The sequence below is a fragment of the Allosphingosinicella deserti genome (assembly GCF_003012735.1).
GTDB lineage: Bacteria > Pseudomonadota > Alphaproteobacteria > Sphingomonadales > Sphingomonadaceae > Allosphingosinicella > Allosphingosinicella deserti.
Genome location: NZ_PXYI01000012.1, coordinates 114,052 through 169,258 on the forward strand (window position 1 = coordinate 114,052; position 55,207 = coordinate 169,258).

43 protein-coding genes and 1 riboswitch (1 of these 44 cut by a window edge) are annotated in these 55,207 nt (G+C 67.2%); of the genes, 7 read left to right on the forward strand and 36 right to left on the reverse strand.

The window, feature by feature from the left end:
- Positions 1–651 carry the 3' portion of a DNA helicase RecQ gene (gene recQ, locus C7I55_RS25330; protein WP_106515842.1) on the forward strand. 1,137 nt of this gene lie to the left of the window's left edge, so 651 of the gene's 1,788 nt are visible here — the last part of the coding sequence; the start codon falls outside the window, past its left edge; the stop codon is at positions 649–651.
- Positions 648–1,046: a TIGR01244 family sulfur transferase gene (locus C7I55_RS25335; RefSeq protein ID WP_106515843.1), complete on the forward strand. Its 399-nt coding sequence runs from the start codon at positions 648–650 to the stop codon at positions 1,044–1,046. The genes recQ and C7I55_RS25335 overlap by 4 nt, the downstream gene beginning before the upstream one ends.
- A 131-nt stretch (positions 1,047–1,177) precedes the next feature.
- On the opposite strand, the gene C7I55_RS25340 is transcribed toward C7I55_RS25335, so the two are convergent.
- The 17 genes from C7I55_RS25340 to C7I55_RS25420 form a co-directional block, all read right to left on the reverse strand.
- Positions 1,178–1,384 (reverse strand): putative signal transducing protein, encoded by a 207-nt coding sequence (locus C7I55_RS25340; RefSeq protein ID WP_106515844.1) that lies wholly within the window; start codon positions 1,382–1,384, stop codon positions 1,178–1,180.
- Between the two features lie 16 nt (positions 1,385–1,400).
- Complete coding sequence (locus C7I55_RS25345; protein WP_106515845.1) at positions 1,401–1,931, reverse strand: DUF924 family protein; 531 nt, start codon at positions 1,929–1,931, stop codon at positions 1,401–1,403.
- The gene (gene tldD, locus C7I55_RS25350) at positions 1,931–3,355 is read right to left on the reverse strand and encodes a metalloprotease TldD (RefSeq protein WP_106515846.1); all 1,425 of its coding nucleotides are present in this window, start codon (positions 3,353–3,355) and stop codon (positions 1,931–1,933) included. Before tldD ends, C7I55_RS25345 begins: the two co-directional genes overlap by 1 nt.
- Before the next feature lie 31 nt (positions 3,356–3,386).
- Positions 3,387–3,956, reverse strand: coding sequence for a hypothetical protein (locus tag C7I55_RS25355; protein ID WP_158266587.1), 570 nt, complete (start codon positions 3,954–3,956; stop codon positions 3,387–3,389).
- Between the two features lie 76 nt (positions 3,957–4,032).
- Entirely contained in the window at positions 4,033–4,227 is a 195-nt protein-coding gene (locus tag C7I55_RS25360; protein WP_106515848.1) for a zinc-finger domain-containing protein, read from the reverse strand.
- 52 nt (positions 4,228–4,279) lie between these two features.
- Positions 4,280–4,990 (reverse strand): SIMPL domain-containing protein, encoded by a 711-nt coding sequence (locus C7I55_RS25365; RefSeq protein WP_106515849.1) that lies wholly within the window; start codon positions 4,988–4,990, stop codon positions 4,280–4,282.
- A gap of 9 nt (positions 4,991–4,999) precedes the next feature.
- Positions 5,000–5,542 (reverse strand): hypothetical protein, encoded by a 543-nt coding sequence (locus tag C7I55_RS25370; protein ID WP_199193067.1) that lies wholly within the window; start codon positions 5,540–5,542, stop codon positions 5,000–5,002.
- Complete coding sequence (locus C7I55_RS25375; protein WP_106515850.1) at positions 5,539–6,012, reverse strand: DUF2269 family protein; 474 nt, start codon at positions 6,010–6,012, stop codon at positions 5,539–5,541. The genes C7I55_RS25370 and C7I55_RS25375 overlap by 4 nt, the downstream gene beginning before the upstream one ends.
- The gene (locus C7I55_RS25380) at positions 6,012–7,301 is read right to left on the reverse strand and encodes an SDR family oxidoreductase (protein ID WP_106515851.1); all 1,290 of its coding nucleotides are present in this window, start codon (positions 7,299–7,301) and stop codon (positions 6,012–6,014) included. Before C7I55_RS25380 ends, C7I55_RS25375 begins: the two co-directional genes overlap by 1 nt.
- A 68-nt stretch (positions 7,302–7,369) precedes the next feature.
- The gene (locus C7I55_RS25385; RefSeq protein ID WP_106515852.1) at positions 7,370–9,877 is read right to left on the reverse strand and encodes an ABC transporter permease; all 2,508 of its coding nucleotides are present in this window, start codon (positions 9,875–9,877) and stop codon (positions 7,370–7,372) included.
- A gap of 10 nt (positions 9,878–9,887) precedes the next feature.
- Positions 9,888–12,395, reverse strand: coding sequence for an ABC transporter permease (locus C7I55_RS25390; RefSeq protein WP_106515853.1), 2,508 nt, complete (start codon positions 12,393–12,395; stop codon positions 9,888–9,890).
- 9 nt (positions 12,396–12,404) lie between these two features.
- On the reverse strand, positions 12,405–14,888 hold the full coding sequence (locus C7I55_RS25395; RefSeq protein WP_106515854.1) for an ABC transporter permease: 2,484 nt from the start codon (positions 14,886–14,888) through the stop codon (positions 12,405–12,407).
- 8 nt (positions 14,889–14,896) lie between these two features.
- Positions 14,897–17,380, reverse strand: a complete 2,484-nt coding sequence (locus C7I55_RS25400; protein ID WP_106515855.1) for an ABC transporter permease — start codon at positions 17,378–17,380, stop codon at positions 14,897–14,899.
- A 17-nt stretch (positions 17,381–17,397) separates the two neighbouring features.
- On the reverse strand, positions 17,398–17,880 hold the full coding sequence (locus C7I55_RS25405; RefSeq protein WP_106515856.1) for a Rid family hydrolase: 483 nt from the start codon (positions 17,878–17,880) through the stop codon (positions 17,398–17,400).
- On the reverse strand, positions 17,877–18,557 hold the full coding sequence (locus C7I55_RS25410; protein ID WP_106515857.1) for an ABC transporter ATP-binding protein: 681 nt from the start codon (positions 18,555–18,557) through the stop codon (positions 17,877–17,879). The genes C7I55_RS25405 and C7I55_RS25410 overlap by 4 nt, the downstream gene beginning before the upstream one ends.
- Before the next feature lie 17 nt (positions 18,558–18,574).
- On the reverse strand, positions 18,575–19,885 hold the full coding sequence (locus C7I55_RS25415) for an efflux RND transporter periplasmic adaptor subunit (protein ID WP_106515858.1): 1,311 nt from the start codon (positions 19,883–19,885) through the stop codon (positions 18,575–18,577).
- Between the two features lie 110 nt (positions 19,886–19,995).
- Entirely contained in the window at positions 19,996–20,175 is a 180-nt protein-coding gene (locus C7I55_RS25420; protein WP_106515859.1) for a hypothetical protein, read from the reverse strand.
- Between the two features lie 218 nt (positions 20,176–20,393).
- On the opposite strand from C7I55_RS25420, the gene C7I55_RS25425 reads away from it, so the two are divergent.
- Positions 20,394–21,803 carry a sigma-54-dependent transcriptional regulator gene (locus C7I55_RS25425; protein ID WP_106515860.1) on the forward strand — a complete coding sequence of 470 codons (1,410 nt, stop codon included), beginning with the start codon at positions 20,394–20,396 and terminating at the stop codon, positions 21,801–21,803.
- Positions 21,804–21,824: 21 nt separating this feature from the next.
- Complete coding sequence (locus C7I55_RS25430; RefSeq protein WP_106515861.1) at positions 21,825–23,162, forward strand: sensor histidine kinase; 1,338 nt, start codon at positions 21,825–21,827, stop codon at positions 23,160–23,162.
- Here C7I55_RS25430 and C7I55_RS25435 read toward each other — a convergent pair.
- From C7I55_RS25435 to proB, 19 genes are all read right to left on the reverse strand, one after another.
- Complete coding sequence (locus C7I55_RS25435; RefSeq protein WP_106515862.1) at positions 23,159–23,611, reverse strand: RrF2 family transcriptional regulator; 453 nt, start codon at positions 23,609–23,611, stop codon at positions 23,159–23,161. The two genes, C7I55_RS25430 and C7I55_RS25435, sit on opposite strands and share 4 nt — an antisense overlap.
- 111 nt (positions 23,612–23,722) lie before the next feature.
- Positions 23,723–25,027 carry an HlyD family type I secretion periplasmic adaptor subunit gene (locus C7I55_RS25440; protein ID WP_233222408.1) on the reverse strand — a complete coding sequence of 435 codons (1,305 nt, stop codon included), beginning with the start codon at positions 25,025–25,027 and terminating at the stop codon, positions 23,723–23,725.
- A 2-nt stretch (positions 25,028–25,029) separates the two neighbouring features.
- The gene (locus C7I55_RS25445; protein ID WP_233222410.1) at positions 25,030–26,703 is read right to left on the reverse strand and encodes a type I secretion system permease/ATPase; all 1,674 of its coding nucleotides are present in this window, start codon (positions 26,701–26,703) and stop codon (positions 25,030–25,032) included.
- 46 nt (positions 26,704–26,749) lie between these two features.
- Positions 26,750–28,168: a TolC family protein gene (locus C7I55_RS25450; RefSeq protein WP_106515864.1), complete on the reverse strand. Its 1,419-nt coding sequence runs from the start codon at positions 28,166–28,168 to the stop codon at positions 26,750–26,752.
- Positions 28,169–28,280: 112 nt separating this feature from the next.
- Positions 28,281–30,983 (reverse strand): phosphoenolpyruvate carboxylase, encoded by a 2,703-nt coding sequence (ppc, locus tag C7I55_RS25455; protein ID WP_408640636.1) that lies wholly within the window; start codon positions 30,981–30,983, stop codon positions 28,281–28,283.
- 79 nt (positions 30,984–31,062) lie between these two features.
- The gene (locus C7I55_RS25460; protein WP_106515866.1) at positions 31,063–32,514 is read right to left on the reverse strand and encodes a glutamate synthase subunit beta; all 1,452 of its coding nucleotides are present in this window, start codon (positions 32,512–32,514) and stop codon (positions 31,063–31,065) included.
- 16 nt (positions 32,515–32,530) lie between these two features.
- Positions 32,531–37,147: a glutamate synthase large subunit gene (gene gltB, locus C7I55_RS25465; protein WP_106515889.1), complete on the reverse strand. Its 4,617-nt coding sequence runs from the start codon at positions 37,145–37,147 to the stop codon at positions 32,531–32,533.
- Positions 37,148–37,150: 3 nt separating this feature from the next.
- Positions 37,151–37,714: a 3-isopropylmalate dehydratase small subunit gene (leuD, locus tag C7I55_RS25470; protein WP_106515867.1), complete on the reverse strand. Its 564-nt coding sequence runs from the start codon at positions 37,712–37,714 to the stop codon at positions 37,151–37,153.
- Positions 37,711–39,141 (reverse strand): 3-isopropylmalate dehydratase large subunit, encoded by a 1,431-nt coding sequence (gene leuC / locus C7I55_RS25475; protein WP_106515868.1) that lies wholly within the window; start codon positions 39,139–39,141, stop codon positions 37,711–37,713. The genes leuD and leuC overlap by 4 nt, the downstream gene beginning before the upstream one ends.
- On the reverse strand, positions 39,138–40,238 hold the full coding sequence (gene leuB, locus C7I55_RS25480; protein WP_233222409.1) for a 3-isopropylmalate dehydrogenase: 1,101 nt from the start codon (positions 40,236–40,238) through the stop codon (positions 39,138–39,140). Before leuB ends, leuC begins: the two co-directional genes overlap by 4 nt.
- Before the next feature lie 22 nt (positions 40,239–40,260).
- On the reverse strand, positions 40,261–41,844 hold the full coding sequence (locus C7I55_RS25485; RefSeq protein ID WP_106515870.1) for a 2-isopropylmalate synthase: 1,584 nt from the start codon (positions 41,842–41,844) through the stop codon (positions 40,261–40,263).
- Positions 41,841–42,107: an ACT domain-containing protein gene (locus C7I55_RS28360; protein ID WP_158266588.1), complete on the reverse strand. Its 267-nt coding sequence runs from the start codon at positions 42,105–42,107 to the stop codon at positions 41,841–41,843. Before C7I55_RS28360 ends, C7I55_RS25485 begins: the two co-directional genes overlap by 4 nt.
- Positions 42,104–43,801, reverse strand: coding sequence for an acetolactate synthase 2 catalytic subunit (gene ilvG / locus C7I55_RS25495; protein WP_106515872.1), 1,698 nt, complete (start codon positions 43,799–43,801; stop codon positions 42,104–42,106). Before ilvG ends, C7I55_RS28360 begins: the two co-directional genes overlap by 4 nt.
- Positions 43,802–43,803: 2 nt before the next feature.
- Positions 43,804–44,814, reverse strand: coding sequence for a ketol-acid reductoisomerase (ilvC, locus tag C7I55_RS25500; protein WP_106515873.1), 1,011 nt, complete (start codon positions 44,812–44,814; stop codon positions 43,804–43,806).
- A 384-nt stretch (positions 44,815–45,198) separates the two neighbouring features.
- Entirely contained in the window at positions 45,199–46,503 is a 1,305-nt protein-coding gene (thrC, locus tag C7I55_RS25505; RefSeq protein WP_106515874.1) for a threonine synthase, read from the reverse strand.
- A gap of 4 nt (positions 46,504–46,507) precedes the next feature.
- Positions 46,508–47,452 carry a homoserine kinase gene (locus tag C7I55_RS25510; RefSeq protein WP_199193071.1) on the reverse strand — a complete coding sequence of 315 codons (945 nt, stop codon included), beginning with the start codon at positions 47,450–47,452 and terminating at the stop codon, positions 46,508–46,510.
- 11 nt (positions 47,453–47,463) lie between these two features.
- Positions 47,464–49,215: a homoserine dehydrogenase gene (locus tag C7I55_RS25515; protein ID WP_106515876.1), complete on the reverse strand. Its 1,752-nt coding sequence runs from the start codon at positions 49,213–49,215 to the stop codon at positions 47,464–47,466.
- A 338-nt stretch (positions 49,216–49,553) separates the two neighbouring features.
- Positions 49,554–50,768 (reverse strand): glutamate-5-semialdehyde dehydrogenase, encoded by a 1,215-nt coding sequence (locus C7I55_RS25520; protein ID WP_106515890.1) that lies wholly within the window; start codon positions 50,766–50,768, stop codon positions 49,554–49,556.
- An 11-nt stretch (positions 50,769–50,779) separates the two neighbouring features.
- Positions 50,780–51,928, reverse strand: a complete 1,149-nt coding sequence (gene proB / locus C7I55_RS25525; RefSeq protein WP_106515877.1) for a glutamate 5-kinase — start codon at positions 51,926–51,928, stop codon at positions 50,780–50,782.
- Positions 51,929–52,057: 129 nt separating this feature from the next.
- Between proB and C7I55_RS25530 the strand changes: the two genes are divergently transcribed.
- From C7I55_RS25530 to C7I55_RS25540, 3 genes are all read left to right on the forward strand, one after another.
- A complete protein-coding gene (locus C7I55_RS25530) occupies positions 52,058–52,744 on the forward strand; it encodes a GntR family transcriptional regulator (protein ID WP_158266589.1) in 687 nt (228 codons plus the stop codon).
- A gap of 50 nt (positions 52,745–52,794) precedes the next feature.
- Positions 52,795–52,908, forward strand: a riboswitch (SAM-I-IV-variant riboswitch).
- 32 nt (positions 52,909–52,940) lie between these two features.
- Positions 52,941–54,017 (forward strand): homoserine O-succinyltransferase MetX, encoded by a 1,077-nt coding sequence (metX, locus tag C7I55_RS25535; RefSeq protein WP_106515878.1) that lies wholly within the window; start codon positions 52,941–52,943, stop codon positions 54,015–54,017.
- A gap of 1 nt (position 54,018) precedes the next feature.
- Positions 54,019–55,164, forward strand: coding sequence for a PLP-dependent transferase (locus C7I55_RS25540; protein WP_106515879.1), 1,146 nt, complete (start codon positions 54,019–54,021; stop codon positions 55,162–55,164).
- The last annotated feature ends 43 nt before the right edge of the window (positions 55,165–55,207 follow it).

Consider the following 55,207-nt stretch of genomic DNA (forward strand, 5'->3'; position numbering starts at 1 on the left):
TTCGGCGAGGATCCGCCTGCCCGCTGCGGCAATTGCGACAATTGCCTGACTCCGCCGACGACCGTCGATGCGACGGAAGCCGCGCGCAAATTGCTGTCCGCCGCGTTCCGAACCGAGATGCGCTTCGGCATCCAGCATCTCACCGACGTACTGGCCGGCCGCGAGACCGAGAAGGTGCTCAACTTCGGCCATAACAGCCTGTCGGTTTTCGGGATCGCAGACGAGGACGAGCTGGCGCTGATGAAGCCGCTCGCTCGCGCGCTGATGGCGCGCGATGCGCTGCGTGCCGACGATTTCGGCGGTCTTTCCTTCGGGCCCGGCGCGCGGCCGGTGCTGAAGGGCGAGGAGGAAGTGCGGATCGTCCTGCCGCCGAAGAAGACGCGAAAGCGGCGCGGCGGCGGCGATGCGGTCGATCATCCGCACGATCCGCTGTTCGACGCGCTGCGCGCCCGCCGCCGCGCGCTCGCCGTCGAAGCCGGCGTGCCGCCCTACGTCATCTTCCACGATAGCACGTTGCGCGAGATGGCCGGCCTGAGGCCGACCACCCAGTTCGGCCTGTCGCAAGTCTCGGGAGTCGGAACCGCCAAGCTGGAACGCTATGGCGATGCGTTCCTGGAGGTCATTCAGCAATATGAAGGGGCATCCGCATGATCCGACCGGTGGACGACGAAACGATGGTCGGCGGCCAGCTCTACCCCGAGCGCATCGCCGATCTGGGCGTGAAGATGATCGTCAACAACCGGCCGGACCAGGAAGAACCGGGCCAGCCGACCTCGGCGGAGATCGAGGCCGCCGCAGCGGCTGCGGGCATCGGCTATCGGCACATTCCGGTGGCAGGCGGATTCTCCGACGCGCAGGTGCAGGCGATGATCGAAGCCTTGTCGGCGGCGGACGGGCCGGTGCTGGCCTTCTGCAAATCCGGCATGCGCTCGATCTACCTGTGGGCGCTCGCCCGGGCGCGGATGGGCGACGGTGCCGACGCCCTGCTCGAGAAGGGTGCCGCGGCAGGCTATGATCTCAGCCCGATCCGGGGGTATCTGGGGTAGGACTCTCGGCTGGAGCATGATCAGCTGAGGCTGAGTCAGCATGCTCCGCAAATCATGCGCCCGTCCTTGGTTTGGAGCCCGAGCCAAACCTCAAGTCGGAGCTAAACGCTCCAATCAAAGGTGATTTGGCTCTAGGGCCGCCAGTCCGCCGCCAGCAATCGTTGCGCTTCGGCGAGGTCCTCGTCGAGGACCATCAGGCGGATCGGAATCAGTCCGCCAAAGGCTTCCCAGCTCATTTCCAGATCGAACAGGACGGCGCCAATGCCTTCGGCTTCGAGCGCGGAGCGGGCCGCCCCGGCTTCGAAGCTGTTGCCGAAGCGGGCGGCCTCGACCAGCATCAGGCGCGGCGGCGCTTCACCATGGCACCACCTCGCCCGCAGCGACTTCGTCCGGACGCGGGGTGCGGCCGAGGATCGCGTTGCGGTGAGGGAAGCGGCCGAAGCGCTCGATCACGTCGTGGTGGAGCCGGGCGTAGCGGAGCTGCTCCGCGTCGCCGAGCGCGGTGAAGAGCAGGACGGAGCGCTGCTGATCGTCGAGATCCTCGCTGTGCTGGAACGGCATGTACAGGAAGCCGCGCTCCTGCGGAGCGAGCGCCTCGTCGGCGCCGCTATCCACCGCGCCCCTCGCAATCTGCAAAGCGAGCAGATCGGTCGAGAATTGGTCGGCATGGTCACGGAACATGTTGCGCGGAAACTGATCGAACAAAAGCACGCCGGCGAGGGCGTCTTCGGACGTGGCGAGGAACGAAGAGGCAGGCAACTGCCGCTTCTCCGCCCAGAGTTCGCCGAAGCGCTCGCGAATCTCGGAATCGAGCGACGGATCGTGCCACCATTGTTCCGGCCGCAGCGAGAACCAATAGCTGCGAACCTCCTCTGCCCAGCCCATCAGGCCGCGGTGCCGCCCACGGTGAGCCCCTCGACCAGCAAAGTCGGCTGGCCGACCCCGGCGGGGACCGACTGGCCGCCCTTGCCGCAAATGCCGATACCCTCATCGAGCGCCATGTCGTTGCCGATCGCAGCGACCTTGGTGAGCACGGTCGGTCCGTCGCCGATCAGAGTCGCGCCCTTGATCGGAGCGCCGATCCGGCCGTTCTCGATCTTGTAGGCCTCGGTGCACGAGAAGACGAACTTGCCCGAGGTGATGTCGACCTGACCGCCGCCGAAGCTCTTCGCGTAGATACCGTTCTTCGCACGAGCGAGGATCTCGGCCGGATCGTCCCTGCCGCCGAGCATGAAGGTGTTGGTCATCCGCGGCATCGGCGCGTGCGCGAAGCTTTCGCGGCGGCCATTGCCGGTCGGCGCCACGCCCATCAGCCTCGCATTGAGGCGATCCTGGATATAGCCCTTGAGAATGCCGTCCTCGATCAAGGTGGTGCACTGGGTCGGGGTGCCTTCGTCGTCGATCGACAGCGAACCGCGGCGATTGGCCATCGAGCCATCGTCGACCACCGTTACGCCCGGCGCCGCCACGCGATCGCCGATGCGGCCCGAGAAAGCGGACGTACCCTTGCGGTTGAAATCGCCCTCGAGACCATGGCCGATCGCCTCGTGCAGCAGCACGCCGGGCCAGCCGGGTCCCAGGACAACGGTCATCTCGCCGGCCGGTGCATCGACGGAATCGAGATTGACCAGCGCCTGGTCGAGCGCGACGTCGATCGCCCGGTTCCAGGTCGCTTCCTCGAACAGGCTGTCATAAAGGTAGCGCCCGCCGATGCCGTGATAACCGGTCTCGCGGCGGCCATTCTGCTCGACGACAATCTGAACGTTGAGGCGAACCAGCGGACGCACGTCGTGGGCGACGAAGCCATCGGCACGGACGATCTCGATCACCGACCAGGATCCGGAGAGCGACACCGAGACCTGGGCGACGCGCGGATCGCGCGCGCGGGCGGCGGCATCGACCTGCTGGCAGAGCGCCACCTTTTTCGCGAAGGGGATGAGGCTGAGCGGATCGGCATCGGTGTAGAGCGTCGCGTTGGTGCGCCGCGGCGGCGCCGGACGTGCACCCGCGGCAGGATCGAGCACTGCCATCGTCTCGGCGGCGCGGCGGATGGCGCCTTCCGACAGTTCGTTGGCGTGGGCGAACGCCGTCGTCTCCCCCGAAACCCCACGCAGGCCGAAGCCGGCATGGGTGTTGAAGTCGGCCGTCTTCAGCCGCCCGTCGTCGAAGCCGAAGCTCTCCGACGCGGTATATTGAAGATAGAGCTCGCCGTCGTCGCAGCGGGTCAGCGCGTCGGCGGTGAGGCGGAGCGCTGCGTCGGGGGTGAGCGCATCGCGATACAGGAAGCGGCGGGGATCGGCTGTGGTCATGCCCGGGATATAGGAGGGTCCCGGCCAGAATCTAAGGGCGATTCTCGCGCAGTGCGCGCAAACGCGCCTGGCGCTCCTCCCGTGTCTGGCTGAGCGCCCAAGTCCAGGCTGCGTCATACTCGCCCGGCAGACGGCGTTCGATGCGGCTCATCTGCTCCGCATAATCCCGGCCGTAGAGATCGCTCCAGGCATCGTAGAGAAACAGATAGAGCAAGCGGTGGTCGTCGAGCCCGTCCCTGCGCCCGAGCACGAAGCTGAGCCGATGGCCGAGTTCGTGGACCAGGGTCGCCTTCTTGTAGGCCGGCGAGTAACTTGCACGAAGCCGGATCAGGCGGCCGTCATAGGAGGCCATCGGCCGCCCGTCGGAGACGATCACGTCGATCGGAACCTGCGGAAATTCAAGGCCGCTGGTTGCCTCCAGAGCCCGCACGATGCGCGCGCCGTCGGTGCGCCAGATCGCTTCATAGTCCGAAGTGCCCGCGGCGAATTTCGGCTGTACCGGGATGAAGGTCAGCGGCGGCGCCGCGGCCGGCAGGCAGAGCGCGCAGCCTAACAGCAGTGCCGCCCGGATCACGCTTTTGGAAGAAGGGCCTCGGCGCATTGCGGCATGATGCCGAGCGCGAAGCGCACTGGCAAATCGGCCGCGAGAGCCCGTTTTGTCTTCAGTCCCGGTCGCCTCAGACCTGGTCGGCGGGACCGCCCTTGAGGATGAAGCGCTTGTCGCAATAGCCGCAATCGACATAGCCCTTTTCGTCGATCTGCAGATAGACGCGGGGATGGCCGAGGGCCGGGTGAGTCTCGCTCGCTCCGTCGCAGGCGACGCGCGGCGTCGTGACGGTGCTGATTTCCGGCGTGAAGCGATCGGTCTGCATGGAGCGGCCCTTAGCAACGGGCTGCGCCACGGGCAATCGCCTGAAGTCGCGTCTATTTCGCCGCCAGCGCGAAGTCGACACGAATGCTGATCTCGCTCCGGTTCATGCCCGGGCGGACGATCGGAGCCGCCGGCGCGACCGCCTGCGCCTCCGCCGCCATGTCGCCGGCATAAGGCTGAGGGATCCCTGCCTCTCCGGAATCGCGGATCGCAAGCACCCGCGACACCTTCAGACCGGCTGCATCGGCATAGGTCTGTGCACGCGCCCGTGCCGCCTTGTAGGCCTGCGCGTAAGCGGAGCGGCCGGCCGCCTCCTGATCGGAGACAAGCAGGCTGGGGCCGCTGACAACATTCGCCCCGGCATCGGTCGTCGCGGCAATCGCCTCTCCGACCTTGTCGATGTTGCGGACCCGGACTTCGAAGCTGTTGCTGGCCTGAAAGCGCCCGCGATTGGGTCCGTAATCGATCCTGGACAGGCCGACGTTGCGCGTCTGAACGTCGTCCTTGCGCACCCCCAACCCCTCCACGGCGGCGAGCACGCGATTGATCACCTCGCTGTTGCGGCGACTCGCCTCCCGCGACGTGGCGGCGATCGTCTCGACGCCGGCGGTGAATCGTGCCTCGTCGGGACGGGTGTCGGCGCGTCCGTCGGCGACGATCTGGACCAGCACTTCGTCTCGCGCGACGCCGCGCGGATCCGGCGCGCGATCCGAACAGGCGGACGATGCGAGAAGGCCGAGCAGCGCACAGGGGATTCGTCGCATCCTTGTCTCCTAATCGGGCTTGTCCTCGTGGGCGAGCAAAGCTGTGGCGGCATCCTTGTCGGGGCGGGCAGCGAGTATCGAGCCGCGTGCCGCAACCAGCTCGCGAACCGCCGACGCCGTCGCAGCGCCCCAGACAAGATGAACGCCGATCATCAGGACGTTTCGCTGTTTCGGGTGCCTGGTCGCCGGTTCGAGCACGTTCAGCGCCGGAATCCAGCCCATGTAACTGGCCAGCCAGACCGCGGTCCCGGCGAGCGCACCGGTGCGTTTCGAGGGATCGGGGTTCATGGCCGCCAGCATTGCCCCCATGACGGCACCGTAGGCAAAGTGGGCTGCGGTCGCGAGATCCTTTGCCGTCTCGTCCTCGATCACCGTCCCGGTTTGCTCGGCCACCGAGTCGACGATCTCGCGCGGCGGCAGCGGGTAGCGTTCCTCCTCCGGAAGCCGGCGATGGAGGCGCTGCATCGCCGAGGTCATCGCCATGGTGCCGACGACGCCAGCGATGCCGCCGATCAGCAGCCTGGTGCCGAGCTTCAGTTTCCGATCCTTCAAAAAGAAATCTCCGGTCGCGCGATCATCAGCCAGAAGATGGCGAGAACCGCTGTAAAGGCCGGGAAGCCGAATGCGAACCACCAGCGAAACAATCGGTGATATTGAGCCGGCAGCGGCGTATCGGTCCGTGCCGCTTCGATCGCGAGATTGCGTATCCGGCTCTGCATCCACACCACTGGCAACCAGAAGGCGCCGGTGACGAGATAGAGAAGGATCGAGACGAGGATCCAGCCCTCCGTCAGCGCATAGCCCGTCGTTTGCGCGAGCAGCACGCCGGTGATCGGCTGGGCAATGACAGCCGTCGTCGTGAAGACGTAATCGGCGATCACCACGATCCGCGCGACGCCCGCAATGACCCGCACGTCGCCGCTCCGATGCGCCATCAGCATGAAGAAGGCGATCCCGGCACCGGTGCCGAGCAGCACGGTGGAGCCGAGCACGTGCACCCATTTGAGCAGGAAATAGTCCATCAGCGCTCCTCCAGGATGGCGAGGCAGAGGAAGTTGAAGGCGAGGATTGGCCAGATCTTCATCATCGGCCCCAACGGATCGCGCCACAGGCCCGGCAGGAGGATGGTGCCGGCGACGATGTAGAAGACCGACAAAGCGACCGCGGCCCAGAGCGCCTGCCGAGTCGTCGGCCTATAGATCATCAGGCAGAAGACGGAGATGTCGGCGAGGCCGCCGGCAATGACGCTCGGCACGGCGAGCGGCCCGGCCCCGGCGCGGAGCATGTAGTCGCGCGCGAGATCATAGCCTGCGGTCAGCGAGATCACTCCGGTCAGCAGCCAGAACAAGGCGAAGGTGGTGATCGCAAGGGCCTTCAGGAAGTAGAGTTTGGCGAACCAGCGCTCCTGCACCGGCGCCGGATGTTCGGCGAGCGCTTCGGTGAGGCCCTGCGGCTCGATGCCGGTGGCCTGCCGCCAGGCAGAGCCGTCGCCGACCGCACCGCGGACGATCTCGCGCCGGCCGGTGCTGCGGACCGCCGGCCGCCATCCGAGCCACGCGATCGCGTCGCCGGCACGATAAGCGAGCCCCATCAGCCACCAAGGCACGGAGATCAACCGCGCCGGTTTCCAGCCGAGCCAGCGGCGATAGGCGGCGACGACCTCGTCGAAGCCGAGCCGCTCTGGGCCGGCGAGTTCGAGTGCGATCCGGCTTGGCGCTCCCGGCTGAAGCAGCCGCGCCACCGTTTCCGTGACGTCGCCGAGCTGGACGATGTCGAGCGGCCCGGAATCGGGTGTGCGCGGGACGATCGGCAGTGCGGCGAGGCCGCGGAACAGAGCGGAGCCGCCATAGGCTGCGGGACCCACGACCACCGACGGTCGCAGGATCACCCAATCCAGGCCGGACGATTCGAGCGCCTTGTCCCCTTCCAGCTTGGTCCGCGAGAAATCGGTCAGCCCGCCGCGATCCACCCCAAGCGCGGAAAGGTGGATGACCCGGCGGATGCCCGCCTCCTCGCACGCCCGCCACAAGGCTGCCGGCGCATCATGGTGGACCCTGGCGGTCGAATCGCGCACATTGTCCTGAAGCACGCCGGCGCAGTTCACGACGGCATCGACTCCGGCCAGATGCGGCCGCCAGCTTTCGGGCGTCGTTGCCTGACGAAGATCGAGCTGCACCCAGTGATCGACCGCACCCTGCGCTGCGCCGGATGCGCCGCGGCGCAGTCCGATGATCTCGTGCCCTTCCCGCTTCAATCGGGCGGCGACTGCCGCGCCGATCAGCCCCGCCGCTCCGATCAGCAATATCCGCAAAGGCCTGCTCCTCTCCCCCGTTCAACGGGAGGAGAGAAGCACCGTTCCCGGATCCCTGCCAGCCCCGCTCACTCGTAGCGAAGGGCCTGAATCGGGTTTGCCCGCGCGACCTTGAAGGCATGGCTGGCGATCGTACCGAGCGCGATGGCGAGAGCAAGCAGCCCGGCGAGCAGGAACGGCGTGGGTCCGAGGCCGATGCGCGCGTCGAAGCCGTTGAGCCAATCCCGCATCACCCACCAGGCGACCGGCCAGGCGATCAGATTGGCGACGATCACAGGTTTCGAGAATTGCCAGGCGAGCAGCCGGACGATGTCGCGGGTGCGGGCGCCGAGCACCTTGCGGATCCCGATCTCCTTGGTGCGCCGCTCGGCCGTGAAAGCGGCGAGACCGAACAGGCCGAGGCAGCCGATCACGACCGCAAGAGCGGCAAAGGCGCCGAACAGGCGGCCGCGCGCTTCGTCCCGCTCGTACAAGCGCTTGACCCGATCGTCGGCGAACTCGGCTCGGTAGGGCACCTCCGCGAGCATGCGCTTCCACACGCTTTCGACGCGCGCGCTCACCCGCTTGGGCTCCGGATCGCTGTAGCGAACGATCATCGCGTTGAAGCCGTTATGGGCAAAGAGGAACATGATCGGCTGCAGCGGGTCGCGGATCGAGCGGAAGCGGGCATCCTTGACGACTCCGACGATGGTCGCCGTGGACAGGCCATATTCGGGCGGCGTGAGCCCCACCGAGATCGGCTTTCCGATCGCCTGCTGCGGATCGCGGAAGCCGAGGCGCTGTGCGGCCGATTCGCTGACGACGATGTTGGTGCCGCGCCGGGCGAGCGCCTGCTCGGCGGCCGGGTTTACCGGAAACGGCGTGGTCGAATCGTCGAGAGCGATCCGCTCCGAGAAATTGCGGCCGGCCAGCATCTTCATCCCCATCGTCGGGAAGAAATCGGCATCCACCGTATAGACTCCGAGATCGATGCCCTTGGTCTGGCCCGGGAGATAGACGGAGGTGATCGAATTGTTGCCCGGCGCCACGCCGATGCCGGTGAGCGACGCGGCCTCCACTCCGTCGACGCGGGCGATTTCGCGTTTCAACGTCTCGGCGACGGGCTGCACCTCCCGCGCACCGAGGCCCTGCAACTGGAGCAGCCCGTCCCGTCTGTAGCCGGCATCGGCCGTGCGGGCATAGACCGTCTGGGCATAAACGATGGCGGTGCAGATGATCAGGCCGATCGACACCGCGAATTGCGCGACGACGAGGATGTTGCGCAGCTGGCCGGTGCCGCCGGCTTCCGCCGCCGACTTGTTGGCCTTGAGCACGCGGGCCGGCTGGAAGCGGGACAGATAGAAAGCCGGATAGAGGCCGCCGGCCGCGCCGACGGCGAGGAGCAGGATGAGGATCGGCAGCAGAACGCCGTCGGCGCCCCAGTAAGAAAGGCTGATGTCGGCGTCGAGAATGGCGTTGAACGGCGCCAGCAGCAGCTCGACCAGCGCAAGCGCAAGCACCATCGCGATCGCGGTGACCAGCAAGGATTCGCCGAGGAACTGGACGATCAGCTGGCGCCGACTGGCGCCGAGCACCTTGCGCAACGCCACTTCGCGCGCCCGCTGCGAGGCGCGTGCGGTGGCGAGGTTCGTGAAATTGACCACCGCCATGCCGAGGATCAGCAAGGCGACGACCGCGAAGGTGCCGACCGTGCGCATGTCGTTGCCCGGGGTCATCGAGGCCTGCTGCGCCTTGCCGAGATGAACGTCGCGGATGTTGGTCAGCCGCCAATCCTGGAAATCGCCCGGATTGGTCTGTTCGCCGCCGCCGGTATCGTCGGGGATGTTCCGCTTCTCCCACGCGGGAAGCTGCCGATTGATCTCCTCGGCGGACGCGCCGGGCCTCAGCTTGACGTACCACCAGCCGCCCTGGTTGCCCCAGCTGGTGAGAAAGGATTGCTGGTCGGCGAAATAGCTTTCGGGCGCGAAGCGCGCGACCACGCCGAGATCGAGGTGGCTGTTCTTCGGCAGATCCTTCATCACGCCGGTGACGACATAATCCATGCTCTTGCCCTGGACGACCAGGGTGAGCGTGCGACCGACCGCATTCTGGTTCGGGAACCGCTTCGCGGCCTCGGCCTCGGTGAGGACGAGCGAATTCGGCAGATCCAGCGCCGTCGCGCGATTGCCGCGGACGAACGGCACCTGGAGGATGTCGAAGATGTTGCCGTCGACGAAGTTGAACCGTTCCGCGAGGCTCGGCACGCCATTCTGCATGATCGTCGCGCCCGCCGAGGCGACGTAGACCGCCTTCTCGATCTGCGGGAAGTCCTTCACCAACGTCTTGCCCGAGACGTAGCTCGACATCTGCAGGGCCATCTCCTCCCCGCCATTATCGGTCGCCTTGTAGAAATCCTGGAACTGGTAGGCGCGGTCGGCCTGTTCCATCCAGCCGTCGTAGCTCGTCTCGTAGCGGACGAAGAGCAGGATCATCAGGCACGCCGCGAGCCCGATCGAAAGGCCGACGATGTTGATGAACGCGTAGGTCTTGTTCTTGGCGAGGGCCCTCACCCCCACGATCAGATAATTGCGCCACATCGTTCGGCTCCTATTCGTAGCGGAGAGCATGGATCGGATTGGACCTGGCCACCTTGAAGGCGTGGCCGGCGATGGTTCCGATGGCGATTGCGAGCGCAAGCGCGCCCGCGAACAGGAAAGGGCCGGCGCCGAGTTCGATGCGGGCGTCGAAGCGGTTCAGCCAGTCGCGCATTGCCCACCAGGCGGCCGGCCAGGCGATGAGATTGGCGACGATCACCGGCTTCGAGAATTGCCAGGCGAGCAGGCGCACGATGTCGCGGCTGCGCGCACCGAGCACCTTGCGAATGCCGATCTCCTTGCGGCGGCGCTCGGCCGTGAAGGCGGCGAGCCCGAAGAGGCCGAGGCAGGCGACGACGATGGCGAGCGCCGCGAAGCCGGCGAAGGTCTGCGCACGGGCGCGCTCGGCCAAATACAGGCTCGAGACGATATCCTCGCTGTATCGGGCTTCGAACGGCAGATCGGGTACGAAGCGCTTCCAGACACGTTCGACGCCATCGCGGACCTCTCGTCCCTGCCCCGCCCGATAGCGGATCACGATCGTCGAGACAAAATCGTTCGCGAGCCGGTACATGATCGGTTCGATCGGCTGCCGGATCGATCGAAAGCGGGTATCGCCGACGACTCCGACGATCGTCACCGGAACCATCCCGGTCGCCGGATCGAGGCTGAGCGAGACCCGCACCTGCCTGCCGACCGCGTCGGCCGGGTCGGCGAATCCGAGCCGGCGCGCGGCAAGCGCGTTGATGACGACGTTGCCGCCCCGTGCGACCAGGGCGCGTTCGGCCGCGGGATCCGGCTCCGGGAACGGCATGCTGGTTTCATCCATCGGGCGATTGCGATCGAAATTGCGCCCCGCGAGCAGCTTGATCCCCATCGTCTCGAAGAAATGCTCGTCGACGGGATAATTGCCGAGGCCGATCGTCTCGGCCTTGCCGGGAGCCCGCAGCGTGCGCCACATCGTGCTGCCGGTGTTGATGCCGATGCTGGTGCGGGATGCAGCGACGACGCCATCGACCCGAGCGATCTCGCGAGTCATCGATTCCAGCACCGGAACGAGGCTGTAATATCCGGCGGAGACCTGCAGCAGGCCGTCACGCTCGAAGCCCGGATCCGACCTGCGCGCATGGACGGTCTGCGCATAAACGATCGCCGTGCAGATGATCAGGCCGATCGAAACCGCGAATTGCGCCACCACCAGCACGTTGCGCAGGCGCCCGGACCCTTCCGCCTCGGCCGCCGACTTGTTGGCCTTGAGTACCTGCGCCGGCTGAAATCGCGACAAGTAGAATGCCGGGTACAGCCCCCCGGCGGCCCCAACCGCGATCACCAGGCCGAACACCGGCAGCATGACGCCGCCGGCGCCGAGATAGTGCATGTGGAGATCGGCATCGAGAAAGGCGGAGAGCGGCCGCAGGGCGAGCTCGACCATGGTCAGGGCGAGGATCATCGCCATGCCCGCGACCAGGACGGATTCGCTGAGAAACTGGGCGACGAGCTGCCGGCGGGTTGCCCCCAGCACCTTGCGCAGCGCCACCTCGCGCGCGCGTTGGCCGGCGCGGGCGGTCGCCAGATTGGTGAAATTGATGCACGCCATGCCGAGGATCAGCAGGGCGACGATCGCGAAGGTGGTGATCGTCGACCGATCGTTGGCCGGCTCCATCGCCGCCCGCTGTGCCTCGCCAAGATGGATGTCGCGCAACGGGATCAGCTTCCAGTCCTGGAACTCACCCTCATTCTCGCGGCGGTCGCCGAACGTCTGATCCGGAATGTTGCGTTTTTCCCAGGCCGGCAGCGCGGCGCGCATGGCATCGACGTCGGCGCCGGGCCGAAGCTTCACGTAATTGAAGCCCGATATCTCTCCCCAATTGCTGAGATACCCCGGATAATCGGCGAAGAACGACACCGGATCGAACCGCATCACCATGTCGAGACGAAGGTGAGAGTTTTTCGGCAGGGTCTTGAGGATGCCGGTCACCCGATAATCGACATGCTCGCCATTCTCGACAATCGTCAGTGTCTTGCCGATCGCGGGCTCGGCTCCGAACAAGCGAAGCGCCTCCCGCTCGGACAGGATCAGATTGCCCGGCTTCGCCAGAGCCGTCTTGGGGTCGCCGGCCACCAGCGGCAGCGGGAAGATGTCGAAGAAGGGACCATCGACGCGCGCGGCATCTTCGACCGTCAGCGCCTGATCACCACGCACCACCGCAGCGCGCGTTCCCTGCACGTGCATCCGGCCGATCACCTGCGGGAAATCCTTCTGCAGCGCGGTGCCCGCGGCATATTGCGACTGGCGCAGACCGTCGCGGCTGCCGGTGTCCGGATCGGTCGAGAAGCTCTGGATCTGGTAGACGTTCTCGGCGCCGGGGATCCAGCGATCGTAGCTGGTCTCGTAGCGGACGTAGAGCAGGATCAGCAGGCACGCGGCGAGGCCCAAGGCGAGACCGAAGATGTTGATGACGGCATAGGTCCGGTTCTTGGCCAGGGCCCGTGCGCCGACGATCAGATAATTGCGCCACATCGCCCGATCCTATTCGTAGCGAAGCGCGAGGATGGGATTGAGCCGGGCAACGCGGATGGCATGGCCGGCGACGGTGCCGACCGCGATCGCCAGCGCGAGCGCACCGGCGAGGACGAACGGCCCCGGCGTGAGGGCGACGCGGACATCGAAATCGTTCAGCCAGTCGCGCATCGCCCACCACGCCGCCGGCCAGGCGACGAGATTGGCGAGCACGACCGGTTTCGAAAATTGCCAGGTGAGCAGTCGCACGATGTCGCGGATCCGAGCGCCGAGCACCTTGCGGATGCCGATCTCCTTGGTGCGCCGTTCGGCGGTGAAGGCGGCGAGGCCGAACAGGCCAAGGCAGGCGATCAGCACGGCGATAGCGGCGAAGGCGGCGAACAAGGCGCCGCGGGCGCGATCGGCCGCATAGATTTCCGCGACGAGAGCCTCCACGAAATGGCCCTGAAACGGAATTTCCGGCTCGAAGCGGCGCCAGACCCTGTTGATCCCCGCCATCACTGCGGCCGGATCGGCACCGCCGTAGCGGACGAGGACAAGGCTCGTGCGATCGGGGTCGTAGCCGTAGATGATCGGCTCGAGCGCATCGCGGGCGGTGCGGATGCGGGTGTCCTCGACCACGCCGACGATCGTGGCATCGGCCATATCCTCGCCATCGAGCCCGACCTTGATCGTCTTTCCGATCGCCGCCTGCGGAGCCCCCAGCCCGAGCAAGGTCACGGCATTGCGATTGAGGACGACGTTGAAACCGCCGGCACCTTGCTGGAGCACGGCGCCGTCCGCCTCTGCGCGCACCACCCGATCCCTGGCGTAGCGATCGCCGAGCTGGCGCCCGGCCAGCAGGGGGACGTCGATCGTCCGCAGGTACTCGGCGTCGACCGCATAATAGCCGATCGCGCTATCCTGCGCGGCGCCCGACGTGCGGACCGCGAGAATGTTCTTGTTGGTCGCGGCAAGGCCGAGATTGGTGCGCCCGGCCGCGACCACGCCCGGGATCGCGAGCAGCTCGCGCCGGGCCGCCTCATATTCGCTGCTGTCGCCGGCGAAGCGCCAGGCGGACTCGATCTGGATGAGCCCGTCGCGGCGATAGCCGGGATCGACGGTGGCGACGTGGCGAGTCTGCGAATAGATGACGCAGGTGCAGACGATGAGCCCGATGGCGATGGCGAACTGCACGACCACCAGGATCGTGCGAAGCCGGCCGTTGCCCGGGGTCTCGGCCGCGGACTTGTTGGCGCGCAGCACCTGCGCGGGCCGGAAGCGGCTGAGGTACAGCGCCGGATAGAGGCCGCCAAGCAGGCCTGACGCGACGAACAGCAGGATCGCCGGCAGCAGCAATCCGCCGATACCGGGATAGGTGACCTCGAGGTCGGCACCGATGCGACCGCCGAGCCATGGCGTGAGGAGCTCGACAGCCGCGAGCGCGAGCAGGGTGGCGAGGGCCGCGAGCATCAGCGATTCTCCGATCAGCTGAACCACGATCCGCGGCCGGCTGGCACCGAGGACCTTGCGCAGCGCGACCTCGCGTGCGCGTTGCGTGGCCCGCGCGGTCGACAGGTTGACGAAGTTCATCACCGCCATGGCGAGGGTGAGCAAGGCGACGACGACGAAGGTCGCCAGCGCACGCGGATCTCCGCCGGGGGTCAGCGCACCATGTTGTGCGACACCGAGGTGGACGCCGGTGATCGGCACCAGCGCCAGATCCATGATGTCCGCCTGCGAGGCGGCGCGACCGCCGATCATCTGCGGTGCGACCACGCGCTTTTCCCAGGCCGGAAGCGCCGCGTTGATTGCGTGCGCGTCGGCACCCGGCCGCAGCTTGAGATAATGCTGCTGGCTCATGTTGCCCCAGCCGATGGCAGAGGCAGGCAATCCGGCGGCCTCAGCGGGATCGTAGCGAAACAGGATGCCGAACCGGAGGCTGGAATTCTTCGGCAAGTCCCGCAGGACGCCGCCGATACGATAGTCGCGCTTTCCCGGGCCGGCCCCGAGGCTCATCGTTCGCCCCATCACGTCGCTCGTCCCGAAATGCCTGATCGCCTCCTTCTCGGTGAGTGCAATGGCATTGGTGTCGGAAAGCGCGCCTGCGGCGCTTCCATGTACGAACGGCAATCGGAAGATGTCGAAGAAGGCCGGATCGACGATCGCGGAGTCGATGAAGATCGCCTCGCCATCCCGCGTCGTGACCGTCTGGCCGTTGCGCATTACCGACAGGCTCTCGATCTGCGGAAAGCCGCCGGCCAGGGTGTCGCGAACCGGAAACGGGCTCGTCTGGGCATGGGTGATCGGCTGCCCCGGTTCGTGCCAGGTGGCCTGGACCTGGTAGATCCGGTCGCTGTCGGGAAGCCAGCTGTCGTAGCTCCTCTCGTAGCGGAGATAGAGAAGGATCAGCAGGCATGCCGTCAGCCCGAGCGCAAGCCCGAGGATGTTGATCAGGGTGTGCGCCCGGTTCCTGGTCAGAGCGCGCAGGGCGATGGTGAAAGAAAGGCGCATGGCCGATCCTATTCGTAGCGAAGGGCGTGGATGGGGTTCAGCCGCGCGACCCGGATGGCGTGGCCCGAGACGGTGCCGAGCGCGATGGCGAGCGCGATCGCACCGGCGAGGAGAAACGGCCCCGGCCCGAGCGGCACGCGCGCGTCGAAGCCGTTCAGCCAATCCCGCATCACCCACCAGGCGACCGGCCAGGCGATCAGGTTCGAAAGCATCACTGGCTTGGAAAATTGCCACGCCAGAAGCCGGACGATGTCGCGGACGCGGGCACCGAACACCTTGCGGATGCCGATCTCCCGGGTGCGGCGTTCGGCGGTGAAGGAGGCCAGGCCGAACAGGCCGAGACAGGCGATCAAGGCGGCAAGCAGGGCGAAGCCGCCGAACGCCTGCCCCCGTGCCGCGTCTGTCCGGTAGAGCTCCGCCAAGGCGGCATCGGCATAGTCGAACTGGAACGGAAGATCGGGCGCGAGGCGCTTCCACAGCCCGCCGATATCCCGGGCCACGGCCTCGCCGTTGCGCGACTGATAGCGCACCACCAGCGAGCGGTAGATCCCGCCATCGTAGAAGATCATCGGCTCGAGCGGCTGACGGAGCGAGCGGAACCGGCTATCCTCGACCACGCCGACGATCGTCAGCGGAAGCACGCCGGGCTCGCCCTGATCGGCGAGGACCTGGTTGCCGACGGCGGATTGCGGATCGGAGAAACCCATCTGCTTCGCCGCCGCGCGATTGACGACGACGTTGAGCCCGCGCCGGGCGAGCGCGCGCTCGCCGGCCAGCGTCCGGTCCGCGCTGTCATAGGGGACGAAGCCATCGTCGTTGGCGAAGCGGCGCGACAGCGCCCGGCCCGCAAGCAGATCGACGTCGAGGGCAGCGAAGAAATCCGGGTGCACGCTGTACCAGCCAAGCATCATCGGCTTCGCCCGCCCGGGAACAACGATCGGCCGCATCAGAGTGGTGTCGCTCGCGACGGTGATGCTCGAGCCAGCGACCTCACTGACGCCCTTCACCCGGGCGATCGCGCGGATCAGGGTATCCGTCTGTGCGATGATCTGCCCGCGCTGCATGTTGCCGATCTGGAGAAGGCCGTCGCGGCGATAGCCAAGGTCGCCCTCCCGGGCGAAGCGGGTCTGCGCGGAGACGATGACGGTGCAGACGATGAGGCCGATCGAGACCGCGAATTGCACCACCACCAGGCCGCTCCGCAGCCGCCCGGTGCCGCGCGGCTCGGCCGCCGAGCGGTTGGCGCGGATCACAGCGGCAGGCTGGTACGCGGACAGGTGGAAGGCCGGGTAGAGCCCGCCCGCGAGGCCGACGACGCACAGCAGAGCGAGCGCGGGCAGGAGGATGCCGTCGGCGCCGAAATAATGGAGCGACAGATCGGTGCCGAGGAAGGCGGACAAGGTCGGCAGGAGCAGCTCGACGAGGGCCAGCGCCAGCAGCAGGGCGACCGCGGTCAGCAGCAGGGATTCGCCGAGAAATTGAACGATGAGCTGACGCCGGTTCGCACCCAGGACCTTGCGCAAGGCGACTTCGCGGGCGCGCTGGCTTGCACGGGCGGTGGCGAGATTGACGAAATTCACCGAGGCCATGGCGAGGATCATCAAGGCGACGATCGTGAAGGTGGCGATGGTGACGCGATCATTGCCGGGGCGTTCGGGTGCGCCTTCGGCGCCGCTGAGATGGACGTCGCCGATCTTCACCAGCCGCCAATCATAGGCATCGCCTTCGTTGACCCGGCCGCTTCCGGCGCCGACCGGCGGGATGTTGCGCTTCTCCCAGGCCGGCATCTGGCGGTGGATCTCGTCGGGGTCGGCACCCGGCCTCAGCTTCAGATAGACGCTGCCGTTCACGCAGCTCCAGCTGCACTCGGCGGCATCGCGGTCGCTCATCCGGCCGACCATCGTGAGCGAAAGATGGCTGTTGCGCGGGATGTCCTGGAACACCCCGGTGACGCGCAGCGAATATTGTTCGTTCCTGCGCACCGCGGTGACAATGCGGCCGACCGGATTGTCGGTCCCGAAGCGGCGGATCGCCTCGCTTCGGCTGATGACGAGGCTGTCCATGCCGCGCAACGCCGCCGCCGGATCGCCGTGCAGGAAGGGGAGCTGCAGGATCCGGAAGAAGCCTTCGTCCGCCAGCACCATCGGCGCGAACGTCGCCTCCCCGCCCTGCAGGAAGACCGGCGCTTCGCCGTCGGCGCGGGTTATCGCCTCGATCTGCGGGAAATCCTTGGCGAGCGGCCCGGCGATGACGCCGTGGGATCCCTGCTGGCGGCGCACTTCGCCGGTCGCGGCATCGGTGTAGACGCTCTGCACCTGATAGACGCGGTCCGAATCCGGCAGCCAGCGATCGTAGGATGTCTCGTAGCGGACGTAGAGGAAGATCATCAGGCAGGCGGCGAGGCCGATGGCCAGGCCGGCGATGTTGATCGCGGCATAGGTCCTGTTCTTGGTGAGGACCCGCATCGAGACCGTGAGATAATTCCGCCACATCGCCCCGCGCCCTCCCCTCAGCGTGCCGCAGCCGCCGGCCTGCGTGCGATGATCTTGATCTCGGTGATGCCGCCGCCGAGCAGCTTCGAGACGCCGATCGCGGTCCAGGCCGGATAGGGCGCCCTGGCGTGGCGCTTGTGGACCGCGGCCAACGCCTCTATCTGGCCCTCGACATCGGTGTGGAAGCTGGTCATGTCGACGACGTCGTCCCAGCCGGCGCCGGCACGTTTCAAGGTATCGGCAATCTGCGCGTAGACGCGCTCGTAAGCCGGTTCGAAGCCCTCCTCGCCAGGGCGCGTGCCGGCGACGACCCCCGACAGATAGAGGGTGTCGCCGGCGATCACCGCGTCCGAAAAGCCCCATTTGTCCTGAACGGCGCGCACGCCGGGATTGTCCGACATCAGCACGGTGTCGGGGCCCCGCGTCTGGGCCCCGGCCGCAGCACCCAGGGGACACAGGGTTGCCGCGGCCGAGAGGGTCAGAGCGAGCGCGCGCCTCACGCGGCGCGCCTCTGCTCGATGAGGATCTGGCCGTCGAGCATGTTGATGACCCGGCCGGCATAATCGGCGTGGCTCGGCGAGTGGGTGACCATCACGATCGTCGAGCCTTCGCGATTGAGCTGCTGCAGCATGCGCATCACCTCCTCGCCATGATGGGTATCGAGGTTGCCGGTGGGCTCGTCGGCGAGAATCAGCTTGGGGCTGCCGACCAGCGCCCGCGCCACCGCGACACGCTGCTGCTGGCCGCCCGAAAGCTGGCTCGGCCGGTGCTTGGCACGATGGGCGATGCCGACCTTGTCCATCACCTCGTCCACCCGCCGCCGGCGCTCGGTCGAAGCGACGTCGTGATAGAGCAAGGCGAGCTCGATATTCTCCCGCACCGACAGCTCGTCGACCAGGTTGAAGCTCTGGAAAATGAAGCCGATATTGTGCTTGCGGACGTCGGCGAGCTTGCCTTCGGACAGGCCAGCAACCTCCTGCCCGTTGAACACGTAGGAGCCGCTCGACGGGCTGTCGAGCATGCCGATGATGTTGAGCAGGGTGGATTTCCCGCACCCGGACGGCCCCATGATCGCGACGAACTCACCGTCGGCAATATCGAGGCTGATCGACGACAAGGCCGATGTCTCGATCGTGTCGGTCCGGTAGACCCGCGAAAGTTCGCGCATGCTCAGCATCAGGTTGGACTCCTTGTTCAGCTGTCGAGGTCGAGCCGGTCGCGATCGGCGAAACCGGTATAGGGAGAGGTGATCACCCGCTCGCCGGGATCCAGCCCTTCGAGCACTTCGATATGATCGGCGTTGCGGCGCCCGAGACGGACGTTTCGCTTGACTGCACTTCCTCCGTCCGGCGCGACCACGAACACCCAGCTGCCGCCGGTTTCGTTGTAGAAGGCGCCGTTCGGGATCAGCAAAGCGGGTGCGGGGTCGCCGAGGGTCAGGCGCACCTGCAACGTCTGGCCGCGCTGGAGCGCGGGCGGTTCGCCGCCGAGGAAGTGGAGATCGACCTCGAACGCACCGTTGCGCACCTGCGGATAGATTTTGGCGACCTTGGCGCGGAAGGTCTTGCCGCCGACCTCGACCGTGGCGGTCTGCCCGGCCTCCACCCGCCCGAGATAGAATTCATCGACGCTGGCGACGATCTTGTTGCGGCCGGCGCTGTCGATCTGGCCCAGCCGTTCGCCGCGGCTGAGCGACTGGCCGACCTGGATCGAGAAAGCGGTAAGCTGGCCGGTGACGGGCGCGCGCAGGTTCAATGCGTCGAGCGTCGCCCGGGCGATGTCCAGGCTGCCGCTCAGCGAGGCGTTCGACGCACGCAGCTGGGCAAGCTGACTTCCCTGGAGACGCTGGTTGATCTCACGGCCGCGGCGCAGGGCGTCGGCGCGGCGCTGGTTGGAGAGATATTCGTCGCGGCTGTCCTGAAAGGTCCTGGCCGGGATGAAGCCTTTCTCCATCAGCGGCTTCTGAAGTTCGTACTGGCGGCGGGCCTTGTCGACGGCGAGCTGCGCTTCGATCACCGCCCGCTCGTCCTGGATCTGGGTCTGGGCGAGCGCAAGTTCCTGGCTGCGCATCGAATTGACCTCCCGCGAGACGTCCGACTGGCGCGCGAGCAGGTTCAGCTGAAGATCGGAATTGGACAGGATCGCGAGTAGCTGACCCTGCTGGACCATCGCACCATCCTCGACCAGCACCTTCTCGACACGCCCGCCTTCGACCGCATCGAGATAGACGGTGAGCAGCGGCGTGACCCGCGCGCGCAGCGGCAGGAAGTCGTCGAAGCGGCCCTTCTGGACAGTCGAGACGGTGATCCGGTCGGCGGCGATCGTCTGACTGTTGGCGGCCGGTGCGAGCAGGTAGAAGGCGATCGCCGCTGCGATGACGACGATCGCGCCGATCGCAATCTTCAGGTTGCGCGAGAGCCCCCGCCGAACGACGACGCGGTCCATTCCGCTGCCGCTTTGCGGGCTTGCCGGTTTGTCGATCGTCTGCATGGTCACTACGCTCATTGTCACCTCATGCCGGCCGACCGGCAAGCACTCCCCCGGGGAGCAGAGAAAGCTTCAGATTGCGCTGTCCGGAAACGAACACCTGCTGTGCGCCACCGGACAGGCCGTGATCACAAGGTTCGGGTTTCGCAGAGCAGGCTCGGGCTGCCGGCCGCGTCGATGCAGAGGCTGAGAAGCCCTTGCGCCACCTGCGCATGCTCCAAGCGCACCGGCTCCAGCACCGCGAAGACCATCACGAACGACAGCGCCATCCACATCGCGCTCCCGAGAACCACTTCCAACTTACGCATCCCGACTCTCCCGATCAGCACAATATCAATTCGCTCTTACCTCAGCAGGAGACGTGCCAAGCGTCGGTTTCGGCGCTTTTCCGCCATTTGTGGGGAGCGGTGCGGGCCGGGAATGTTCGTTATCGCACAGCAACGTTCGCTCGCGGACGACAGTTGTCCGCCCCCGGACTCGGCTGGCACGATAATTGTTTGTGGGCTTGTGCCGAGGCGATAGGAGTATGGATGTGGGACGGGAGGGGAAACCATTTACGCGCTGTGTCGTCGTCGACGACGATCCGGACATATTGCTGTCCGCACGCTTGCTCCTGCGCGATCTGTTCCACGAAGTCGCGACCTTCCAGAGTCCGGAAGAAGCGATGCCGTCGCTCGACGGCGAGGGCGCCGACGTGGTGCTGCTCGACGCCAATTTCGGCCGCGGCGCGACCAATGCCGCCGAAGGGTTTCACTGGCTCGGGGAGATCCTGAAGAAGGATCCGCAGACGGTGGTGGTGATGATCACCGCGCATGGCGGCGTGAACATCGCCGTCGAGGCGATGAAGCGCGGCGCCACCGATTTCGTGTCGAAGCCGTGGGCGAACGAGCGCCTGCTCGCCACCGTGCGCACGGCCGCGTCGCTGCGCAGCTCGCGTCAGGCGGCGGCGCGCGAGCGCAAGCGCGCGGTGGCGATCGCGGCGCCGGCGTCGGGCGCGGAGACTCCCCTGCTCGGCACCTCGTCGGCGATGCGACGCGTTTATTCGCTGATCGAGCGGGCCGGCCCGACCGAGGCGAACGTATTGATCCTCGGCGAGAACGGCACCGGCAAGGAGTTGGTGGCGCGCGAACTCCATCGCCGATCCCGCCGCGCCGACAATGTGATGGTGTCGGTCGATCTCGGCGCGGTCGCCGAGAATCTGTTCGATTCGGAATTGTTCGGCCATGTGAAGGGCGCCTTCACCGACGCGCGGGGGGACCGGGTAGGCCGGCTCCAGGCCGCCGACGGCGGCACCCTGTTCCTCGACGAGGTCGGCAATCTGCCGCTGCACCTGCAGCCGAAACTGCTCACCGCGCTCGAGCAGAGGCAGATCGTTCCGGTCGGCGCCAACCGGCCGGTGCCGATCGACGTCCGAGTCATCGCCGCCACCAATCTTTCCCCGGAGCGGCTCGGCGACGAGAGCCTGTTCCGGCCCGATCTGCTGTTTCGCCTCAACACCGTGGAAATCGAGCTGCCGCCGCTGCGCGAGCGGCGCGAGGACGTGCCGCTGCTGGTCGACCATTATGTCGGCCTCTACGCAAAGAAATATGGCAAGCCGCAGCGCGCCATGCCGCCGGCGGTGATGGCCGCGCTCCAGGATTATGACTGGCCGGGCAATGTCCGCGCGCTGCGCCACGCCGCCGAGCGTGCCGTCATCCTGGCCGGCGACGACGCCTTCACCGTCGAGGACTTCTCGCTGTCGCGCGCCGCGCAGCCGCGCGGGCTGACGTCGCCCCCGGCGACCGCTGCCCCGGCAGACTTGAACCTGGAGCGGGCCGAAAAGCAGATCGTGGAGCAGGCGCTGAAGAAGCATTCCTACAACATCTCGCTCGCCGCGGCCGAACTCGGCCTCACCCGGGCATCGCTTTACCGGCGCATGGACAAGCATGGCCTCTGATCGCCGGTCGCGGGCGGGCGCGTGACGTTCCGCAGCCGCTTCGTCGCCGGCCTCGCCTGGCGGGCGCTGGTCCTGCTGGTGACCAGTTTCGCGTTCGTTGCGGCACTCGCTACGGAGGGCTTGGGCGCGGCACGCCTGCTCGCCGGGGCGCTGTGCGCCTGGGCTTTGTGGGCGCTGTGGCGTTACATCCAGCGCACCAACCACGAACTCGCCCGCTACCTGGAGGCGGTCAAGCTCGGCGATCTGTCGCAGAGCTTCTCGAAACGCGGCGGCAGCGGCTTCAGCGAGGTCGGCGAGGCGCTCGAGCAGGGCATCAAGCGGCTTCGCGACGAGCGCCACCGCCTGACCGACGCGAGCCGTTTCTACGAGGCGGTGCTCGACGATGCGCCGACTCCGCTGCTGACCGTAGACAGCGACGGCCGAATCGAATGCGCCAACAAGGCCGCGCGGCGGCTGTTCGTGCGCCATCATGGCGTGCGCTTCGAGGATTTCCGGATCTACGGCGAAACCTTCGCGCGGGCGCTGGCCGAGGACAATGTCGGCCGCCCTCGCCTCGTTCCGCTGATGCTCGATGCGGTGCCGCAATCGGCGATGCTCAGCGCGGCGTTGGTGCACAGGCTTGGCGGGACGGTGCGTGTGGTCGCCGTGCAGCCGATCCAGGGCGAGCTCAACGCGGTCGAGATCGCCGCACAATCCGACCTCGTCCGCGTGCTGACCCACGAGATCATGAATTCGATGACTCCCGTGACCTCGCTGGCGCGATCCGCCGCCGATCTGATGGCGGAGGTCGACACCGGCAACGATCCGATCATCGCCGACGCGCGCGCCGCGGTGGAAACGCTCGCCCGCCGCGCCGACGGGGTGATGCATTTCGTCGAAAGTTACCGCCAGATCAGCCGCACGCCGGACGTGCGCCGCAAGACCTTCGCCGTGGGCCCCTGGGCACGCGAGCTGGAGAGCCTGTTCCGCGCCGGCGACGTGGCGGAGGGGGTCCGGCTCACGCTGTCGGTCACGCCCGATACGCTGACCATCGATGTCGATCCCGATCTGATGTGCCAGGTGCTGATCAACCTGATGCGCAACGCCGCCGAGGCGGCGCGGGACCATGCGGCCACGCCGATCGTCGAGCTCAGCTTCTCGCTGATCCCGGGCGGCCGGGTGCAGATCGAGGTGGCGGACAACGGGGCGGGCGTTCCCGACAGCCTTGCGCAGGACGTCTTCCTGCCCTTCTTCACCACCAAGGCGAAGGGCACCGGAGTCGGGCTCAGCCTCGCCCGCCAGGTCGTGCTCGCCCATCGCGGCTCGATCGGCCTCGGCCGCAGCGACAGCGGCGGGGCGCTGTTCCGGATCCTCGTTTAGGAGCTTTCGGCGAGCGCCGGGTCGTCGGCGAGCTGATCGGCCGGAATTGCATCCGCCAGTGTCAGCCGATCGAGGATTCGCGCGGTCTCGTCACGCACCATCAGCATCACCCGATGCAGCCGGCATTTGTCTTCGGTCACGCAGTTCTTGCACGGCTCATAGGCGAGACGGCTGGCGCAGGGAAGCAGGCCGAGCGAGCCGCGCGTCAGCCGCACCACCTCGCCGTAGGTGATGTCCTGCGCGGGCCGCGCGAGCCAGTAACCGCCTTCGCGCCCGCGACGGCTGGCGACGAGGCCTTCGCGGATCATCTGCGACAGCATCACCGTCAGGAACTTGGGCGGAATGTTCTGGGCGTCGGCAATCTCGCTCAGCTGCACCGGACCGGCACCAGATCGATCGGCCAGATGGAGCAGCGCGCGAATTGTATAGCGCGTGCGTTGAGAAAGCATGGCGCCTCATGAACCCTGCGCGGCCGAATCGCAACCACCCACGACGAGTCGCGGATGCTTCTCGTGCGCGGAAACGGAAGCGGGCCTTTTACAAGAGCCTGTCGCCCGACCTTATTCGCGGAACGCAGTCTCCGTGAGGCGGGTGATCGGTGTCAGGATGTATTGCATCACCGTCCGCTTGTCGCCTTGAAGCGCGGCATTGGCGACCATGCCGGTGCCGATCGGCAAGGGTCTTCCATTATGGTCCTTGAGCGCATTCGCCTTCGTGCGCACCTGCACGGTGTAGAAGGTCTCGCCCGTCCGCTCGTTCAGCACCGCGTCCGGAGAGATCGAGACGACGTTGCCGGTCAGCGAGCCGTAAACCGACGGGTCGTAGGCGGTAATGTCGACCTTGGCATTCTGGCCCATGCGAACGAACGCAATGTCCTGCGGCCGCACCTGCGTTTCGATGAGCAGGCTTTCCTCGGACGGCACGATCTCGACGAGCGGGGCGCCCGGGGAGACCGCCGCACCGACTGTGGTCACCAGGACCCGGTTGACGCGACCGGCCAGCGGCGCCTTGACGGTGGTGCGGGCGACCCGGGCTGCGAGCGCGGGCAGGGTCGAGCGACGGGCCGAAAGCTCTGCCTGTGCGGTGGCGAGTTCGTTGGCGGCGAGCGCGCGCCAATCCTGACGCTGCTGATTGAGGGCGGCGACGGCCTCGTTGATCGAGGCGCGTGCGCGGGAAATGCTGGCCGAGGCCGCCGCGGCTTCGCTCTGCGCGACCGCATAAGCGCTCTCGGCCTGCATCAGCGACAGGCGCGGCTCGATTCCGCGGTCGACGAGCGGACGCAGGATCCGGACCTCGCTGGCCCGCGCATCGCGCGCGGAAACGCGCGCTGCATAGGTGGCCTCAGCCTCCTGCACGGCGCGCTGCGCCTGCTGGATGCGGGCATTGCCGGCATTCACGACGCTGGCGAGCTCGGCCATGCGGGAGGCATGGAGCGATCGCTCGATCATCATCTGGTTCTGCATCACCGCCCCGCGGGCGGGCGGATAGGCCGGCTCCCGTCCCGCGACTTCGGCCTGCAGACGCGCAATCTTGACCGAAAGCGCATCGGCCGACGCTTCGCCGCTGCCCAGCTCGGCGCCGGTCTGGGTCTGATCGAGACGGACCAGTTCCTGGCCGGCTTTCACCTGCTGGCCGGTGCGGACCAGGATCGCCTCGACGACTCCGCCTTCGAGATTGGAGACGACCTGCAACTGGGACGAGGCGATCACCCTCCCGCTGCCGCGCACGGTACGATCGAGCTCGGTGAGGCTCGCCCAAATCACGAAGGCGACGAAGAAGGCGAGGATCAGCCAGAGCAGGATGTTGGACGCGGTGCGCGGCCGTAGCTGATCGGCATAATCTTCGAGGTGGCGCATCTCGTTCATGGTCAGGCCGCCTTCGGTCGGGTGATCTGCTTCAGCACCTCGTCACGCGGACCATCGGCGACGATCTTGCCCTTGTCGACCAGGATGATCCGCTTGACGAGTTGCAGCAGCGGTGGGCGATGGGTGATCAGCACCAGGGTGCGCGACTTCAGCTCTTCGTTTAGGCGCTGAATCAGGGCCGTTTCGGTCTGCGCATCCATCGCGCTCGACGGCTCGTCGAAAAGGACGATCGGAGGGCGACCGGCGAGCGCCCGCGCGAGCGCGATCGACTGGCGCTGGCCGCCGGACAGGCCTTCGCCGCGGTCGGCGAGACGCAGGTCGTAGCCGTTGGCGATCTGGCCCATGAAGCTGTGGGTGCCGGAAAGCTCGCAGGCGCGAATCATTTCCTCGTCGTCGACATGGGCACGGCCAAGGACGATATTCTCCCGCACCGAACCGGTGAGAAGCACGCTCTCCTGAAGCGCGGCGCCCATGTTGGCGCGCAGTTCGACCGGATCGAGCTGGCGGATGTCGCTGCCGTCGACCATCACCAGCCCGTCTTCCGGCGGATAGAGGCCCAGGATCAGGCGGGCGATCGTCGATTTGCCCGAGCCGACACGGCCGAGAAGCGCGACATGCTCACCCGGTTCGACCGTGAAGCTGACTCCGTCCAGCGCCTTTTCGGGTGCGCCCGGATAGCGAAAGCTGACGTTGCGGAACTCGATCTTGCCCTTGAGGTCGCGGAGCTTCAGCGCCTCGCCGGCCGGACCTTCCGGCGGAGTCTCCATCAGCTCGTTGAGCTGGCGATAGGCGGTGCGGGTCGCGGTAATACGCGAGAGAAGCTGCGAGATCTGGGCGAGCGGCGCTACCGCACGGCCGGCGAGGATGGAGCAGGCGATGAGCCCGCCCATCGTCATTTCCAGCGAGGCTATCTTTGCGACACCGACGATGACGACTCCGGCATAGGAGACGGTGCCCGCCGAGGTTGCCGTGGTGATGCCGATGCTGGCGATCAGCCGCGACCGCATCGAGCTGTCGGAATGGAGCCGCTGCGCCCGCGACCAGCGGCCGGAGAGGAGCGCGCCGGCGCCAGACGCCTTGACCGTTTCGAGGCCGCCGATCGTCTCGACGAGCACCGACTGCTTGGCGAGCCCTTCGCCCATCGACTTGGCCGACAGGCGGTCCATGGCCGGCTGGGTGACGAGCCCGACGATGATGACGAGCGGGATGGCCAGCAACGGAACCAGCACCACCGAGCCGCCGATGATCCAGACCACAAACAGGGTCAGGAAGATGAACGGAAGGTCGACGACCGCCGTCATCGTCGCCGAGGCGAAGAAGTCGCGCAGAGCCTCGAGCTCGCGCATCAGGCCGGTGAGCGCGCCGGTCGAGCCCTTTTTGAGATCGAGGCGAAGCGCGAGCAGGCGCGCGAACAGGGTGTCCCCCACGTCCGTGTCGATCGCCGCGCCGGCCATGTCGACAAAGTAAGCGCGCAGCAGCTTGAGGATGAAATCGAAGATGACGACGATGGCGAGGCCGATCGACAGCCCGATCAGGGAGGAGACGGCGTTGTTGGGCAGCACGCGGTCATAGACCGTCATGCTGAACAATGCCGTCATCAACCCGAAGATGTTGATCATCACGGCGGCGAGACCGACCTTGACGTAGGTGCTCCGATTGCGGCGCATCGGCTCCATCAGCCAGGGTGCGAAGCGCGGCTTGGACGCCTTGATGGAAAGTTCGTTATTCACTTTGCCCCCCCACGGCCGCGGGATCGATGGTCAGCGCGTCGAGCAGCCCGCCTGTGCGGGACAGCAGCACATATCGTGCCGCATCGAGCTCGCTCAGAGACTGGATGAATGCCGTTGCCGTCTCGAAATAGGAAGCATCCGCCTGAACCACGTCGAAGATGTCGCCGCGGGAATTGAGGAAGCGTTCGAGCAGCACGTCGCGTGATCGACGGCTGGCGACGTAGCTCGCCTCCAGTGCCTTCAATTGTTGCTGAAGCGCCTGCACATCCGACCAAGCGATCGACGCGTCGCGGGCGGCCTCCTCACGCACGCGGCTGGCGCGGGCATCGGCCTGGGTCACCCGCGCCTCGGCTTGGGCGACCCGCGCTTCGGTGCCGCCGAACAGCCGCTGACGAAGCGTGAGCCGTCCCCGGACGTCGTAATCCTTCTCCGTCTCGAACACGCCATAGCGGCCCGCATCGATCCCGGCACTGATCTGGGGATAGCGATCCCGCTTCGCGGCCTTGGCCTCCTGACGCGCGGAATCGGCGATTGCCTGCGCAGACCGGGCAGCCGGAACGCTCATTGCGGCCAGCGCCGCAGCATCGCGGGTGAATCCCGGAAGCTGGGCGACCGGCGCCCGTTCGAGAATAGCGGGCGGCGGCGCGCCGATCAGTTCGGTATAGCGGGCTTCCGCGTCAGCGAGGACGCGGCGGAAGCGCGCCAGGCGGGTCTGGGAAGAGGCAAGGTACGATTCGACCCGCGCAGTGTCGCCCTCTGCGGAGACACCCTGGCGTATCCGCTCCGCGACCGCGTTGCGAAGCTCTTCCTGATTGGTGACGAATCCTTCGGTGACGGTCACCAGCGCACGCGCAGCGAAGACGTCGTACCAGGCGCCGACTGCGCTCAGGGCAACCCGGTCGGCGGTGGCCTCGGTCTCCGCCGATGCGGCTCGCAGGCGGGCGCCGGCAGAAGCCACGCGCGCTTCGCTGGCGCCAAAATCGTAGATCGTCTGCGAGACGTTGAGCAAGGCATCGGTGCGCTGATCGGGCCTTGACCGTTCGACGATGTTATTCTGATCGTTGGAAAATTCTCGCGTGAGCACGTGATAGGAGGAGACGCTGAGATCGATCGACGGCAGCCGCCGCTCGCGCGCCTCGGCGAGCACCGCATTGGCCTCGGCCCCCGCAGCAGCCCCCTCCTGCGTCGCCGGGTGCCGCCTGACGGCCGCGCCGACGACGGCGCGGAAGGCGTCCTCGGAAGCCTGGCTTTGCGCGAGTTGCAGGATCGGATCCCTGGCGGGATCGATCCCGAGCGGATCGCGGCTGGGCTCAGGCAGGCTGAGCACCGGCGAAGGCGGCTGGGCAAGCGCCGGCACACTCGCATTAAGCGACACGGCAAGCACGAACGCTCTTGCAGTGAAAGACGACATGTCCTGCACCCCTCCCCGGCTCGGGCATTAGCGCTCTTCACCGGGCAAGACTAGAAAAACTTCCCGCGCCTCAACGCATTGGCACGTGCTTCTTGGCCCTGCCAATGGGATATCAACCCGAATTGCGTAGCGCAGTGGCAACCGCATTGATCGAAAGTTCTATGCCTTCGCGAACCCGCGGATCCGTTTCGCCGGCGCGGTGTCGCTTCAGCAGTTCGATCTGCAGAAGGTTGAGCGGCTCGATATAGGGGAGCCGAAGCCGTATCGACGCATCGAGCGCCGGCTTGCGCTCGAGCAGGCGCGATTGGCCGGTGATCTCCAGGAGGCAATCGTGCGTCTGGTGCCAGGCGTCGCGAATCCGGCCGAAGGCGCCTTGCCGCATGGCCGGGTCCTCGACGAGATCGGCATAGCGGGCGGCAATGCCCATGTCCGACTTGGCGAGCACCATCTCGAGATTGTCCAAGGTCGTCCGGAAGAACGGCCAACCTTCCAACATCTCGCCAAGCAGGCCGCGATCCTCGAAGCTGCTCAGCGCCTGGCCTGCTCCGTACCACCCGGGCAGCATCACCCGCGCCTGCGCCCAGCTGAACACCCACGGGATTGCGCGCAGATCCTCGATCCGACCGGAGGTGGTCCGGCTTGCCGGCCGCGAGCCGATCTTGAGCCCGGCAATCTCCGCAATAGGCGTCATCTGCCGGAAGAAATCCGGGAAGCCCTCGGTTTCGTAGACGAGCCCGCGATAGGCGCGGAAGGCGGTGCCGGAGATCTCCGCCATGCCGTTGTAGAAGCGCTCCCGCCGGCGCACGGAGCGAGTCTCCAGGCTGGCGAGCAGGGTTGCCGATGCGATCGCTTCCAGATTGATCGCCGCGCTGTCCCGGGTGCCGTATTTGGCGGCGATCACCTCGCCCTGCTCGGTGATCCGGATACGGCCCTGGACCGTTCCGTTCGGCTGGGCGCGGATTGCCGAGAAACTCGAGCCGCCGCCACGGCCGACGGCGCCGCCACGGCCGTGGAAAAGCTGCATCGCCGCGCCGTGGCGCTCGAACACTTCGGCAAGGGCGCGGCTGGCCTGGTGCAACGACCACACCGAGGTCAGATAACCGCCGTCCTTGTTGGAATCCGAATAGCCGAGCATCACTTCCTGGTGACCGCGCGCCGCCGTCGGCGCCGCGACTTCCGGCAGCGACAGCCATGCGGTCATGATCTCAGGCCCCTGCTCGAGATCGCCGATCGTTTCGAACAGCGGCACCGCCATGATATCGGCCTGCGCCGGCGAACCCGGGCGCCAGAGGCCCGCTTCCTTGAGGAGAATGTTGACCTCGAGCAGGTCGGATACGCTCTCGGCCTTGGAGATGATGTAGGCGGTGATGCATCCAGGGCCATATTTCGCGTGCGCCTCGGCCGCGGCACGGGTGATGTCGAGCTCGGACCGGGTCTCGTCCGAATAGGTCGCGTACGGATTGGTGAGGAGACGGCCGCCGGCAAGCTCGCTGCGCAGCAGCGACACGCGCCCGGCTTCGCTCAGCGCCAGATAATCCTCCTCGACGCCGGCGACCTTCAGAAGCTCGGCGACGACGCGCTCGTGCACGTCCGCATTCTGCCGCAAATCGAGCGTCGCGAGGTGAAAGCCGAACGTCTCGACGGCACGGATCAGCCGGCCGAGCGCGCCGCTGCCGGCGAACAGGCCGGCACCGCTGCGGCCGAGCGAATGGGCGATGGCGGCGAGGTCCGCGCGCAACGCGGCCGGGGTTGGATAAGGCTCGGCAGCGACGCTGGCGCGCCGGGCCGGCTCCCGGCCGGTGAGGGTGCGATAGGTCGCTGCCAGCCGCGCATAGATGCCGGTGAGCGCTTGCCGGTACGGCTCGTCGCTGCGCGTGGACGACGCATCGTGCGAAAGGCTGGCGAGCTCCGCAACTTCCGGCGTGACCTCGGCGAGCTCGGTCGAGAGCGACAGTTCGGCGCCGAGGGCATGCACCTCGGCGAGATAATGGGAGAGAACCGCGTCGGAGGCGCGTCCGAGCGCAAGCCGCAACGACTCGGCGTTGACGAACGGATTGCCGTCGCGGTCACCACCGATCCAGCTGCCGGGCCTAAGGAAGCTCTTCGGGCGCTTGCCGAGCGCGCGTTCCCAGCGGGCGTAGAGCGTCGGCAGCACCGGCAGGAAGACGTCGCGGAGATAGGCGAGCGCGGTCTCCACCTCATCCGCGACATACAATTTCTCTCGGCGAAGCGGCCTAGTCTGCCACAGCAGGGCGATCTGGCGAAGGATGGCTTCCTCGACGAGATCGCCGTCTTCGGTCTCCTCGCTGCCGGCGTCGCGTTCGATCATCAGATCGGCGATCCGGTTGCGGTGATCGATCATGCTCTTGCGCCGCACCTCGGTCGGGTGCGCGGTAAGCACCGGTACGATCAGCGCGCGATCGAGCATCGCGGCGACGGCGGAATCGTCGATGCCTTTTTCGCGCAGCTCGGCGAGCGCTTCCTCGAAGCTCGAGCCGGGCTCGCGGGCGATGCCCTGCCGGTCCTCGGCGAGATTCGCGAGCATCGAGAACAGCATGAAGCCGCGGACGAAGGCGAGCGTCTCGTCGAGGGTCAGCCCCTCGAGACCGAGATCGGCATCGGCGTCGACTCCGCGGTAGCGATCGACCGACGCCTGGCGGATCTGCTCGATGCGCTCGAACAATTGCTCGCCGCCATAAGCGCGGATGACGTCGCCGAGCAGCTTGCCGAGATAGCGGATATCGGGATTCTGCCCGATCGCGCGGCCGTTGCGATGGGCGGCGGCAGGTTCGGCCAGGGGCGCTTGATCATTCACGTGCGTCGGTCCTCGATCGGCCGGGCGGATGTGCTTCCGGCACGCGCCGGAAGCAAGCTGGATCGTTCGAATCGGCCGCTCAGGCGGCGCGCTGAATATCGGCCGCGAGGAAGGCATCGACCGCGCTTGCGCATTCGCGCCCCTCGCGGATCGCCCAGACCACCAGCGACTGGCCGCGGCGCATGTCGCCGCAGGCGAAGATCCGCGGAGTGGAGGTCTGATACTCGCCGAACGCCGCCTTGACCGCACCCGAGGGCGAGAGTTCGACGCCGGAATCGGCGACCGCACCCTGCTGACGCGGTCCGGTGAAGCCCATCGCGAGCAGCACCAGATCCGCCTTGATGTCGAATTCGGTGCCGGCGACCGGACGGATGATCATCCGTCCATCGGTGTCGGGCACCATCTCGGAGCGGGCGCAGCGCACGCCGGTGACGCGGCCGTCCTCGCCGATGAATTCGGTGGTGACGACGGAGAATTCGCGTTCCGCGCCCTCTTCCTGACTGGACGAGGTGCGAAGCTTCAGCGGCCAGTTCGGCCAGGTCAGCGCCTTGTTCTCGCGCAACGGCGGCTGCGGCATGATCTCGAACTGGGTGACGGAAAGCGCACCCTGGCGGTTCGATGTGCCGATGCAGTCGGAGCCGGTATCGCCGCCGCCGATGACGAGGACGTGCTTGCCCTCGGCCGAGATGGTGGAATTGCCCGCCGCGCGCGATTCCGGATCGCCGGCGTTGCGCTTGTTCTGCTGGGTGAGGAAATCCATCGCGAAATGGACGCCGCCGAGATCGCGACCCGGGATCGGGAGGTCGCGCGGCTGCTCGGCACCGCCGGCAAGCACGAGCACGTCATAATCGTCCATCAGCCGCTCGACGGTGACGTCGACGCCGACGTTCATGCCGCAGCGGAAGATCACGCCTTCGATCTCCATCTGCTGCATGCGACGATCGATGTGGTGCTTTTCCAGCTTGAAATCGGGAATGCCGTAGCGAAGCAGGCCGCCGATCCGATCATTCTTCTCGAACACGGTCGGCGCATGGCCGGCGCGGGCGAGCTGCTGAGCGCAGGCGAGGCCGGCAGGGCCGGATCCGACCACGGCGATGCGCTTGCCGGTGCCGCGGCGCGCCTGCTGCGGCTTGACCCAGCCTTCGTTCCAGGCGGTGTCGGCGATCTCGCGCTCGATCGACTTGATCGTCACCGGCGCATCGACGAGGTTCAGCGTGCAGGCCGCCTCGCACGGCGCCGGGCAGATGCGGCCGGTGAATTCCGGGAAGTTGTTGGTCTGGTGAAGGCGATCGATCGCCGCCTTCCAATCCTGCTTGTAGACGAGATCGTTCCAGTCCGGGATCAGATTGTTGACCGGACAGCCGCCGTGGCAGAACGGAATTCCGCATTCCATGCAGCGCGACGCCTGCCGGCCGACGGCCTCTCGGCCCGGCTCCTCGACGAACTCGTTCCAGGTCTTGAGGCGCTCCGCGGGCGGCGCGGCGGCACGGTCGCGGCGGTCGACTTCCAGGAAGCCGGTCGGGTTACCCATGTTCTCGCTCCAGATCTTATTCGGCCGCGACGGCCGTTTCGAATTCCATATCGGTCAGCGCGCGGCGATATTCCGACGGCACGACCTTGACGAAGTGCGGCAGCGCATTGGCCCAGTCCTCGAGCAGTTCCCGCGCCCGGGCGCTGCCGGTGGCGAGATGGTGCCGCTCGAGCAGGATGCGCAGCCGCTCGGCATCGTAGCGCAGCGGATGGCCCATGCCGTTGTCGTGAACGCTCGTCCCCTTCTGGCGCGGCGCGCCGTCGCCATAAGAGGAGCCCGCCGGCGCGATCGGCTCGAGATCGATGCCGGCGCGGTTGCACTGCGCCTCGAGCTTGCCGTCGGGATCGTAGACGTAGGCAATGCCGCCCGACATGCCGGCGGCGAAATTGCGGCCCACGGCGCCGAGCACGACGACGATACCGCCGGTCATATATTCGCAGGCATGGTCGCCGGCACCTTCGACGACCGCGATCGCGCCCGAATTGCGGACTGCGAAGCGCTCGCCGCCAACGCCGTTGAAATAGGCCTCGCCCGCGATCGCACCATAAAGGACGGTGTTGCCGACGATGATGTTGGCGGTCGCGTCACGCTGCGCCTCGGCCGGTTGACGGATGACGATCCGTCCGCCCGAAAGGCCCTTGCCAACATAATCGTTGCCGTCGCCGGTGAGCTCGAGAGTGATACCGTGCGCCAGAAACGCGCCGAAGCTCTGTCCGCAGGTACCGGTCAAGCGGATGTTGATCGTGTCGGGTGCCAGGCCCTCATGGCCGTGGCGCCGGGCGAGCTCGCCCGACAGCATCGTTCCGACGCTGCGATGGACGTTGCGGACGGGACGATCGATCAGCACCGGCGCACCGTTGTCGAGCGCCGGTGCGGCGGCCTCGATCAGCTCGCGATCGAACACGCGGTCGAGACCGTGCATCTGGTATTCGCAGTTCCAGCGCGCCGCCTGCGGATCGACATTCGGTACGTGGAGCAGCGCCGAGAGATCGACGCCTTCCGCCTTCCAATGGGCAAGCGCAGGACGTGCGTCGAGCAGCTCGGGGCGGCCGATCATCTCCTCCAGCTTGCGGACGCCGAGCGACGCCATGATCTCGCGCAGCTCTTCAGCGACGAAGAAGAAGTAGTTGATGACGTGCTCGGGCTGGCCGGTGAAGCGCTTGCGCAGCAACGGATCCTGGGTGGCGACACCAACCGGGCAGGTGTTGAGGTGGCATTTGCGCATTATGATGCAGCCGGCGGCGATCAGCGGCGCCGTGGCGAACCCGAATTCGTCGGCACCGAGGATCGCTGCGATGGCAACGTCGCGACCGGTGCGGAGACCGCCGTCGGCCTGAACCGAAATGCGCCCGCGCAGCCCGTTCAGCACCAAAGTCTGCTGGGTTTCGGCGAGGCCGATCTCCCAAGGCAGGCCGGCATGGGTGAGCGACGTCAACGGCGATGCGCCGGTGCCGCCCTCGAAACCGGAGATGGTGACATGGTCCGCCATCGCCTTGGCGACGCCGGCGGCAACGGTGCCGACACCGACTTCCGAGACGAGCTTGACCGAGATCCGTGCGCGTTCGTTGACGTTCTTGAGATCGTGGATCAGCTGCGCGAGATCCTCGATCGAATAGATGTCGTGGTGCGGCGGGGGCGAGATCAGGCCGACGCCCGGAGTCGAGTGACGGACGGCGGCGATGTGCCGATCGACCTTGTGGCCGGGAAGCTGGCCGCCTTCGCCGGGCTTTGCCCCTTGCGCGATCTTGATCTGGAGATCGTCGGCATTGACCAGATATTCCGCAGTGACCCCGAAGCGGCCGGAGGCGATCTGCTTGATCCGCGAGCGCATCGAATCGCCGTTGGCGAGCGGCTTGAAGCGATCCCGCTCCTCGCCGCCTTCCCCGGTGTTGGAGCGCGCGCCGATCCGGTTCATCGCCACCGCAAGGGTGGTGTGCGCCTCGCGGCTGATCGAGCCGAAGCTCATCGCGCCTGTGGCGAAGCGCTTGACCAGCGACGTTGCCGGCTCGACCTCCTCGATCGGCACGGCGGGGGCGACCGGCTTGAGCTGCAGCAGCCCGCGAATGGTGAGCAGACGCTTGTTCTGCGTGTTGATCTCGTCCGCGAACTGCCGGTACTTTTCGGGAATGTCGCCGCGCACCGCGTGCTGCAGGTTGGCGACGCTCTCCGGAGTCCAGGCATGGTCCTCGCCGCCGATGCGATAGGCATAGTTGCCGGCGATCGGCAGCGCCTCGGAGGCGGGGCGGGCATAGGCTTCGCGGTGACGACGCGCGGCTTCCTCGGCGATCTGGTCGATCCCTGCCCCTTCGATCATCGTCGCGGTGCCGGTGAAATATTTCTCGACCAGCGGGCTCGAAAGGCCGACCGCATCGAAGATCTGGGCGCCGCAATAGCTCTGGTAGGTGGAGATGCCCATCTTGGACATCACCTTGAGCATGCCCTTGCCGACCGCCTTGATGTAGTTCTTCGAGACCTCGGCCTCGGACAGCGGCACGTCGCCCTTCACCCGCAACGCCTCGAGCGTTTCGAAGGCGAGATAGGGATTGATCGCCTCCGCGCCGTAGCCGGCGAGAACGCAGAAGTGGTGGACTTCGCGCGCTTCGCCGGTCTCGACGACGAGGCCGGTCTGCATGCGCAAGCCCTGGCGGATCAGGTGATGATGGACGGCGCCGGTGGCGAGCGCGGCGGGTATCGGCACCCGATCCGGACCGACATTGCGATCCGAAATGATCAGCACGTTGATATCGGCGAGCACCGCCTCGGTCGCTTCCCAGCACAGGCGCTGGAGCGCGGCTTCGAGCGCCTTGCCGCCGCCGCCTTCCGGCCAGCTCGCATCGAGCGTCCGCGTGCGGAAGGCGCCGTCGAGCATGTCGCGGATCGAGCGGATCTTCTCCAGATCCTCGTTCGAAAGGATCGGCTGGGCGACTTCCAGACGCTTGTGGGTGCCGGCATGGTGGCCGAGCAGATTGGGTCGCGGGCCGATCATCGACACCAGCGACATCACCATCGCCTCCCGGATCGGATCGATCGGCGGGTTGGTGACCTGCGCGAAGTTCTGCGCGAAATAATCGTAGAGCAGCTTCGGCCGCCGCGAAAGCACAGCGATCGGGGTGTCGGTGCCCATCGATCCGATCGGATCGTCGGCATTGCGGCCCATCGGCGCGAGGAAGAGCTTCAGATCCTCCTCCGAATAGCCGAACGCCTTCTGCACCCGCCCAAGCTCGTCAGCCGCGCGGCTGCGCTCCGGCGAATCCTCGCTGGTCGGCAGGCTTTCGAGCCTGAACTGGGTCTCGCGCAGCCAATCGCCATAGGGGTGCGCCTCGGCGAGCTGAGCCTTGATCTCCTCGTCCTCGACAATGCGGCCCTGCTCGAGATCGATCAGCAGCATGCGGCCGGGCTGAAGCCGCCACTTGCGGCGGATCCGCTCCTCAGGGATCGGCAGGGTGCCGCTTTCCGACGCCATGATGATGCGATCGTCGTCGGTGACGGTGAAGCGCGCCGGACGCAGGCCGTTGCGATCGAGGGTCGCGCCGATCTGGCGGCCGTCGGTGAAGGCGATCGCCGCGGGGCCGTCCCACGGCTCCATCAAGGCGGCATAATATTCGTAGAAGGCGCGGCGCTGCGAATCCATCTGAGCGTTGCCGGCCCAGGCCTCCGGAATCAGCAGCATGACCGCGTGCGGCAGAGAATAGCCGCCGGCGACGAGCAGTTCGAGCGCGTTGTCGAGACTCGCCGTGTCCGACTGGCCGTGCGGGATGAGGGGCCACATCTTGTCGAGATCGGCCCCCAGCAGGGGCGATTCGAGCGTGCGGCGACGCGCGTTCATCCAGTTGACGTTGCCGCGCACGGTGTTGATCTCGCCATTGTGAGCGATGAACCGGAACGGGTGTGCAAGCTTCCACGACGGGAAGGTGTTTGTCGAGAAACGCTGGTGGACCAAGGCCAGCGCCGACTTGCTGAGCGGGTTCTGCAGATCCTTGTAGAAGGTTCCGACCTGGGTCGCGAGCAGCAGGCCCTTGTAGATGATCGTCCGGCTCGAGAAGCTGGGGATGTAAAATTCGGCGAGACCCGGCAGATCCCGCTTTTCGGCGAGCTCCGACAGCGGATTCTGGGTCTGCTTGCGGATCGTGAGCAATTTGCGCTCGAACGCGTCCTGATCCTTCACCCGATCGCCACGGGCGACGACCGCCTGGCGGATTACCGGCATGGCGGCGACGATGGTCGGGCTCATTCCGGTGGGATCAACGGGCACGTCGCGCCAGCCGAGCAGGGTCTGACCCTCGATCTCGATATAGCGCTCAAGGCGCGCGACCGCGGCCTCGCGGCTCTCGGCGTCGCGCGGCAGGAAGCACATTGCCACCGCATAATCACCTTCCGGCGGCAGGGTGATGCCCTGGCCTTCGGCCCAGTGGCGGAACAGCGCGTCGGGCAGCTGGATCAGGCAGCCGGCGCCGTCGCCGATCAGCGGATCGGCACCGACGGCGCCGCGATGATCGAGATTGGCGAGGATCTGCAGGCCGTCGCGGATGATGTCGTTCGATTTCTCGCCCTTGATATTGGCGATGAAGCCGACGCCGCACGCGTCCTTCTCGTTGCGTGGATCGTAGAGTCCCTGCTTTTCCGGCGCCTTCACCATCTAAGTGCCCGTCCGTAGCTCATAGGCCCTGATCGCAGCCTCGCTGGCCATGGTCAGGGCGATTTCATCCAAGCCTCCCAGCAGGCATTCACGCCGGAAGGGATCCAATTCGAAAGCGAAGCGATCCTGGAGCGGCGACGTCACCGTCATCGTCTCGAGGTCCACCGTAAGGGGAAGTTCCGCGGCCACAGCCAAAAGCCGATCCACTGCCCCCTGCGGGAGGACTACAGTCAGGATCCCATTTTTGAAAGCGTTGCCGGAAAAAATATCCGAAAAACTAGGCGCTATAACGACTCGGATGCCCATGTCGGCAAGCGCCCAGGCGGCGTGCTCGCGGCTCGATCCGCAACCGAAATTGTCGCCGGCGATCAGGATCGGCGCGCCCGCATAAGCGGGATCGTCGAACAGGTTGCCGGGTTCGGCACGGATCGTTCCGAAAGCATACCGGCCGAGGCCCGATCGCTGGATCGTCTTGAGATGCTCGGCGCCGATGATCACGTCGGTGTCGACATTCTGGCGCCCGAGCGGGATCGCGCGGCCCTGGACGCAGGTGAACGGAGTCATCGCACCAGCTCCCGAACGTCGGCGAGCCGCCCGGTCACCGCCGCCGCCGCCGCCATCGCCGGCGACACCAGATGTGTGCGTGCGCCGGGCCCCTGGCGGCCGACGAAATTGCGGTTGGAGGTGGAGGCGCAGCGCTCGCGCGGCGGCACCTTGTCGGGGTTCATCGCCAGGCACATCGAGCAGCCGGGCTCGCGCCATTCGAAACCGGCCTCGGTGAAGATCCGGTCGAGCCCTTCCGCTTCGGCCTGGCGCTTGACCAGTCCTGAGCCGGGGACGACCAGGGCCTGCTTGATCCGGCGGTCGATCTTGCGCCCACGAACGATCTCCGCCGCCTGGCGCAGATCCTCGATGCGGCTGTTGGTACAGCTGCCGATGAAGATGTGCTCGACGGTCACGTCCTGCAGCGCGTCGCCCGCGGTCAGGCCCATATATTCCAGCGATTTGCGCGCGGCAGCCTGCTTTGCGGGATCGGCGAAGCTTTCGGGGTCGGGGATCCTGCCGGTGATCGGCGCGACGTCTTCCGGGCTGGTGCCCCAGGTGACGGTGGGCGCAATGTCGGCGGCATTCATCGACAGCGAGGCGTCGAAGCGTGCACCCTCGTCGGTGGCGAGCGCCTTCCAGCGCTCGACGGCCTCGGCCCATGCCGCGCCTTGCGGCGCGAGGCGGCGGCCTTCGAGATAGGCGAAGGTCTTCTCGTCCGGGGCGAACAGGCCCGAGCGGGCCCCCGCCTCGATCGACATATTGGCGACGGTCAGACGGCCCTCGATGCTCATGTCGCGAAAAGTCGAGCCGCGATATTCGAGCACGTAGCCGGTACCGCCGGCGGCGCCGAGGCGACCGATGATCGCGAGGATCAGATCCTTGGGCGAGACGCCGAAGCCGAGCGTGCCCTCGACCCGGATCTCCATCGTCTTGGACGGCTTGAGCAACAGGGTCTGCGTGGCGAGAACATGCTCGACCTCGCTGGTGCCAATGCCGAAGGCGAGCGCGCCCATGGCGCCATGTGCCGCGGTGTGACTGTCGCCGCAGACCACGGTGGTTCCCGGCAGAGTGAAGCCCTGCTCAGGGCCGACGACGTGGACGATACCCTGCTCGGCCGCGGTGGCCTCGATATAAGGCACGGCGAATTCGGCGACATTGGCTTCGAGCGCCGACAGCTGCCCGGCGCTCGCCGGATCGGCAATCGGCAGGCGGCGGCCGGCGGCATCGACCCGGGCGGTGGTCGGCAGATTATGATCGGCGACCGCCAGCGTGAGGTCCGGCCGGCGCACGCGTCGTCCCGCCACGCGCAGGCCTTCGAAGGCCTGCGGCGAGGTGACCTCGTGAACCAGATGCCGATCGATATAGATCAGGGCGGTGCCGTCGGGGCGCTGCTCGACAACGTGCGCATCCCAGATCTTCTGGTAAAGGGTGCGGGGAGCGGTCACGCGCAGCAGCCCCGGTTGATGGCGAGATGGCCGGCCATGGCGCTGTGGCGATCGAGCCGCTCCTGCAATTTCTCGCGGACCTGGGCACCGAAGCTGGAGCAGGTCGAATCGCCGCCGAGATCGGCGGTGCGAGCGCCGTCGAGCAGGACCTGCTCGAGCGCATTGTTGAGCATCGCGGCATGCTCGTGCAGGCCAAGGCCGATCTCGAGCAGCATTGCGGCGCTGGCGATCGCGCCGGCGGGATTGGCGATGTCGAGCCCGGCGATATCCGGCGCCGAACCGTGAATCGGCTCGAACATCATCGGACCGTCGGCACCGCGGCTGGCCGACCCCAGCAGACCGATCGAGCCGCCGATCACCGACAGCTGATCGGAGAGGATATCGCCGAACAGATTCTCGGTAAGAATCACGTCGAAGCGGCCGGGCGCGGAGACCAGCGCCATCGCCGCGGCGTCGACATACATGTGGTCGAGCGTCACGTCAGGGTAACCGGCCGCGACCTCCTCGACGATCCGGCGCCAGAGCTTGGACGTGGCGAGGACGTTGGCCTTGTCCACCGACGTTACCTTGCTGCCGCGGCGGCGCGCTTCCTGGAAGGCGACGTGGGCGATTCGCTCCACCTCGACGCGCGAATAGGTGCAAAGATCGCTGGCGAAATCGTCGCTTTGGGTGCGCTCGCCGAAATAGAGGCCGCCCGTCAATTCGCGCACCACCAGGACGTCCGCGCCGGTGGCGATGCTCGCCTTGAGCGGAGAGAAGCTTTCGAGCCCCGGGATCACCCGAGACGGCCGCAAATTGGCGAACAGGCCGAGCGCGCTCCTCAGCCCGAGCAGGCCGACTTCCGGCCGCTTCTCCGCCTTGTCCCATTTGGGTCCGCCGACCGCCCCAAGGAACACCGCGTCCGAATTGCGGCAGGCGTGCAAAGTCGTTTCGGGCAGGGGATCGCCATGTGCGTCGATGCCGGCGCCGCCGAACGGATGCTCCTCGAAACGCAAGCCGAGCTCGAAATGGTCGGAGAGCATTTCGAGGCAGCTAATCGCCTCGTTGGTCACTTCCGGTCCAATGCCGTCACCCGGCAGTACGACGATCCTGGTCACCTGGTCTTGTCCTTCGATTGAGTCAGGCCGCGCGCGCGCCGGCCGAGAAGCTGCCGCGCACCGCCCGCACCGCTTCGGCGTTGGACGCAGCATCGATATACGCCGAAACGCAGCAGGGAAGGATGTCCCGAGCGCGCGCACGGCCGGAGAAGATTTCGCCCTCCACCTCGATCTGGATTTCGACGAGCACATTCGCGCCCTGCTCGTCCGGGCAGGTCTGCTCTGGATCGGCGGCGATATACTGCATCTCGAGGGCATGGACGCGGGCCGGAACCCGGATCATCTGACTGACCGCGGAGAAGGCGGCATCGAGCGCGCCTGGGGCGGACGCGATGTCGGTCACGCGGCCACGCTCGCCATGTTCGAGCTCCACACGCGCCACAGGATGGCCCTTGGCGGCGACCGGCGCACGGATGTCGACCTTGTTCAACTTCCACAGGCGCTGCGGCCGGCCGGTTTCCTGCTCCGACAGCAAGCCGAGCAGGCGCGCCGTGTCGACGATGCCGACCTCGTCCGCGACTTCGCGGAAAGCGGCAAACGCCTTTTCGAGCTTCTCGCCCTGCAGGACGAAGCCGAGCGCCTCCGCCCGTGCCGCGAGCGCGTGGCGGCCGCTATGCTTGCCGAGCACGATCGCTTCGGTCGTGAGGCCGATATCCTCCGGCTTCATGATCTCGTAGGTCTCGCGATTCTGCAGGACGCCGTGCTGGTGAATGCCCGATTCATGGGCGAAGGCATTGGCGCCGACGATCGACTTGTTTCGCGCCGGCCGGGTGTTGGTGATCTGGGCGAGGGTGCGGCTCGCCGCCATGATCTTTGTGCTGTCGACGTCGGTCCGCACGCCGAACGCGTCGGAGCGGGTGCGGATCGCCATCACCAGATCCTCGAGTGCGCAATTGCCGGCGCGTTCGCCGATGCCGTTGACCGCGCATTCGACCTGGCGAGCACCGCCGCGGATCGCCGCAAGCGAGTTGGCCACCGCCATGCCGAGATCGTCGTGATTGTGCGCCGAGAAGATCGTCTCGGACGAGCGATCGACATGGTTCGACAGGAAGCGGAACAGGTCGAAGATCTCGTCGGGCGTGGTGTAGCCGACCGTGTCCGGTACGTTGAGCGTGGTCGCGCCCGCCGCCGCCGCCGCGGACAGGCATTCGACCAGATAGTCGCGCTCGGTGCGGATCGCGTCCTCGGCCGAGAATTCGACGTCGTCGGTGAACTCGCGGGCATAAGCGATCGCCGAGCGGATATTCTCGAGCACCGTCTCGCGGCTCATGTGGAGCTTGAACTCGCGGTGCAACGGGCTCGTGCCGATGAAGACGTGGATACGGCGGCGTGGTGCCGGCGCCAGCGCGTTGCCGGCGGCGAAGATGTCGCCGCGCGTCGCGCGCGCCAGCGACGCGATCACCGGTCCCTCGACCTGTCGGGCGATCTCGGAAATCGCGTCCGAATCGCGCTGCCCCGATGCCGCGAACCCGGCCTCGATCACGTCGACCTTCAGCGCACCCAACGCGCGGGCCATGCGCAGCTTGCCGTCCGGAGTCATCGAGAAGCCGGGCGCCTGTTCGCCGTCGCGCAGCGTGGTGTCGAGGATACGGACCGTATCGGTCATTGGGCTGCACCTTGGGTCGGTTCTGGGCTGAAACAGGAAACGGCATGAACGTCGTAGAGGCGGGTGAGATGGCCCGCGACGATGCCAAGATTGCGGCCGGCGTCGCGGGGCCGCAGATCGAGCGACAGCGCCCCGCGGCCCTCACCCGCCTCGTTCATACGGATACCGCGCACCTCGAAGCCGCGGCGCTCGACCAGGCCGACGACACGCAAGAGAGCGCCTTCGTTCAGCGCGAAATCGATTTCGAGCCGGTGACCGGTCACTTGCGCTTCTCCATCATCTGCACGTTGGAGCTGTTGGGCGGCACCAAGGGCCAGACATTCTCGCGCGGATCGATGCGCACGTGGCAGAGAATCGGGCCGTGGGTGGACAGCAGGCGCTGGATTGCGGCCGGCACTTCCGAACGATGATCGATGGTGAACGCCTCGATCCCGAAGGCATGGGCGAGATCGGCGAAATCCGGATTGTCGCTGAGATCGATTTCGGAGAAATTCTCCTCGAAGAACAATTCCTGCCACTGACGGACCATGCCGAGCTGCGAATTGTCGATCAGCACGATCTTGAGCGGCAGCCGGTAACGCCGCAAGGTCGCCAGCTCCTGGATGTTCATCATGATCGAGCCGTCGCCGCTGACGGTGATCACCGTCGCGTCGGGATCGGCGAGCAGAGCGCCGATCCCGGCGGGCACGCCATAGCCCATCGTGCCGAGACCGGCGGAGGTGAGGTGCGCCTGCGGCCGCGAGAAGCGGCAATGCTGGGCGACCCACATCTGATGCTGGCCGACATCGCAGGTGAAGATCGCGTCGTCGCCGGCCGCTTCCGACAATTGCTTGAGCAAGGCCGGGGCGTAGATTCCGTTGCCCGGCGCATCGTAGGACATCGCCCACATCGCCTTCTGCTTGCGGCATTGCGCGACCCAGTGGTCGGCGTGGATCGGCCTGGAGGTGAGCCCGTCGAGTATCTCCGAGATGTTGCCCGCGATGCCGATCTCGGCACGGCGCAGCTTGCCGATCTCCGCCGGATCGCCGTCGATGTGGATCACCCTGGCGTTCGGCGCGAACGTGTCGAGCTTGCCGGTGGCGCGATCGTCGAACCGCGCGCCGACGCAGATCAGCAGATCGCACGTGTCGATCGCCATGTTGGCGGCGCGCATGCCGTGCATGCCGAGCATGCCGAGGAAATCCGGAGCGTCGGTGGGGATGCCGCCAAGCCCCTTGAGCGTCGCCACCGACGGAATGCCGCTGCGCGCGGCGAATTCGCGCAACGCGCGCTCGGCCCGGGCGATGGCGATGCCGCCACCGAAATAGAGTATCGGTGCCCGTGCGGCCTCGATCAGCGCGTTGGCAGCGGCAATCGCCGCCGGATCGGCCTGCGGGTGCGCGAAACGCGCGACGTCGACGGGGTTCGGCACGGCGGCACCGACGCCCATGTCCTTGGGCAGATCGATCAGCACCGGGCCGGGACGCCCGCTCCGCGCCAGCTCGAACGCCTCGGCGAAAACCTGCGGGATCTCGGCGGTGCTGCGGATGATGAAGCTGTGCTTCACGATCGGCAGGGTGATTCCGAAGATGTCGACTTCCTGGAAGGCGTCGGTGCCGATCAGCGGCGTCGCCACCTGGCCGGTGATCGCGACCATGGGCACGCTGTCCATGAAGGCGTTGGCGATTCCGGTGACGAGATTGGTGGCGCCGGGACCGGACGTGGCGATGCAGACGCCCGGCTCACCGGTCACCCGGCCATAGGCATCGGCGGCGAGCGCCGCGCCCTGTTCATGCCGCACCAGGATGTGCTGCAGGTTCGACCCCGGCAGCGCATCGTAGAGCGGCATGATCGCGCCGCCGGGATAACCGAAGACGTGGCGCACGCCCTCGCGCTCGAGCGCCTCGACGACGAGCCGTGCACCGGTGACCGGCAAGGCGGCCGCTTCCGGCACAAGAGTGCGGGCGTGCGCCGTCACGGTCAGGCCGCCTCGCTCTCGGGCTTGGTCTGCAGCCACGCCATGTGCTGGCGGAGGCGTGCGCCGGTCTTCTCGATCGGCAGATCGAGATCGGCGGCGAGCATTGCGTCGTAATTCTTCTTCCCGGCCTCGTTCTCGGCGATCCAGTCGAACGCGAACTTGCCGGTGCGGATGTCCTTCAGCACCTCACGCATGCGCTCGCGGGTCTCGGCGTTGATCACCCGCGGGCCCGAGACGAAGTCTCCATATTTGGCAGTCTCGGAGATGAACTGGTGCATCTTGGCGATGCCGCCTTCGTAGAGCAGGTCGACGATCAGCTTGAGCTCGTGAAGGCACTCGAAATAGGCGACTTCCGGCTTGTAGCCGGCCTCGACCAGCACTTCGAAGCCGGAATTGACCAGCTCGCTGACGCCGCCGCAGAGGACGGCCTGCTCGCCGAACAGATCGGTTTCGGTCTCTTCCGGGAAGGTGGTCTCGATCGCGCCGGCAAGCGTGCCGCCGATCCCCGACGCATAGGCCAGCGCCTTGGCGCGCGCGCTGCCCGAGGCATCCTGCTGAACGGCGAACAGGCACGGCACGCCGCGGCCGATCTCGAACTCACGGCGGACGAGGTCGCCCGGGCCCTTGGGCGCAACCAGCACGACGTCGATGTCGCGGCGGGGCACGATCTCGCCGTAATGAACCGAGAAACCATGGGCGACGAGCAGGGCATCGCCCGGCTGGAGGTTCGGCGCGATGTCCTTCGCATAAACTTCGCGGTGGGCCATGTCGGGGGTCAGCAAGGCAACCAGCGACGCTTCCTTGGCGGCTTCGGCCGGGGAGACGACGCGGAAGCCGTCGCTGCGGGCGCGACGCTCGGCGCCGCCGCCGGCACGGGCACCGACGACCACGTCGAAGCCGCTGTCGCGGAGATTGCGGGCGTGGCTGCGGCCCTGGCTGCCGTAGCCGACGACCGCAATCGTTCCGCTCAGGGCGGACCGGTCGGCGTCCTTCTCGGTGTAGATGGTTGTCACTTGGATTCTCCTTCGTCGCGCAAAAGAAAACCCCCGCTCCGGCCGGGGAGCGGGGGTTCTGGTTTCCGGTCTGTCCGACCTTTACTCAGAGCCTGCGGCCGCTCCCTGATTTCCGGTAATAAGTACGAGGACAAGAAGGGGCGCGCGGCGGGCGCCGAGCGCCTCCGTCACGTCATTCCCGATCATCACGCGAGTCGGCTGCACGAATCACCCTTTTCACCCTGAGAGAGCCCTTTGGGATCCCGCTGAGCCGATCCTTGCTTCATTATGGGATCCAAATCAAGGCTGAATCGTGCTTTCGTGGGACGTTTCGTGTTTCTGCTTAACGGTCGCGGACTCCGGAGCTCCGGACATTGTATCCCAAACGAGCCTCTTCCTGATCGACTACGCCGCCGCCCTGCTCTCCCCGCCGAGGGCCCCGACCAGCGCCGCCAGTTCGGCCGGAACCTCGATCTTCTCCGCATGGCGACCAAGGATCGCCGCCAGAGCCGGCGGCGGTGCGATCGTCGCGCCGATCACCGGCTCGATCGCTTCGGCGAATTTGTAGGGGTGGGCCGTAGCCGCGGCGATCCAGGGACGTTCGGCACGGTCCGAATCGGGCAGCCGCGCCCAGGCCTCGACCGCGGTCGCCGAATGTGGACACCAGACGTAGCCGCTCGATTCATGTTCCGACTTCATCCGCGCCCGGATCGTCTCGTCGTCGACCAGGTCGACCCGGACGGCCGCCTGTTCGGCGGTAAGCGCCGCCACCCGCTCGAAATTGCTCGGCGCGCCGACATCCATGGCATTGGCGATCGTCGCCACCGAGGCACGCGGGGCATAAGCGCCGTCCCGGTGCCATTCGACCAGGGTTCGATTGGCATTGGTGACGAGGACCACCGGGCCGACCGGCAGACCGAGCGCGCGGGCGTAGAGGGTGGCGAAGCCGTGGCCGAGATTGCCGGTCGGCACGACGAAGCCCGGCGCGACGCCGGTCTCGGCGAAGACGCGGAGGGCGGCATGGGCGGCATAGGCCATTTGCGGGAGCAGGCGGCCGATGTTGATCGAATTGGCCGAGGTCAGCCGATGGCGATCGGACAGCGCCCGATCCGCGAAGGCGGCCTTCACCAGCCGCTGGCAATCGTCGAAATCGCCCTCCACCTCGAGCGCCTGGACCGGATCGTCCCAGCAGGTGAGCTGCAATTCCTGGAAGGGCGAGACGCGCCCCTTGGGGTAGAGGATCACCGCACGGACCGCCGCCCGGCCTTCGGCCGCGCAGCCGACGGCACCGCCGGTATCGCCGGAGGTCGCGGCCAGCACGGTCAGCGGATCGGCCGGATCGCCGATCCGATCGAAGCAGGCCATCAGGAAACGTGCGCCGAAATCCTTGAACGCGCCGGTGGGGCCATGAAACAGTTCGAGCGCCTTGAGGCCCGGCCGGGCCGGATCCGGGGTGACGATCGGTACCGGGAAGTCGAAGGCCTCGGCGCAAATGGCGGGCAAGTCCGCTTCCAGCCGATCGCCCGCGAAGAAGGGCGCGAGCATCCGCGCGGCGAACTCCGCCAGCGACTGGGAAGCATCGAGTTCGGCCAGATCCAGCGTCGGCAGCGTCTCCGGCATGTAGAGGCCGCCGTCGGGCGCGGCGCCGTTGCGGATCGCCTGACTGAGCGACACGGACGCGGCCTCGCCGCGGGTGCTTACGAATCGCATGTTCTTACGCCACTTCCTCGCTGACCCGTTCCACCCGTGCGCCTTCGGAGGCGACCGGCGCGCGATAGGCGCGGGCGGCGATGCCTGCCTCGACGAACGTCCAGCTCATCGCATCCTCAACCGCATCCGCCTCGCTCTCCAGCGCCCAGGCGAACACCGAGGGGCCGGAGCCGGAGAAAGAGCAACCGAGCGCGCCCGCGGCGAGCGCCGCCCGCTTCACCGCCGGCAGCACCGGCAGGAGATGCTGACGCTGCGGCTCGACCAGCACGTCCTCCAGCCCGGCTCGGATCAGCCCGAGATCGCCGGCGGCGCAGCCGGCGACGAAGGCGGCGACCCGGCGGCTATGCTCGACGACCAGCGCCATCGGCACCTCCTTGCGCAGGATACCGCGCGCCATGCGGGTCTCGACCTTGACCGAGGGGTGGAGCACGATCGAGACGATGGTCTTCGGAACCGGCAGGCGCTGGACCAGCGCCGGGCTCTCGCTCGCGGCGATCACCAGTCCGCCGAGCAGGCTCGCCATGACATTGTCCCAATGTGGCGGATCGGACGCGATCCGCTCTCCCTCCAGCGCGTAGGGCAGCAAGTCCTCAACGCTGAACGGCTCGCCGAGCAGGGCGTTGGCGGCCGCGGCGCCGGCCACCGCAGAGGCAGCCGAACCGCCCATGCCGGCGGCGAGCGGCACGCCCTTGTCGATCGAGAGGCGCATCCCGCACGGAGCGCCGACGGCGCCGAGCACCGCCTGTGCCGCGGCCAATGCGGTATTGCTCGCCGCGCTGTCGGGAAGGCTGGAGACGAGGCCCGACACCGCGCCGAGACGAACGCCGGGTTCCTCTTCGCGCACAGCGGTCACGGTGTCGCGCGCGGCATCGAAGGCCTGGCCGAGAATGTCGAAGCCGACCCCGACATTGCCGATGCTGGCGGGGGCGCTGGCGGAAGCCTGGTGCATCATGCGTCCTTTCAGGCGAGCAGCTTGAGCGGCGCGGCCTGCGTCGGCGTCGCCGCCTGCGCCACGCGGCCGAGCAACGCCCGCTGCGCGTCCATCACGTCTGCGAACACCGCCGTCGCGGTCGGCCATCTGCCCGCTCCCTTGCCGAAGACTTCGTGCACCTTGCCGCTCGTATCGGTGACGAGGAAGCGGTTTTCCTCATTGCGGGCGCCGGCGAGCGGATGTGCGGCGGGCAAGGCCACGACCCGGACCTCGGCGGCGATGCTGCCGTCCTCCAGCAGGCGGCAGCGGCCGACCTGCTTCAGCACTTCGCCGCGGGCGAGCGCCGCCTGGGCCGCCTCGGGCGTGACGTCGCGCAGGCTTTCCTTGGCGATGCGATCGGGCAGCAGCGCCACGCCGAAGGCTTCGCGGATCAGCACCGAGAGCTTGTCGGCGGCATCGTGGCTGTCGACGTCGGCCGCGGGATCGGCCTCGGCATAGCCGAGCTCCTGCGCCTGACGGACCGCATCGTCGAACGTCCAGCCCTCGGCCAGGCGGCTGAGCAGGTAATTGCAGGTGCCGTTCATCACGCCCTCGACCGCGACGACATCGCCTTCGAGCCGCGCCAGCGTTTCGAGAATCGGCGCGCCGCCGCCGACTGCGGCGGAATAGCGGATGGCGCCGCCGCCGGCCTCGGCGCAGGCGTGGAGCGAATCATAATGTTTGGCGACCGCCGCCTTGTTGGCGGTGACGACCTGAGCCCCGTCGTGGAGCGCGGCGAGCATCAGTTCGGCCGGGTGATCGGCACCGCCGAGCAATTCGACGACGAGATCGGGCTTGCCGGCCAGCGCTTCCGTAAGCTGGGCGGTGTAGCGGCCGGGCTCGCCATATTTGGCGGGACGGCGGACCAGCACCGGATTGACCTCGAACAGATCGGGCCGGGAGTGGAGATAGGTGAGCACGCCGGCGCCGACCGCGCCGCAGCCGAGCAGGGCGACGCGGAGCCGCTCGGGCTTTGGCGGACAGGATCGCACCGCCGGAAGATGGGCGATGGTGGTCGCTTCGGCCGAGCCTAAAGCCGCAACCTCGATCAGCACGTCCTCGGCCTCCGCGGCGCGGATCGCCTTCGGCTGGATCAGGCCGGAACTCGCCTCGGTCGCCTCGGCATAGCTCATCTGCGAGAAGCGCTCGGCGTTCGGGTTCTTGGCGGGATCCTCGGCATAGACGCCGTCGACATCCTTGATCAGCCGGACTCGATGGGCATCGAGCCGGGCGGCAAAGAAGACGGCGCTGAGATCGGTGCCGCCGCGGCCGAGCGTGACCACGCCGTGCTCGGCATGCTGGGCGGTGAAGCCGGGCACGACCACCACTTCATGCGCATCGAGCTTCGCCCACACCGCCGCCGAATCGAGCGCCACCAGGTTCGAATCGAGCGGATCGCCCTCGGCGACCAAGCCCATCTCGTCCGGATCCATCGTGCAGGCGCGCACGCCGACCTTGCTGAGCGCGAGCGCCATCAAGGCTGCCGAATGAAGCTCTCCGACCCGGGCGAGGCGGGCCACCAGCCCGTCCGGCGCGGCGCCGCCGACGCGTTCGGCCTGGTCCAGCAGCGAATCGGTCTGCCCCGCAAGCGCGGAGACCACCGCCACCACCTTCTCGCCATCCCGGACGTGCCGATAAATTTCGAGCGCCACCGCCGGGTAATCGGCCTCGGTGCCGAGCACCGAGCTTCCGAATTTCAGGACGCAGAGGCGTTTGTCACCGGCTTGGTCTTCGTTGGCCATGGATCGCTTCTTTCTGCTGGAATGGGCAAAAAAAGACCCGCTCGCCTGGTTCGGGAGCGGGTCGGTGAAACCTGGTTGTAAAACCGCGTCAGCCGCTCGCCGCCCGAGACCGGGTGGTGATGGTAATCATGGTCATCGTCATGCCGAACGGCGCACGCATCTCCGCAGCCGCGCCGGGGGCGCAGGCTTGGATCGGAAAGGCGCAGGCAGATAGCAACGACATGATTCCTTGAGTTGGGATCCCAAAAATGCCGTGAGGTCGTCCAAAGGTCAACCACAAATCCAAGCGTCCCGACACTTTCCCGAGGGCACGTGCTATTTGGGATACAATTCTTGCGTCAGGGCCGCACCTGCCCGGTGCCGCGGACCAGATATTTGAACGTGGTGAGCTGCTCCGGGCCCACCGGGCCGCGGGCGTGGAGCTTGCCGGTGGCGATGCCGATCTCGGCACCGAAGCCGAACTCGCCGCCGTCGGCGAACTGGGTCGAGGCGTTCCAGATCACGATCGCGCTGTCGACCGAATCGAGGAAATATTCGGCGGCGGCAGGATCCTCCGCGACGATCGCCTCGGTGTGGCCGGTGCCGTAGCGGGCGATGTGCGCGATCGCGTCGTCGATCCCGTCGACGATCCGCACGGCGAGGATCGGCGCGAGATATTCTGTGGTCCAGTCCGCGTCTCCGGCCAGCGCCATCGGCACGATCGAGCGCGCCTCGGCATCTCCGCGCAATTCGCAATCGCCGAGCGCGGCCGCGATTTGCGGCAGCAAAGTCGCCGCGACGGACCGGTCGATCAGCAGGGTCTCGGTCGATCCGCACACCGAGACTCGGCGCATCTTGGCGTTGGCGACGATCGACGCCGCCTTGTCCGGATCGGCGGAGAGATGGACATAGGTGTGGCAGAGGCCTTCGAGATGGCCGAGGGTCGGCACCCGCGCCTCGCGGCTGACCCGCTCGACCAACGCCTTGCCGCCACGGGGAATGATCAGATCGATGGAGCCCGCGAGCCCCTCCAGCATCATGCCCACGGCCGCGCGATCCGCCGTTGGGACGATCTGTACCGCCCCGGCGGGTAGTCCCGCTTGGGCGAGCCCGGCCGCCAGCGCCTGGTGGATCGCCCGAGCGCTGCGTAACGCTTCCGAGCCCGAGCGCAGGATGATCGCATTGCCCGAGCGAAGGCAGATCGCCGCCGCGTCGGCAGTGACGTTCGGCCGGCTTTCGTAGATCATGCCGATCACCCCGATCGGCGTGCGGACGCGCGCGATGTCGAGACCGTTCGGCCTCTGCCAGCGGGCAATCTCCGCACCGACCGGGTCGGGCAGAGCGGCAACCTCCTCGATCGCCAAGGCGATCGCCTCCAGCCGCGCATCGTCGAGACGCAGCCGATCGACCATCGACGTCGCGGCCGCGACATCCTCCGCATTGGCGGCGAGGATGTTGGGGGCCTGGATGCGGACATGGCGGGCCATCGCGCGAATCGCGTCCGACCGGGTCTCCGCCGGCAATGCCCGCAGCACAGCAGCGGCCTCCCGGGCCTCGCGACCCATGCGGTTCATGTTCTCCTGCATCACATCAGCACCAGATCGTCGCGGTGAATGATTTCGTCGGGGCCTGCGTAGCCGAGACGCTCGGCGATGCGGGCGCTGACGCAGCCCTTGATCGCCTGCGCCTCGGCCGACGTGTAGGCGCTTAGCCCGCGGGCGATCTCGCGGCCGCCCTCGTCGACGACGCGCAGGCAGACGCCGCGTTCGAACGCGCCCTGGACCGCGCGCACCCCGGCGGGCAGCAGGCTCTTGCCGCCGGCGAGCGCGCGGACCGCGCCCTCGTCGATGATCAGCGCTCCCGCCGGAGTGAGCGTCCCCGCGATCCATTGCTTATAGGCACCGGCCGGGGATCCGCAGGCGGCGATCACCGTCGCTCGGGCGCCGTCGCCGAGCGCGCGCAGCGGATGCTGGTCGTGGCCCTTGGCGATGATCGTCGCGCAGCCGACGCTGCGGGCGATTCGGGCGGCGGCAATCTTGGTGCGCATGCCTCCGGTGCCGACCCCCGCCGCACCGGCGCCGCCGGCGAAGCCCTCGATCCGAGCATCGATTTCCTCGATCCAGGGGAGATGCTCGGCCGCCGGATTGCGTGCGGGATCGGCGGTGTAGAGGCCGTCGACGTCGGACAGCAGGATCAGAACGTCGCTGCGCACCATCTGGGCAACTCGGGCGGACAGCCGATCATTGTCGCCGTAGCGCAGCTCCTCGGTTGCGACACTGTCATTCTCGTTGACCACCGGCAGCGCGCCCTCGGCGAGCAGCACTTCGATGGTGGCGCGCGCGTTGAGCCAGCGCCGCCGCGATTCGGTGTCGTCGACGGTGAGCAGGAGCTGTGCGGTCGGGATCCCGGCCGCGGCCATCGCATCGTCCCAGGCGGCCATCAGCCGCGGCTGGCCGGCCGCCGCGGCGGCCTGCTTAAGATCGAGCCGGGGCGACTTCTTGAGGCCGAGTTTGCCGCGGCCGAGCGCCACCGCGCCGGAGGAAACGACCACGATCTGCTTGCCGGCGCCGCGCAGCGCGGAGAGGTCTGCGCCGAGGGTGCGCAGCCAGGCGCGGCGGACATCCTCGCCGCCGCCGTCGATCAGCAGGGACGAGCCGATCTTGACCGTGATTCGGCGGGCAGCGGCGATCAGCCGCGCCGCATCCTGGTTCGCAAAGGTCGTGTCCGCGCTCATACGCGCGATTATGCGGGCGGCTCCGCCGGGCACAACGCAAATTGTATCCCATGTTGCGGCGAGCGGGCTTCCCTCCTAGCAAGGGACGCAACACAGAGGCGAAAAGATGCAGAAGATTTGGGAGAGCGCGTGGAAAGTCCGGTAGCGCAGCGCATCCGCGAGCTGATCGTCGACGGCACGATCGCGCCAGGAACCCGCGTCGCCGAAGCCACGCTCGCCGAACGGCTGGGAGTCTCGCGCACCCCGGTGCGCAACGCGCTCCCGGCGCTCGCCATGGAGGGCCTGCTCGAGCCCGCCGGCAAGCGCGGCTGGGCAGTGCGCGGCTTCAGCGTCGAGGACAGCTTCCGTGCGACGGAGATACGCTGCCTGCTGGAGGGCTATGCGGCGCGTGAGCTCGCCGCCCGGCCCGATCGCGGCCCGATCGTCAGCGAATTGCGCGATTGCCTGGCCGAAGGCGACGACATCTTCCGCAAGGGCTATGTCGTCAAGGAAGACGAGAGCGCCTACGGCATCATGAACCGGCGCTTCCACGACACGATCAATGCCGGCGCGCAGGATTCGCTGCTGATCGATCTCATCCACCGAGTCTATGCGGTGCCGTTCGTCGCGCCGGCCGTGGTCGCCTTCAACCGCGTGCCGCTGGAGCAGATCTTTCCGATCCTCGTCTCCGGCCATCACCAGCATCATGCGATCGTCGATGCGATCGATTCGGGGCAGCCCGACGTCGCCGAGACCCTGATGCGCGGCCATTCCAGCCCGGCGCGCCGCAGCCTGGGGCTCGACAATCTTCCGGAATCCGGTCCGCTGCCGTCTTGACCTGTTAACCTGTTCGGCCGTAAGAGGCGGCCATCGGAAGCCTTCGGGCCTCCGTGCATCAAGAGTGGGCCTTCACGGCCCACGCCAACCTGCCCTCCCGGGCAAGGTGGCGGTCCCAGATTTTCGGGGACGATGCGGCCGAGCCGGCAACGAAGCGGGTCTCCAAGCCACATCTCCCGAGCGTAAGGTAAGGAAGATGGAGCTGACTCTCGAACGCGCCCCCGCCGAATTCGCCAGGCCTCGCCTGAGCCTCGCTTTCGGTGCGCGCCCCTCCAGTCCGGCCGCGGACCCGATGTCCGCCGTGCCGCAACCGCCTGCCCGGCCGGCGGTGGCAGCGGCGGAGCCGATCTTCCTCGACGTCGAAGTGCCGCTGCCCGCCAGCCTCGCCGCCTTCGGCGCCTGGACCCGCGCCACCGCGACCGGCAATCCACAGGGGCCGACGATCATCGTTCTCGGCGGCATTTCGGGCAATCGCTTCGTCGCCCGCAATCCCGATGGTGCGCCCGGCTGGTGGCCCGGCCTGGTCGGACACGGCCGCGCGGTCGACCCCGCCCGCCACTATATCGTCGGCGTCGATTTCGCCGGCGACGCCTCTGGCCGCAACGCGCCGACCACGGAAGACCAGGCGCAGGTGCTGATCGCCGTGCTCGACCGGCTCGGCCGCGGCCGCGCCGACACGATCATCGGCGCGTCTTATGGCGGCATGGTCGCGCTGGCGCTGGCGCAGCGCGCACCCGACCGGGTCGGCAAGCTGGTCGTCATCTCCGCCGGTGCGGAGCCGCATCCCGCATCGACCGCCAATCGCGAGCTGCAGAGGCGCGTGGTCGCGCTTGGCCTCGATAGCGGCAAAGGCGACGAGGCACTCGCCATCGCCCGCGGCATGGCGATGCTCACCTACCGCACACCTGACGAGTTCGCCGAGCGCTTCGCCGGCGGCATCGGCGGCTGTTGTCCGCAGACCGCCTCCGCGCCCGGCGCCTATCTTCGCGCCCGCGGCCGCGACTTCCTGGCGGTGATGTCGCCGGAGCGGTTCCTCAGCCTGTCCGCATCGATCGACCGTCATTGCGTCGATCCGGCGAAAATCACCTGCCCCGTCCTGCTGATCGGCGCCGAGAGCGACCAGCTCGTCACCCCCGCCCAGATGAAGAGCCTTGCCGATCGCCTCGCCGGTCCGGCCGAGCTGCATCTGCTGCCCTGCCTGTACGGGCACGACATGTTCCTCAAGGAAGCGGAGAGCGTCGGTCGAATCGCTTCGTCCTTCCTCGGCGCCTGACATGACCACCACCCGCAAACCCGCCACGATCGTCGCCGCCGCGCGCACCGATCGTGATCCCGCCTTCGCCAGCGTGGCGCCGCCGATCTGGCCGTCCGACACCTATCGCTGGGACGATGCCGACACCAAGCCGAGCTACGATTATTCGCGGACCGTCAGCCCCAACCGAGATCTTCTCGCCGAGGCACTGGCCGAGCTCGAAGGGGCGGCCGGCGGCGTGATCACCGGCAGCGGCCAATCGGCCTGCCTGCTCGCCTTACTGCTGCTCCCCGCCGGAGCCCATGTCGTCGCACCGCATGATTGCTATGGCGGCACCTATCGGTTGATCAAGGGCCTCGAAGACCAGGGCAAGCTGCGGGCGACCTTCGTCGACATGCTCGACGACCAGGCCTATGCCAGCGCCCTCGAGCCCGGCGCCGATCTCGTCTGGATCGAGACTCCGAGCAATCCCTTGCTCCGCGTCACCGACATCGCCCGTCGCGCGGCGGCCGCAAAGCAGGCCGGCGCGCTGGTCGCCGCCGACAATACCTTGCTCACGCCCTTGCGGCAGAAGCCGCTGGCGCTCGGCTGCGACCTCGTCATGCATTCGACGACCAAGGCGCTGAACGGCCATTCCGACCTGTTCGGCGGCGCCTTGCTGGCCGAGGACGCAGCTTTGGTCGAGAAGATGCAATGGTGGTCGAATGCGGCCGGCTTGAACGGTTCGGCTTTCGATTCCTCGCAGATCCTCCGCGGCCTGCGCACCCTGCCGCTCCGCCTCGACCAGCAGGAGAAGAGCGGCGTCCGGATCGCCGGGTGGCTCGCCGAGCAGCCCCAGGTGCACAATGTGAACTTCCCGGGTCTCGCCACCCATCCCGGCGCGGAGCTCGCCGCCCGCCAACAGAGCGGCCCGGGTTTCATGATCAGCGTCCGCGTCAAGGGCGATGCGGCGCGGTTCCTAGGCGCGCTGGAGCTGATCACGCTCGCCTCGTCGCTCGGCGGATTCGCAACCCTGATCTGCAAGCCGGCGACGATGACCCATCGCGGCATGCCGCCGGAAGCCCAGGCCGAAGCCGGGATCCACCCGGACCTGTTGCGCATTTCGGTCGGGCTCGAGGATTCGGACGATCTCGTCGCCGATCTCGCCAAAGGCTTGGCCGCACTCTGACCCTCGACGTCGCCAAGCGGTGGCGTACCCATTGTGAGCGTTC

Coding starts and splice junctions, on each gene's coding strand:
- C7I55_RS25335 (WP_106515843.1), top strand. CDS start 648: ATGATCCGACCGGTGGACGACGAAACGATGGTCGGCGGCCAGCTCTAC.
- C7I55_RS25340 (WP_106515844.1), bottom strand. CDS start 1,384: ATGCTGGTCGAGGCCGCCCGCTTCGGCAACAGCTTCGAAGCCGGGGCG.
- C7I55_RS25345 (WP_106515845.1), bottom strand. CDS start 1,931: ATGGGCTGGGCAGAGGAGGTTCGCAGCTATTGGTTCTCGCTGCGGCCG.
- tldD (WP_106515846.1), bottom strand. CDS start 3,355: ATGACCACAGCCGATCCCCGCCGCTTCCTGTATCGCGATGCGCTCACC.
- C7I55_RS25355 (WP_158266587.1), bottom strand. CDS start 3,956: ATGCGCCGAGGCCCTTCTTCCAAAAGCGTGATCCGGGCGGCACTGCTG.
- C7I55_RS25360 (WP_106515848.1), bottom strand. CDS start 4,227: ATGCAGACCGATCGCTTCACGCCGGAAATCAGCACCGTCACGACGCCG.
- C7I55_RS25365 (WP_106515849.1), bottom strand. CDS start 4,990: ATGCGACGAATCCCCTGTGCGCTGCTCGGCCTTCTCGCATCGTCCGCC.
- C7I55_RS25375 (WP_106515850.1), bottom strand. CDS start 6,012: ATGGACTATTTCCTGCTCAAATGGGTGCACGTGCTCGGCTCCACCGTG.
- C7I55_RS25385 (WP_106515852.1), bottom strand. CDS start 9,877: ATGTGGCGCAATTATCTGATCGTGGGGGTGAGGGCCCTCGCCAAGAAC.
- C7I55_RS25390 (WP_106515853.1), bottom strand. CDS start 12,395: ATGTGGCGCAATTATCTGATCGTCGGCGCACGGGCCCTGGCCAAGAAC.
- C7I55_RS25395 (WP_106515854.1), bottom strand. CDS start 14,888: ATGCGCCTTTCTTTCACCATCGCCCTGCGCGCTCTGACCAGGAACCGG.
- C7I55_RS25400 (WP_106515855.1), bottom strand. CDS start 17,380: ATGTGGCGGAATTATCTCACGGTCTCGATGCGGGTCCTCACCAAGAAC.
- C7I55_RS25410 (WP_106515857.1), bottom strand. CDS start 18,557: ATGCTGAGCATGCGCGAACTTTCGCGGGTCTACCGGACCGACACGATC.
- C7I55_RS25415 (WP_106515858.1), bottom strand. CDS start 19,885: ATGAGCGTAGTGACCATGCAGACGATCGACAAACCGGCAAGCCCGCAA.
- C7I55_RS25420 (WP_106515859.1), bottom strand. CDS start 20,175: ATGCGTAAGTTGGAAGTGGTTCTCGGGAGCGCGATGTGGATGGCGCTG.
- C7I55_RS25425 (WP_106515860.1), top strand. CDS start 20,394: ATGGATGTGGGACGGGAGGGGAAACCATTTACGCGCTGTGTCGTCGTC.
- C7I55_RS25435 (WP_106515862.1), bottom strand. CDS start 23,611: ATGCTTTCTCAACGCACGCGCTATACAATTCGCGCGCTGCTCCATCTG.
- C7I55_RS25440 (WP_233222408.1), bottom strand. CDS start 25,027: ATGAACGAGATGCGCCACCTCGAAGATTATGCCGATCAGCTACGGCCG.
- C7I55_RS25445 (WP_233222410.1), bottom strand. CDS start 26,703: ATGGAGCCGATGCGCCGCAATCGGAGCACCTACGTCAAGGTCGGTCTC.
- C7I55_RS25450 (WP_106515864.1), bottom strand. CDS start 28,168: ATGTCGTCTTTCACTGCAAGAGCGTTCGTGCTTGCCGTGTCGCTTAAT.
- C7I55_RS25460 (WP_106515866.1), bottom strand. CDS start 32,514: ATGGGTAACCCGACCGGCTTCCTGGAAGTCGACCGCCGCGACCGTGCC.
- leuD (WP_106515867.1), bottom strand. CDS start 37,714: ATGACTCCGTTCACCTGCGTCCAGGGCCGCGCGATCCCGCTCGGGCGC.
- C7I55_RS25485 (WP_106515870.1), bottom strand. CDS start 41,844: ATGACCGATACGGTCCGTATCCTCGACACCACGCTGCGCGACGGCGAA.
- thrC (WP_106515874.1), bottom strand. CDS start 46,503: ATGCGATTCGTAAGCACCCGCGGCGAGGCCGCGTCCGTGTCGCTCAGT.
- C7I55_RS25510 (WP_199193071.1), bottom strand. CDS start 47,452: ATGCACCAGGCTTCCGCCAGCGCCCCCGCCAGCATCGGCAATGTCGGG.
- C7I55_RS25515 (WP_106515876.1), bottom strand. CDS start 49,215: ATGGCCAACGAAGACCAAGCCGGTGACAAACGCCTCTGCGTCCTGAAA.
- C7I55_RS25520 (WP_106515890.1), bottom strand. CDS start 50,768: ATGAACCGCATGGGTCGCGAGGCCCGGGAGGCCGCTGCTGTGCTGCGG.
- proB (WP_106515877.1), bottom strand. CDS start 51,928: ATGAGCGCGGACACGACCTTTGCGAACCAGGATGCGGCGCGGCTGATC.
- metX (WP_106515878.1), top strand. CDS start 52,941: ATGGAGCTGACTCTCGAACGCGCCCCCGCCGAATTCGCCAGGCCTCGC.
- C7I55_RS25540 (WP_106515879.1), top strand. CDS start 54,019: ATGACCACCACCCGCAAACCCGCCACGATCGTCGCCGCCGCGCGCACC.